General features: G+C 74.9%; 30 protein-coding genes. 9 read left to right on the top strand and 21 right to left on the bottom strand.

Annotated elements, in window-relative coordinates; genetic code table 11:
• The first annotated feature begins 496 nt into the window (after positions 1-496).
• Positions 497-3,061: a CDP-glycerol glycerophosphotransferase family protein gene (locus tag ACZ4UX_RS04125; RefSeq protein ID WP_465705375.1), complete on the top strand. Its 2,565-nt coding sequence runs from the start codon at positions 497-499 to the stop codon at positions 3,059-3,061.
• On the opposite strand, the gene ACZ4UX_RS04120 is transcribed toward ACZ4UX_RS04125, so the two are convergent.
• The 6 genes from ACZ4UX_RS04120 to ACZ4UX_RS04095 form a co-directional block, all read right to left on the bottom strand.
• Positions 3,046-3,534 carry a 2'-5' RNA ligase family protein gene (locus ACZ4UX_RS04120; RefSeq protein WP_352291259.1) on the bottom strand — a complete coding sequence of 163 codons (489 nt, stop codon included), beginning with the start codon at positions 3,532-3,534 and terminating at the stop codon, positions 3,046-3,048. The two genes, ACZ4UX_RS04125 and ACZ4UX_RS04120, sit on opposite strands and share 16 nt — an antisense overlap.
• Positions 3,535-3,596: 62 nt before the next feature.
• Complete coding sequence (gene trpS / locus ACZ4UX_RS04115) at positions 3,597-4,637, bottom strand: tryptophan--tRNA ligase (RefSeq protein ID WP_329488032.1); 1,041 nt, start codon at positions 4,635-4,637, stop codon at positions 3,597-3,599.
• 30 nt (positions 4,638-4,667) lie between these two features.
• The gene (locus ACZ4UX_RS04110) at positions 4,668-5,990 is read right to left on the bottom strand and encodes a hemolysin family protein (protein WP_465705373.1); all 1,323 of its coding nucleotides are present in this window, start codon (positions 5,988-5,990) and stop codon (positions 4,668-4,670) included.
• Between the two features lie 80 nt (positions 5,991-6,070).
• On the bottom strand, positions 6,071-7,063 hold the full coding sequence (locus tag ACZ4UX_RS04105) for a malate dehydrogenase (protein ID WP_329488034.1): 993 nt from the start codon (positions 7,061-7,063) through the stop codon (positions 6,071-6,073).
• 215 nt (positions 7,064-7,278) lie between these two features.
• The gene (locus ACZ4UX_RS04100) at positions 7,279-7,704 is read right to left on the bottom strand and encodes a DUF3017 domain-containing protein (RefSeq protein WP_465705371.1); all 426 of its coding nucleotides are present in this window, start codon (positions 7,702-7,704) and stop codon (positions 7,279-7,281) included.
• Positions 7,705-7,816: 112 nt separating this feature from the next.
• Positions 7,817-8,671 (bottom strand): bifunctional methylenetetrahydrofolate dehydrogenase/methenyltetrahydrofolate cyclohydrolase, encoded by an 855-nt coding sequence (locus tag ACZ4UX_RS04095; RefSeq protein ID WP_465705369.1) that lies wholly within the window; start codon positions 8,669-8,671, stop codon positions 7,817-7,819.
• Positions 8,672-9,180: 509 nt separating this feature from the next.
• Between ACZ4UX_RS04095 and ACZ4UX_RS04090 the strand changes: the two genes are divergently transcribed.
• A complete protein-coding gene (locus ACZ4UX_RS04090; RefSeq protein WP_329488037.1) occupies positions 9,181-9,927 on the top strand; it encodes an RDD family protein in 747 nt (248 codons plus the stop codon).
• Between the two features lie 118 nt (positions 9,928-10,045).
• Here ACZ4UX_RS04090 and purH read toward each other — a convergent pair whose 3' ends face one another.
• Together purH and purN are read right to left on the bottom strand one after the other, a co-directional pair.
• Positions 10,046-11,647: a bifunctional phosphoribosylaminoimidazolecarboxamide formyltransferase/IMP cyclohydrolase gene (purH, locus tag ACZ4UX_RS04085; RefSeq protein WP_465705367.1), complete on the bottom strand. Its 1,602-nt coding sequence runs from the start codon at positions 11,645-11,647 to the stop codon at positions 10,046-10,048.
• On the bottom strand, positions 11,644-12,303 hold the full coding sequence (purN, locus tag ACZ4UX_RS04080; RefSeq protein ID WP_465705365.1) for a phosphoribosylglycinamide formyltransferase: 660 nt from the start codon (positions 12,301-12,303) through the stop codon (positions 11,644-11,646). Before purN ends, purH begins: the two co-directional genes overlap by 4 nt.
• Positions 12,304-12,837: 534 nt before the next feature.
• On the opposite strand from purN, the gene ACZ4UX_RS04075 reads away from it, so the two are divergent.
• A complete protein-coding gene (locus tag ACZ4UX_RS04075; protein ID WP_465705363.1) occupies positions 12,838-13,503 on the top strand; it encodes a hypothetical protein in 666 nt (221 codons plus the stop codon).
• Positions 13,504-13,529: 26 nt separating this feature from the next.
• Here ACZ4UX_RS04075 and ACZ4UX_RS04070 read toward each other — a convergent pair whose 3' ends face one another.
• Complete coding sequence (locus tag ACZ4UX_RS04070; RefSeq protein WP_465705361.1) at positions 13,530-15,149, bottom strand: cell division protein PerM; 1,620 nt, start codon at positions 15,147-15,149, stop codon at positions 13,530-13,532.
• Between the two features lie 135 nt (positions 15,150-15,284).
• Here ACZ4UX_RS04070 and ACZ4UX_RS04065 point away from each other — a divergent pair, with 135 nt between their 5' ends.
• Positions 15,285-17,537, top strand: coding sequence for a LuxR C-terminal-related transcriptional regulator (locus ACZ4UX_RS04065; RefSeq protein WP_465705359.1), 2,253 nt, complete (start codon positions 15,285-15,287; stop codon positions 17,535-17,537).
• A gap of 219 nt (positions 17,538-17,756) precedes the next feature.
• Here the strand turns inward: ACZ4UX_RS04065 and sucD are convergent, their stop codons facing one another.
• The 5 genes from sucD to ACZ4UX_RS04040 form a co-directional block, all read right to left on the bottom strand.
• Positions 17,757-18,641 (bottom strand): succinate--CoA ligase subunit alpha, encoded by an 885-nt coding sequence (gene sucD / locus ACZ4UX_RS04060; protein WP_329488045.1) that lies wholly within the window; start codon positions 18,639-18,641, stop codon positions 17,757-17,759.
• A gap of 18 nt (positions 18,642-18,659) precedes the next feature.
• Positions 18,660-19,832, bottom strand: coding sequence for an ADP-forming succinate--CoA ligase subunit beta (sucC, locus tag ACZ4UX_RS04055; RefSeq protein WP_329488047.1), 1,173 nt, complete (start codon positions 19,830-19,832; stop codon positions 18,660-18,662).
• Between the two features lie 337 nt (positions 19,833-20,169).
• Positions 20,170-21,360, bottom strand: a complete 1,191-nt coding sequence (locus ACZ4UX_RS04050; protein ID WP_465705357.1) for a VWA domain-containing protein — start codon at positions 21,358-21,360, stop codon at positions 20,170-20,172.
• Between the two features lie 113 nt (positions 21,361-21,473).
• Positions 21,474-23,786, bottom strand: a complete 2,313-nt coding sequence (locus ACZ4UX_RS04045) for a DUF5682 family protein (protein ID WP_465705356.1) — start codon at positions 23,784-23,786, stop codon at positions 21,474-21,476.
• 126 nt (positions 23,787-23,912) lie between these two features.
• Positions 23,913-24,995, bottom strand: coding sequence for an ATP-binding protein (locus ACZ4UX_RS04040; RefSeq protein ID WP_465705353.1), 1,083 nt, complete (start codon positions 24,993-24,995; stop codon positions 23,913-23,915).
• A 178-nt stretch (positions 24,996-25,173) separates the two neighbouring features.
• Here ACZ4UX_RS04040 and ACZ4UX_RS04035 point away from each other — a divergent pair, with 178 nt between their 5' ends.
• Together ACZ4UX_RS04035 and ACZ4UX_RS04030 are read left to right on the top strand one after the other, a co-directional pair.
• Positions 25,174-26,496 (top strand): SWIM zinc finger family protein, encoded by a 1,323-nt coding sequence (locus ACZ4UX_RS04035; protein WP_465705351.1) that lies wholly within the window; start codon positions 25,174-25,176, stop codon positions 26,494-26,496.
• 110 nt (positions 26,497-26,606) lie between these two features.
• Complete coding sequence (locus tag ACZ4UX_RS04030) at positions 26,607-28,283, top strand: DUF5691 domain-containing protein (protein WP_465705350.1); 1,677 nt, start codon at positions 26,607-26,609, stop codon at positions 28,281-28,283.
• A gap of 259 nt (positions 28,284-28,542) precedes the next feature.
• Here the strand turns inward: ACZ4UX_RS04030 and ACZ4UX_RS04025 are convergent, their stop codons facing one another.
• On the bottom strand, positions 28,543-28,950 hold the full coding sequence (locus ACZ4UX_RS04025; protein WP_329492132.1) for a cobalamin B12-binding domain-containing protein: 408 nt from the start codon (positions 28,948-28,950) through the stop codon (positions 28,543-28,545).
• A gap of 351 nt (positions 28,951-29,301) precedes the next feature.
• On the opposite strand from ACZ4UX_RS04025, the gene ACZ4UX_RS04020 reads away from it, so the two are divergent.
• Complete coding sequence (locus tag ACZ4UX_RS04020) at positions 29,302-30,111, top strand: M23 family metallopeptidase (protein WP_465705348.1); 810 nt, start codon at positions 29,302-29,304, stop codon at positions 30,109-30,111.
• A 129-nt stretch (positions 30,112-30,240) separates the two neighbouring features.
• Here the strand turns inward: ACZ4UX_RS04020 and pcrA are convergent, their stop codons facing one another.
• From pcrA to ACZ4UX_RS04005, 3 genes are all read right to left on the bottom strand, one after another.
• Positions 30,241-32,874, bottom strand: coding sequence for a DNA helicase PcrA (gene pcrA, locus ACZ4UX_RS04015; protein WP_465705346.1), 2,634 nt, complete (start codon positions 32,872-32,874; stop codon positions 30,241-30,243).
• Positions 32,875-32,958: 84 nt separating this feature from the next.
• On the bottom strand, positions 32,959-33,657 hold the full coding sequence (locus ACZ4UX_RS04010) for a response regulator transcription factor (protein WP_329488057.1): 699 nt from the start codon (positions 33,655-33,657) through the stop codon (positions 32,959-32,961).
• Entirely contained in the window at positions 33,650-34,996 is a 1,347-nt protein-coding gene (locus ACZ4UX_RS04005; protein WP_329492133.1) for a PspC domain-containing protein, read from the bottom strand. Before ACZ4UX_RS04005 ends, ACZ4UX_RS04010 begins: the two co-directional genes overlap by 8 nt.
• Positions 34,997-35,258: 262 nt before the next feature.
• Here ACZ4UX_RS04005 and ACZ4UX_RS04000 point away from each other — a divergent pair, with 262 nt between their 5' ends.
• Complete coding sequence (locus tag ACZ4UX_RS04000) at positions 35,259-36,695, top strand: PspC domain-containing protein (protein WP_465705344.1); 1,437 nt, start codon at positions 35,259-35,261, stop codon at positions 36,693-36,695.
• Entirely contained in the window at positions 36,692-36,913 is a 222-nt protein-coding gene (locus ACZ4UX_RS03995) for a hypothetical protein (protein ID WP_329488061.1), read from the top strand. The genes ACZ4UX_RS04000 and ACZ4UX_RS03995 overlap by 4 nt, the downstream gene beginning before the upstream one ends.
• A 30-nt stretch (positions 36,914-36,943) precedes the next feature.
• Here the strand turns inward: ACZ4UX_RS03995 and ACZ4UX_RS03990 are convergent, their stop codons facing one another.
• The 3 genes from ACZ4UX_RS03990 to ACZ4UX_RS03980 form a co-directional block, all read right to left on the bottom strand.
• Complete coding sequence (locus tag ACZ4UX_RS03990; RefSeq protein ID WP_329488063.1) at positions 36,944-37,993, bottom strand: Rieske 2Fe-2S domain-containing protein; 1,050 nt, start codon at positions 37,991-37,993, stop codon at positions 36,944-36,946.
• Positions 37,994-38,198: 205 nt separating this feature from the next.
• Entirely contained in the window at positions 38,199-39,794 is a 1,596-nt protein-coding gene (gene guaA, locus ACZ4UX_RS03985) for a glutamine-hydrolyzing GMP synthase (protein WP_465705342.1), read from the bottom strand.
• A gap of 1,166 nt (positions 39,795-40,960) precedes the next feature.
• Positions 40,961-42,517 carry a hypothetical protein gene (locus ACZ4UX_RS03980; protein WP_465705340.1) on the bottom strand — a complete coding sequence of 519 codons (1,557 nt, stop codon included), beginning with the start codon at positions 42,515-42,517 and terminating at the stop codon, positions 40,961-40,963.
• Positions 42,518-42,568: the final 51 nt, after the last annotated feature.

Here is a 42,568-nt window from a genome sequence, read left to right as displayed (position 1 = left end):
GCTGGACTAGCAGGGTCACACTCCGTACGCGTAGGCGGTGCTCGTCCCCCCCGCCCCCCCCACCCCCCCCCCCCCACCCCCCACCCCCCCCCCCCCCCCCCCCCTCCCCCCCCCCCCCCCCCCCCCCTCTTCCCCCCCCCCCCCCCCCCCCCCCCCCCCCCCCCCCCCCCCGCCCCCCCCCCCCCCCCCCCCCCCCCCCCCCGCCTCCGTGTTTTCCGGGCTGCTTCAAGCGGCTCCGGGCGGCTCTCCCGGCTGCTCCGGACAGCTTTCCGGACTTTTCTGGGCGCTTTCCGGGAGTCGCCGAAGATTCATATGAACAATTCAATCGAACCCATGTTTCGCCGACGGATTTCTCAGCTATTCCTCCGGATTTCTCAGTTGACCCCGGGTGTCATTTCGGTATTCGATATTGAATCGGCTTCGTCCGCTCCCCCGGTACGAATGCCGCCCCGGACCACCGCCATGGGCCGGGATCCCGTTGCCGAAGGGCCACCCCATGCCTGTCCTCACGCGGTTCGTCCTCCCGCAGGCCGCCCCCCACTCGCACGACGACCTGCCCGCCGCCGACGAGGGCGTCGCCTTCGGCCTGCTGCGCGCCCGCTGGCACGCCCGCGGCCTCGAACTCACCGGCTTCGCCCGCCCCGACGACCTGGACACCGCCCGCCCCGGCTCGGCCTGGACCTGGCTGACCCTGCTCCGGGACGACGCCGAACCGCCCCTCCACCTCCGGTCCCGGCCGCGCCGGCTGCCCGAGATCACCGACGACAGCGCCCAGCCCGACCACAACCACGACTGGTCCGGCTTCACCGCCCTGGTCGAACCGCGCCGGCTGCGGCGGGCCGAGGAGTGGCTGCTCGGCGACTGGCGGATCGGGGTCACCCTGTTCACCCGCCCCCGGCCCACCCGGCTGCGCCGCCAGTACGGCGCCCTCGCCCCGCACTGGTGCGGCTCCGGCGAGTACCCGCCGGCCCGCTGGGTCGACCACGACGTCCGCCTCCAGCCGCACTTCGCCGACGGCCGGCTGCGGCTGCGGCTCGAACGCCCCGGCGTCCGGCTCACCCACGCCGCCCCTGCCACGGACGGCCTCGACCTGCGCGGCACCGCCGGGCACTGCCCGCCCGGCACCGCGCTGCGGCTGCGCCACCGGGAGAGCGACGCCGTCCTGCTGCGGCCGGTCGCCCGGACCGGCAACACCTTCGCCCTCCACCTGCCGTACCGGCCGTTCACCGCCGACGGGCGCGGCGCCGGCCACCTGGAGCACTGGGACGCCGAACTGCTGCGCCCGGACGGCTCCACCGAGCAGCTGACCCTGGACGAGCGCGGCGGCCCGGTGGCCGGTCAGCACGCGCTGCCCGGCGCCCCCGACCGGGCGCTCTACCTGAAGCACCTCGCCGACGGCCGGCTGCAGTTCTGCGTCCAGCCCGCGGCCGGCTACGTCGAGCGGATCGCGGTGCGGGCCGGCGGCTTCGAGCTCAGCGGGCACTGCCCCGGCCGCGAGCCGCTCGACCTCGTCCTGCGGCACACCGGGACGGCCGGCGAGGTCCGCCACCGGGTCGACCGCGGGGCGGACGGCCGCTTCACCGTCCGGCTGCCCGCCACCCGCACCGGCTCCGACGGCACCGCGCTGCCGCTGCGCAAGGGCGTCTGGGAGGCCTCGCTACTCCCGGCCGACCGGCCGGGAGCGCCCCGGCCGCTGATCGCCGCCCCCGCGGTGCTCCCCGCGCTGCCCGCCGCCACCGGGGCCGGCGGCAAGCGGATCCTGCTCCAGCGCCGCTGGCACGACACCCTGCTGGTGGACTCCACCCCCGTCCTCTCGCCCGCCGAGCGCAGCGCCTGGAGCCAGGCCCGCCAGCGCGCCGACGGGTACCCGGCCGCCCGCCGGGAGCCGCTGCGCGACGCCGTGCTGTACGACGTGTTCGGCGGCCGCGGGTACGCCGACTCACCGCGCGCGGTGCACGCCGAACTCGCCCGGCGCGGCGAGCCGTTGGAGCACCTCTGGGCGGTCGACGACGCCCAGGCCGACCTGCCCGCCGGCGTCCGCGCGGTACGGGTCTGGAGCCCCGAGTGGTACCGCGCGCTGGCCACCAGCCGGTACCTGGTCGGCAACACGCACTTCCCCGACTTCCTGGACCGCCGGGAGGGCCAGGTGGTCGTCCAGACCTGGCACGGCTCGCTGCTCAAGCGGATCGCGCACGACGTCGAGAACCCCTGGCTCGCCGACCACGGCTACCTGGCGGCGCTCGACCGGGAGACCCCGCAGTGGAGCCTGCTGCTCTCGCCCAGCCCGTTCGCCACCCCGCTGCTGCGCCGGGCGTTCCGCTTCGGGGGCGAGGTCCTGGAGTCCGGCTACCCGCGCAACGACGTGCTGGCCCGGCCGGACGCCGGGCGGGCGGCGGCCGTCCGGCGCCGGCTCGGCATCCCCGACGGCAGGCGCGTGGTGCTCTACGCCCCGACCTGGCGGGAGGACCAGCGGCGCGGCGACGGCGAGGGGTTCCGCCTCGACCTGCGGATCGACCTGGACCGGGCCCGGCGCGCCCTCGGCCACGACCACACCCTGCTGATCCGCCCGCACGCGCACGTCCGCGAGCCGCTGCCCGGCGCCGGGGACGGCTTCGTCCTCGACTGCGGGGACTACCCCGACGTGCAGGAACTGCTGCTGATCGCGGACGTGCTGGTCACCGACTACTCGTCGATCACGTTCGACTTCGCGATCACCGGCCGCCCGGTGCTCTTCTTCACCTACGACCTGGAGCACTACCGCGACACCCTGCGCGGCTTCTCCTTCGACTTCGAGGCGCAGGCCCCCGGCCCGCTCATTCCCGACTCGGCCGGGCTGCTCGAGGCGCTGCGCGGGCTCGCCGACGACGGCTCCGGCCCGCCGCCCGGGTACCGGGAGCGCTACCGCGCGTTCCGCGCCACGCACTGCGGGCTGGAGGACGGCGGGGCCGCGCGCCGGGTGGTCGACCGGATGCTCGACCTCGGCCGGGCGGGCGGGCACGGGGCACCGCGGCCCGGCGGCCGCGCGGCCGCCGGCGGCGGTGCGGGTCAGCCGAAGTCGTAGGAGCGCCAGGGGCGCCAGACCTCGTCGGCGTCGAACCGGGACAGGCCGAAGCCCGGCACCGCGAAGGCCGCCCGGAAGCCGCGGGTCTGCCCGTACGCCTGGTCCAGCACGTCCTCCGCCAGCCCGTGCGCCACCGTGACGTGCGGGTGGTACGGGAAGGCCAGCTCCCGGGCCAGCGGGCCGGAGCGGATGTCCGCCTCCAGCAGCCGGCACTCCTGGGCGCCCCCCTCGACCCGGACGAAGACCACCGGCGAGACCGGCCGGAAGGTCCCGCTGCCGCGCAGCAGCATCCGGAACGGCCGGTGCGCCCGGGCCACCGCCGCCAGGTGCTCCTCGATCTTCGGCAGCTCGGCGGCCGCCACCTCGGTCGGCGGCAGCAGGGTGACGTGCGTGGGTATCGACCGGGCCAGCGGATCGCCGAAGCCGGCCCGCGCGTCCTGGATCGCCGAGCCGTACGGATCCGGGACGCTCACGGACACGCCGATGGTGACGAGCTCGGGGAGATCGTCACCATCGGGCAGGCTCGTCAGGGCTGTCACCGCTTGGCGGCCGGGAGGAAGCCGATCCGGTCGTACACCGTCTCCAGCGTCTGCGACGCCACCGTCCGGGCCTTCTCCGCACCGATCGCCAGCACCCGGTCCAGCTCGGCCGGGTCGTCCAGGAAGGTGCGGGTGCGCTCCTGGAAGGGCGTCACCCACTCGGTGAACAGCTCGGCCAGCTCGGTCTTCAGGGCGCCGTACATCTTGCCCTCGAAGTGCGCCACCAACTGGTCGACCGACTGGCCGCTGAGCGCGGAGTGGATGCGCAGCAGGTTGGAGACGCCGGCCTTCTCCTCCTCGTCGTAGGAGACGACGGTGCCGGTGTCGGTGACGGCGCTCTTGAACTTCTTGGCGCTGACCTTCGGCTCGTCCAGCAGGCTGACCAGGCCCTTGGCCGAGGAGGCCGACTTGCTCATCTTGATGCCCGGGTCCTGGAGGTCCTGGATCTTCGCCGTCTCCTTGAGGATGTACGGCTTCGGGACGGTGAAGGTCGGGCTGTAGCGGGTGTTGAAGCGCTCCGCGAGGTCCCGGGTGAGCTCCACGTGCTGGCGCTGGTCCTCGCCGACCGGCACCGCGTCCGCCTGGTAGAGCAGGATGTCGGCGATCTGCAGGATCGGGTAGGTGAAGAGGCCGACCGAGGTGCTCGCGGCGCCCTGCTTGGCGGACTTGTCCTTGAACTGGGTCATCCGGGAGGCCTCGCCGAAGCCGGTGAGGCAGTTCATCACCCAGCCGAGCTGCGCGTGCTCGGGCACGTGGGACTGGACGAACAGGGTGCAGCGCTCCGGGTCCAGGCCGGCGCCGAGCAGCTGGGCGGCGGAGACCCGGGTGTTCTGGCGCAGCGTCGCCGGGTCCTGCTCCACGGTGATCGCGTGCAGGTCGACCACCATGTAGAAGGCGTCGTTGGCCTCCTGGAGATCGACCCACTGGCGGACGGCACCGAGGTAGTTGCCCAGGTGGAACGAGCCGGAGGTGGGCTGGATGCCGGAGAGTACCCGGGGACGGTCCTTGACCGGACCAGTGACCGCTGCGTTGACCATGCGGGCCATTGTTCCAGTTCCACCGACCGGTCAGGAAACCTCTGCCCCCGCAGGTTCCGACAGTGTGACCGCACTCACCCCGACCCGGGCGATCCGCCGGCCCTCCAGCTTGGCCACCGTCAGCCGGACCTCCTCGGCACCGATCGGGATCCGGACCTGGTCACCGTCGACGGGCAGCCGGCCGAGCGCGGCCACCAGGCAGCCGGCCACCGTCTCGTACGGGCCCTCGGGCAGGGTGACGCCGGTCTCCTCGGTGAAGTCGCCGAGGTTCAGCAGGCCGTCCAGCTCCATGGCGCCGCCGGCCAGCCGGCGGGTGGTGCTCGGCTCCTGGGAGTCGTACTCGTCACGGATCTCGCCGATCACCTCCTCGACCAGGTCCTCCAGGGTGACGATGCCGGCGGTACCGCCGTACTCGTCCACCACGATGGCCAGGTGGTGGCCCTCCCGGCGCATCTCGCCCATCGCCGCCAGCACCCGCTTGGTGCCGGGCAGCAGCTTGATCGGGCGGGCCAGGTCGCGCACCTTCACCGCCTGCTCGCCGCGGGCACCGTACAGGTCGCGGACGTGGACGAAGCCGGTGACCGCGTCGTAGCTGCCCTCGACCACCGGATAGCGCGAGTGCGGCGAGGAGTCGGCCTGCTCGCGGACCTCGGCGAGCGGGCGCTCGGCGTCCAGGAAGGTCACTTCGGTGCGCGGGACCATCACCTCGCGCAGCTGGCGCTCCCCCGCGGCGAACACGTCGGCGATCAACGCCCGCTCGTCGCTTCCGAGTTCGGTGTTGGTGGCGACCAGGCCGCGGAGCTCCTCGGAGCTCATCGAGCCGCGCCCGGCCGCCGGGTCGCCGCCGAGCAGGCGGACCATCAGGTTGGTGGAGTGGCCGAGCAGCCAGATCACCGGGCGCAGCGCCACCGACATCACGTCCACCACCGGGGCGGCGAGGACGGCGATGGAGTCGGCGCGCTGGAGGCCGATCCGCTTGGGGGTGAGCTCGCCGAGCACCAGCGAGGCGTAGCTGATCAGCAGGGTGAGGCCGACCAGGGCGAGCGCGTCGGCGACGCCCGTGGACAGCCCGGCCCGGACGAACAGCGGCGCCACCTTGCCGGCCAGGGTGTCCGCGCCGAAGGCGGCGGACAGGAAGCCCATGCAGGTCACCCCGACCTGCACGGCGGCCAGGAAGCGGTTCGGGTCGGCGGCCAGGTGTGCGGCGCGGGCCGCGCGCCGGGTCCCGCGCCCCGCCAGTGACCTGATCTGGCCCTCGCGCAGCGAGATCAGCGAGATCTCGGCGACGTTGAACAGGCCACCCAGCATGATGAAGACGAGGACGAGGGCCGCGTCCTCCAGGGTTTCGTTCACAGCGGGTCAGTGTAGGGCGACGGCCCGCCGCCTCCGGTCAAGGAGGCGGCGGGCCGTCGAAGGTCCTGCCGGGAACGGGCTCAGATGAGGCCGAGCTCCGTGACGGCGTCGCGCTCCTCGACCAGCTCCTGGACCGAGGCGTCGATGCGGCCGCGGGAGAAGTCGGAGATCTCCAGGCCCTGGACGATCTGGAACTCGCCGTCCTTGGTGGTGACCGGGAAGGAGGAGATCAGACCGGCCGGAACGCCGTAGGAGCCGTCGGAGACGACGCCCATGGAGGTCCAGTCGCCCTCGGCGGTGCCGTTGACCCAGGTGTACACGTGGTCGATGGCGGCGTTGGCGGCCGAGGCGGCCGAGGAGGCGCCACGGGCCTCGATGATGGCCGCGCCGCGCTTGGCGACGGTCGGGATGAAGTCGCCCTCCAGCCACGCCTGGTCGGCGCCGACGGCCTCGAAGGCCGGCTTGCCGGCGATCTCGGCCTGGAAGATGTCCGGGTACTGGGTCGCCGAGTGGTTGCCCCAGATGGTGACCTTCTTGATCTCCGACACGGCGGCACCGGTCTTGGCGGCCAGCTGGCCGAGCGCGCGGTTGTGGTCCAGGCGCGTCATCGCGGTGAAGCGCGCGGCCGGCACGTCCGGGGCGTTGCGCTGGGCGATCAGGGCGTTGGTGTTGGCCGGGTTGCCGACGACCAGGACCTTGATGTCGTCCGCGGCGTGGTCGTTGATGGCCTTGCCCTGCGGGCCGAAGATGCCGCCGTTGGCCTGCAGCAGGTCGCCGCGCTCCATGCCGGCGGTGCGCGGACGGGCGCCGACCAGCAGCGCGACGTTGGCGCCGTCGAAGGCCTCGTTGGCGTTGTCGGTGATCTTGATGTCGCGCAGCAGCGGGAAGGCGCAGTCGACAAGCTCCATCGCGGTGCCCTCGGCGGCCTTCAGGCCCTGCGGGATCTCCAGGAGGCGCAGGTTCACCGGCACGTCGGCGCCGAGCAGGTGGCCCGAGGCGATGCGGAAGAGCAGCGCGTAGCCGATCTGGCCGGCCGCTCCGGTGATGGTGACGTTGACGGGGGTGCGGGTCATTTCTACCTTCTCCAGCAAATCGCCAGGTGCCCCAGGCACACCGGCGCACTGGAGCCGAGGATGATCTCTCGACATCGAGAGACCGGCGTCAGGTTATCGCAAAGCGAAGCGTATGCCGCGGGTACCGTCGTGGCTGATTGGTCACAGACGATGACGGCCCCCGTCCCGACGGTGCGGGCGGGGGCCGATCGGGCCGGACGGACGGGCCGGGCGGGTCAGTGCTTAGGCCGCCCGACCAGCTCGCCGACGTTGTCCAGCAGCGGGATCTCCAGCCACGGGTTGGGCTGGGCCACCAGGGTCAGCAGCACGATCGAGACGCCCAGGAAGGTCAGCACGATCACGTCGGTGAACCGGCTGCGCACCGCCAGCATGCCGACCTCGGGCAGCACCAGCCGCAGCAGCGCGCCGAGCAGCACGCCGCCGCCGAGGATCAGCAGCCCGTACTTGAAGCCGTCCTTGAAGTCGGCGAACCAGGTGACGGCGAGCCCGGCGCCGACCACCAGCAGGACGAGGGTTATCGGCCACTGGCGCACCGGCAGGGCGTGGTCACGCCCCAGCGCCGCCGCCGAGCCCTCGGGGGGCAGCGTTCCGGTGGTCTTCACCGGCCTGCGCCGGGAGCGCGCCGGCCGTGGCCCGCTCATGCGCCCACCCCGCCCCGCTCGGCCGCCGCGTCGCGAAACGCGCGGCTCGCCGGCCTTCGCTCGGTCCGCCCGTTCATAGCTCGCCGTCCTTCCGGAGTCGGATCGCGGTCGTTCAGACGCCGGCGCGGCGCTCGGCCGCCACGACGATGTTGTTCAGCAGCATGGCGCGGGTCATCGGGCCGACGCCGCCCGGGTTCGGGGAGATCCAGCCGGCCACCTCGGCCACGCCCGGGTGGACGTCACCGACGATCTTGCCCTCGCTGCGGCTGACGCCGACGTCCAGCACGGCCGCGCCGGGCTTGACGTCCTCCGGCTTGACCAGGTGCGGCACCCCGGCGGCGGCGACCACGATGTCGGCCTTGCGCAGGTGGTAGGCGAGGTCCCGGGTGCCGGTGTGGCAGAGGGTCACGGTGGCGTTCTCGCTGCGGCGGGTGAGCAGCAGGCCGATCGAGCGGCCGACGGTGACACCGCGGCCGATCACGACCACCTCGGCCCCGTCGATCGCCACGTCGTGGCGGCGCAGCAGCTCGACGATGCCGAGCGGGGTGCAGGGCAGCGGGCCCTCGATGCCCAGCGCGAGCCGGCCGAGCGAGGTGGGGTGCAGGCCGTCGGCGTCCTTGTCCGGGTCCATCAGCTCCAGGACGGGGTTCTGGTCCAGGCCCTTGGGCAGCGGGAGCTGGACGATGTAACCGGTGCAGGCCGGGTCGGCGTTCAGCTCGCGGACGACGTTCTCGACGTCCTCCTGGGTGGCGGTGGCGGGCAGTTCGCGCTGGATGGAGGCGATGCCGACCTCGGCGCAGTCCTTGTGCTTGCCGTTGACGTACCAGCGGCTGCCGGGGTCGTCGCCGACCAGGACGGTGCCGAGACCGGGCGTGACGCCCTTGGCACGAAGGGCCACCACACGGGCGGCGAGTTCGGACTTGATCGCGGCGGCGGTGGCCTTGCCATCGAGAATCTGGGCAGTCATGACCCCATTCTCCCGGATGCCGGAGGCGGACGGCGCCAGCCCCCGGCGACAGCGGTGCCGGGGAGCCCCGGAGGCTCGAAAACCGTTCGGACCACGTTGCGGTTGCGCCACAGTCCGGTCCGCCACGCGGGCGCGGCTGGACAGCGCCGGGCCGCCCGGTCGACGATAAGCGGGCATTCCCTGCCGCCTCCGGCCCGGTGACGGGCCGACGGACACCGGCGGGGCGTACCCGGGGGAAGAACAGAGTGAGCCGACCACACCACACCGTGCCGCCCGACCGCCACGGCCGCGTGCTGCCAGGACCGCAGCCGTCGATGCTCCCGTTCGCGCCGGACCGGCGCCACCCACGTTCCTGAGCCAGCCCGTGCCGGCGGGCGCCGGACCGTGTCCGCCCCCGTTGTCACCGCGCTCCGCTATCGTCCCGTCCGCTCGGCAGTTCGCCCCGCCGGTGCGTTCCGGACCCAGCGCTGTCCCGTCCCACGTCCCCACATCCCTGCCCGGAGGCATCGATGAGTTACCCGCCCGACCCGAACAACCCGTACGGCCAGCAGCCCCCTCAGCAGGGCTACGGCTACCCCCAGCAGGCCCCGCCGGCCGCCGGGTACGGCTACCCGCAGCAGCCGCCGCAGGCCCCGCAGTACGGTGTGCCGCAGCAGCCGGCGTACGGGTACGCGCCGATGCCGGGCACCCTCCAGGCCAACAACGGCTACATCAACATCGCCCAGCTGGGCACGGTGAAGATCGCCACCATGGGCCAGCGCTTCCTGGCCCGCCTGATCGACGGCCTCGCGATCGGCGCGGTCGTCGCCCTGGTGATGGCGCTCGGCCTGGCCAGCGCGCTCGGCATCGCCAAGGACACCCAGGACTGCAGCGGCAAGTACACCTACGGCGGCTCCAACTCGGCGTACTACGACTGCCTGAACGCCAACAACGACGCCGCCGCGGGCTTCTTCGTCACCATGCTGATCATGGTCGGCGTGCTCTCGGTGTTCAACCTGCTGTACGAGTGGCTGATGGTCTCCTTCGCGGGTGCCACCCTCGGCAAGATGGCCCTGGGCCTGCGCGTCGTCAAGGAGAGCAACGGCCAGGTCCCCGGCCTGGGCGGCGGCTTCATCCGCTTCATCATCCCGATCGTCGGCGCGTTCCTCTGCTACATCGGCGCCGCGCTGGTCTACCTGTCCCCGTTCTTCGACAACTCCGGGAAGCTGCAGGGCTGGCACGACCGTGCCGCCGGCACCCTGGTGATCAAGAAGTAACACCGACCGGCGACAGCGGAGCGGCCCGGTCCCCTTCCCAGGGGCCGGGCCGCTCCGTCGTACCGTCACACCGCCGCTGCCGGACCGGGATCCTCCCGGCCCGGCACCGGCGTCGGCGTCAGTGGAAGAAGTGGCGGGTACCGGTGAAGTACATCGTCACGCCGGCCGCGGCGGCGGCCGCGACGACCTCCTCGTCCCGGATCGAACCGCCCGGCTGCACCACGGCCTTGACGCCGCCGTCGAGCAGGATCTGCAGGCCGTCCGCGAACGGGAAGAAGGCGTCGGAGGCCGCGTAGGAGCCCCGGGCCCGCTCGCCGGCCCGCTCCACGGCGAGCTTCGCCGAGTCGACCCGGTTGACCTGGCCCATCCCGACGCCCACCGAGGCACCGCCCTTGGCCAGCAGGATCGCGTTGGACTTGACGGCCCGGCAGGCCCGCCAGGCGAACGCCAGCTCGGCCAGCTCGGCCGCGGGGAGCGCCTCGCCGGTGGCCAGCGTCCAGCTCGCCGGGTCGTCGCCCGCGGCGTGGATCCGGTCGGCGTCCTGGAGCAGCACGCCACCGGAGATCGGGCGCACCTCCTGGCGGTTGGCCGGCGCCTCGGGGGCGACCAGCACCCGCAGGTTCTTCTTGCGCGCCAGCACCTCGACGGCGCCGTCCTCGTACCCGGGGGCGACGACGACCTCGGTGAAGATCGGGGCGATCTGCTCGGCCAGCTCGACGGTCACCGGGCGGTTGACCGCGATCACGCCGCCGTACGCGGAGACCGGGTCGCACTCGTGCGCCTTGCGGTGCGCCTCGGCGACGTCCGCGCCGGTGGCGATGCCGCACGGGTTGGCGTGCTTGATGATCGCGACGGCCGGCTCGGCGTGGTCGTACGCGGCGCGACGGGCGGCATCGGTGTCGACGTAGTTGTTGTACGACATCTCCTTGCCGTGCAGCTGCTCGGCGCCGGCCAGGCCGCCGGTGCCGTCGCTGTAGAGCGCGGCGCCCTGGTGCGGGTTCTCGCCGTAGCGCAGCACGTTCTGGCGCTCGTAGGTGGCGCCCAGGAACTCCGGGAAGCCCTCGACGTCGCCGGCCGCGTAGCCGGCCTCGAACCAGGAGGCCACCGCGACGTCGTAGGCGGCGGTGTGCGCGAACGCGGCACCGGCCAGGCGCTTGCGGGTGGCCAGGTCGAAGCCGCCCTCCTGGACGGCCTTCAGCACGTCGCCGTAGCGGGCCGGGTCCACCACGACGGCGACCGACGGGTGGTTCTTGGCCGCGGCGCGGACCATGCTCGGGCCGCCGATGTCGATCTGCTCGACGCACTCGTCCGGGCTCGCGCCGGAGGCGACGGTGGCCTTGAACGGGTACAGGTTCACCACGACCAGCTCGAAGGGCTCGACGCCCAGCTCGGCGAGCTGCGCGCGGTGCGACTCCAGCCGCAGGTCGGCGAGCACACCGGCGTGCACGCGGGGGTGCAGCGTCTTCACGCGCCCGTCGAGGCACTCGGGGAAGCCGGTCAGCTCGGAGACCTCGGTCACCGGGACGCCCGCGGCGGCGATCCGGCCGGCGGTGGTTCCGGTGGAGACGATGGCGACCCCGGCGGCGTGCAGGCCCTGGGCCAGCTCCTCCAGACCGGTCTTGTCGTAGACGCTGATCAGCGCGCGACGGATCGGGCGGACGCCGCTCTCCTCGTCGAGGGGGGCGGTGACGGGGGACGTGGTGCTGGGGGCGGCGCTCATGCCGGGATCCATACCTTTCGGTCCTCGATGCGGTGACCCTCGCGGGCCAGCCGGCCCACGATGTCGACGAGCAGCTTTCGCTCGACAGTCTTGATGCGCTCGTGCAGCGCTTCGCCGCCATCGGCGTGGTCGGCGTCGGTGACCTCGACGACGCCCTGCGCGATGATCGGCCCGGTGTCCACCCCGGCGTCGACCAGGTGGACGGTGCAGCCGGTGACCTTCACTCCGTACGCGAGCGCGTCGGTGACGCCGTGGGCGCCGGGGAAGGCGGGCAGCAGTGCGGGGTGGGTGTTGATGATCCGCCCGGCGAAGGCCGCGATGAACGCGGGGCCGAGGATCTTCATGAAGCCCGCCGTGACCACGAGGTCCGGCCGGTGCTCCGCGACGGAGGCGGTCAGCGCGCCGTCCCACCCGGCGCGGTCGGCGAAGTCCTTCAGGCGGTGCACGAAGACCGGCAGCCCGGCCCGCTCGGCGCGCTCCAGGCCCGCGATGCCGTCACGGTCGGCACCGACGGCGACGATCTCCGCGCCGAAGGCCGGATCGGCCACGGCGTCGATCAGCGCCTGTAGGTTGGTGCCGGAGCCGGAGACCAGCACCACCAGCCGGGCCGGGCCGGGAGTGCGGGGCGGGAAGAGTTGAGCGGGGGCGGCGGCCACTGCGCGATTCTCCGTAGGTCGGGCGCCGCCCGCTGGTACATCCACCGGCGGTGGGGCCACTACGAACGGCAGGTCGAGCGAGGGGGAACACCGGAGGAACCCGCCGCGATGCGGGCCCGGGGAACCTATCTGAGCTGCTGACCGTCACCACGATAACGGCTGGTCGGACGGCCCTTGAAACGCCCTGGCGGCGCTACGCGCGTAGTTGAGACGGGGATCTCCATCGGGGCACCGTTCACCCGCCGTCCGCCCGGCGTCCGCCCGCCGGCCGTGCGCGGACGGCGGGCCGACGGCAGCGACGGGGTGGTGCGAAGCTGCCGGCGGTGGCCGGTCGGGCGGGGCGGGCGTCGGCGGAGTGGGGCGGCGGGCCCGGGGGCGGGACGTCGGGTGCGGCCGGGCGGGCGGGCCCTCGCGGGTTCGCCGGTGCGGTGGAACGCGCCCCGAAGGCAGGCCGCCGAAGGCCCCGCGGGCGACTGCGGGATCATAGGGTGGCGCGGGCGTCCGCCCCACCGACCGAGAAGGAATGGCTGAACCATGAGCAGCGGTGACAACACCGGCGAGCGCAACCCCTTCGCGCCGCCGCCGGCGGATGCCCCGGACCAGCCGTGGCAGCCCCGCAACCCCGGGCCCGCCGGAGGTTCGGACGGTTCCAGCGGTGCCGACGGCACCGACGGCGGCGGGAACCCGGACGAGCGGCCCGAGGTCCCGCCGCCGCACCCGTGGAGCCCCGGCTACCAGGGCGGCGGCTGGCACCCCCGCCCGCCCGCCCCGCAGCCGCCCAAGCTCGACCCGAGCGACCCGGCGCAGCGCAAGGCCCGCAACGCCGCGCTGGCCGGTATGGGCGCGCTGGTCTGCGCGTTCGCCTCGCTGCACTACGTGGCGCTGTTCGTCGGCGCGCTGGCCATCGTCTGGGGAGTCGCCGCGATGCGGGCCCCCAAGCCGGCCGCCGCGACCGCGACCGGCGGAGCGGCACCCGCCGCCGGCGAGTCCGCCGCCCCCAACCCGCTGACCCCGGCCGCCCTCGCCGGGGTGCTCACCGGCGCGATGACGGTGGTCTTCGTCTCCTCGGTGATCGGCCTCAGCCTCTACTACAACGACTACGTGACCTGCGTCCGGGACTCGCTGACCTCGACCGGCGCGGACAACTGCGAGCGCCTCGCGCCGAAGTGGTACGTGGACATCACCTCGAAGAGCGAGTAGCGGGGAGCGGACGGGCGGCGGCGCCGTCAGTCCAGCTCGTCCAGGCCGGTCGCGTCCTCCGCGGCCGCCTCCGCGCCGTCGGCCGACCGACCCAGCCGCAGCACCACGGCGTACGCGCGGGCGCGCAGCCACAGCACGCCCCGGCGCGCGCGGCCGGCGATCGCGCCGCTCCCGGGGGCGCCGACGGCCCCGGGCACTCCGACGGCCCCAGGCACTCCGACGGCTCCGGGGACGCCGACGGTCCCGCCCCGGGGCGGGCCGACCGCGTCGGTATCGGGTCCGGTCTCCGCCCCGGCCGCCGCCGTGGTGGCCGACGCCCGGGCCGCGACCCGGGCCCGGGTCAGCAGGGCGCCCGGGACGGCCACCGCGGCGATCCAGCCCGCCGCCGCCAGCCCCGTCCGCCACGGCAACGGGCCCAGCTCCGCCATCCGGCCGCCGGCCAGCGCCCCGCCGGAGAGCCAGCCGAGCACCGCGGCGGCCGCACCGGTCAGCAGGGCCACCGCCAGCACGGCGACGACCGTCCCCGCCGGCCGCCACGCGCCGGGCCGGGCCGGCGCCGGCTCCTCCCGCTGCCGGATGGTCCGGTCCGCGCCGCCCGGGTACCGGGCCCCGGCCGCCGCACGGCCGATCAGGACGGCCGGGACCACCCCGGCCAGGGCCGGCAGCAGGCAGACCAGCTGCCGCCAACCGCCCGCGCCGGGCTCCGCCAGCAGGGCGAACAGCGGGAAGTCCGGCACCGGCCCCCGCACCGTGCCGGACGGCGCCACCACCGTCCCCGCACCCGCCGCGAACCCCGGGCCCAGCGCGTAGGCCGTCCCCCAGAGCACCGCGTTCGGCAGCAGCGCCACGCTGAGCAGCAGCAGTCCGGCGACCGCGGCCGGGCCCTGCGCGAGCGCCGCCGTGCCGTGGCCGCCCCCGGTCACCGCGTCCAGCAGCGCCGCCACCGCGACCACCGCCGCACCCGCCGCCACCAGCCCCGCACCGGCGGCCAGCGCCGCCGACCGGATCGTCGCCGCGCCCCCGTCCAGGCGGGCCCAGGCGGGCAGCCCGTCCAGCGCCCGTTGCCGGAGCACCCGCCAGGGCGCCGTCCAGGAGGCCGGCCAGGACGCCGGCCCGGACCTCGGCGAGGGCGCCCCGGTCGCCCGGGCGCCGACGGCCGTCGCGACGGCCGCCACCAGCGCCACCACCAGGACGTCCGGCAGCACCCGCGCCCGGAACAGGCCCGCGCCCGAACACTGCGCGACCACCACCACGGCGACCGCGCAGTAGCCGGACCACACCGCCAATGGACCGCTCCAGCGCGGCCGCAGCCGGCGCCGGGCCGCCGCCCGGGCACCCGCGCGGTGGAGCTGGCCCACCGCCAGCAGGCCCAGCAGCAGCGGAGTCACGGTCAGCGGGGCGTCCAGCGCGCCGCGGAGCACCGGCGCGCCGTGCCCGAGCAGCCAGAGCGCCCCGGCCAGTCGGACGGCGCCGGCCGCGCCGTCGTCCGCGTACGGGGTCACCACCCAGAGCCCGAGGACCGGAACGGCGACCACCGCCAGGCCGAGCAGCGCCGTCCGCACCCCGGTGAGCACGTCGGCCAGGACGGGTCTGGCGCCCAGCTCGCCCGGCACTTCCAGGATCGGACGGCCCATCAGCTGCGTCATGCGCCTCATGGTGCCAAGGCGACTCGCCATGCTCCGTGAAGAGGCAAACCACCGTCGTGTCCCAGATTATTGGCTTATGCGCATTTTCAGACCCTGCCCTCATGCCGTCGCCCCCGCTCCGGCCCGGAGCGTCTGATGACCACGCCGCCGACCGCCGAGCGCCCGGCCGACGCCGCCGCCGCCAACCACCCCGCCCGGGCCGCCGGATCCGCCGACCCCCCGGCACCCCAGGGACGCCCCGGGAAGGAACGCCCCGGAAAGGGCCGGACCGAACGGGGCCGGGGGGTGCAGGACGCCGCAGGTGCCGCAGGTGCTGCGGGTGCCGCCGGGCCCGGCCGGGCCACCGGGGCGAACGGGCCGGCCGGAGAGCAGAGCGAGGCGCTCCGGCTGCTGCGGCAGTTGACGCCCCGTGAAGCCCAGGCCCTCGCCCACCTCGCGGCGGGCCGGGACCTCGCCCAGTCGGCGGCGGCGCTCGGCGTCACCCCGGCCACCGCGCGCAGCTACCAGCACCGGGCCATGCGCAAGCTCGGCACGCGGACCCACGCCGAGATCGTCGCCTTCGCCGCACTGCTGAGCCCCGCTCAGGGCGCCTCCGGCGGTCCGGCGGGCCCGCCGGACACGCCCGGGTCCGGCACCCCGGTGGAGCAACCGGCCGGGCGGGAACGGCGCGGGCACACCGAGGCCCGGCCGACCGGCCCGGGCGACGCCACCTCCCACGGAGCCCCGCGCCCCGGGGAGGAGACCCCCACGCCGCGACCCGCCGCCGACTCGACCCCCACGCGCCCCGGGACACCCCGGCCGAACGGCGGCAAGGCCGGTGCCGCGCACACCCCCGCCGCCTCCGGGACGCCCCGCACCGACGACGGCACCGCCCCCCGGACCGGACCGGCGTCAGGCGCGCCGCCGCGGCCGAACGGCGGCAGGGCCGGCGCGGCCAGCGCCCCCACGCCGTCCGCCCCACCCCGCACCAACGACGGCACGCCCGACGTCTCCGGGACACCCCGCACCGACGGCCGCACCGCACCCCGGACCGGACCGGCGGCCAGCACGCCGCCCCGGCCGGATGACGGCAAGGCCGGTGCGGTGAACACCCCCACCGCCGCCTCCGGGACGCCCCGCACCGACGGCCGCACCGCCCCCCGGACCGGACCGGCGGCCAGCACGCCGCCGCGGCCGAACGGCGGCAGGCCGGCCGGCGCCGCCGCGAAGCCGCCCGCCCGGACGAACCCCGCCGACGGCCCCGCACCCGCCGGGTCGCCTCGCACCGACGGCGGGACCGCCCCCGCACCGAACGACCACAGGCCCGCCGCCGCCGCGCTGGCCGCCGCGAACGCGGCGGGTGCGACCTCGGAGCCCCTGGACGCCGTACCCGTACCGTCCTTCGAGGAGCTGTACGAGGCCGCCCACACCCGCCTGGTCCAACAGGTCTTCCTGCTCACCTCCTGCAAGCACCGCGCCGTGCACTGCGTGCGGCTGGCCTTCGGCGAGGCGCGCCGGCACTGGGACGAGGTGGCGGCCGGGGCCGATCCGGAGGGCTGGGTGCGGGCGCGGGCCTGTGAGGCGGCGCTCTCGCCGTGGCACCGGGGCGGCCCGCGGCGGACGCACGTCTGGCGGCTGCCGCACCGGCGGATCAAGGTCCGCCCGGCCGACGAGTCGCAGGCCGTACTGCCGGACCACGACCGGCTCACCGACCGGGACCGCGCACTGCTCAAGGCGCTCAAGCGGCTTTCCCGCCCGCAGCGCCGGGCGCTGGTGCTGCACGACGGCCTGGGCCTGCCCGCCGCGGCCGTGGCCGTCGAGGTGGAGTCGACCGTGGCGGCCGCCGAGGGCCGGGTGTGGGCCGCCCGGGCGGCGTTGGCGGAGTGGGTGCCGGACCTGGTCGGGCCCGATCCGGCCGCCGAGGGTTTCGCCGACGGGCTCGCCGGACTGCTGCACCGGGCCGCCGTCCGCGGCTGCCCGGAGCCGCAGCGGCCTCCGGTGCCGGTGCTGCGCGCCCGGCACCGACTGGCGAACGCCACCCGGACCGGGGCGGCGGTGCTGATCACGGTGGCGGTCGGCGGCGCGGCGGCGGCGACACTGGCCGGCAGCGGCCCGGGGTCGCTGTTCCACCGGGCCCCCGAACCGCCGAAGCAGGCGGTCTGCGGCGCGGTCAACGGCTCCGCCGTGCCGCTCGTCCCGGACGGTCCGCCGACGGGCATCCGCAGCCTCTGGTGCAGTCCGACGCCCGGGGTCGAGCCGGTCGTGGCGGACCCGCCGCCGCCCCGGGCGCCGCTGTGGGAGCTGCCGGCCGCCGCGCGCGCCGCGGCGGCCCTGCCCCCGCCCGGCTCGGCGGGCGGCCCGGCGGCCTGCACCCGCTGGTCGCTCCTCCCCTGCCCGGCGGACCGCTGAGCGGCCCGCCGACGGAGCCCCCGGCCTCCGACCCGGGCCAGGTCGGACGCCGGGGCGCCGGGGCAACGGGGCGACGGGCCACACCTCACCGGCGACGGCCGGAGCCGCGGCCGGATCGGCGAACGGCGGGGCCGCCGCTCTCCCGGCCGGAGGCCCCGCCACAACGGCGAGCGCCCCGCCCGGAGATCCGGACGGGGCGCTCGATGCGCGGGGCGAGCGTCAGCCGTTGATCAGCTCACGCGCCAGGCGGGCGGTCTCGGACGGCGTCTTGCCGACCTTGACGCCGGCGGCCTCCAGGGCCTCCTTCTTCGCCTGCGCGGTGCCCGAGGAGCCGGAGACGATGGCGCCGGCGTGGCCCATGGTCTTGCCCTCGGGGGCGGTGAAGCCCGCGACGTAGCCGACGACCGGCTTGGTGACGTGCTCGGCGATGTAGGCCGCGGCACGCTCCTCGGCGTCGCCACCGATCTCACCGATCATGACGATGAGCTCGGTCTCCGGGTCCTCCTGGAAGGCCTTGAGAGCGTCGATGTGGGTGGTCCCGATGACCGGGTCACCGCCGATGCCCACGGCCGAGGAGAAGCCGATGTCCCGCAGCTCGTACATGAGCTGGTAGGTCAGGGTGCCGGACTTCGACACCAGGCCGATCTTGCCGGCCTGGGTGATGTCCGCCGGGATGATGCCGGCGTTGGACTGTCCGGGGCTGATCAGGCCCGGGCAGTTCGGGCCGATGATCCGGGTCTTGTTGCCCTTCGAACCCGCGTACGCCCAGAAGGCGGCCGAGTCGTGGACCGGGACACCCTCGGTGATGACGACCGCGAGGCCGATCTCGGCGTCGATGGCCTCGACGACGGCGTCCTTGGTGAACTTCGGCGGCACGAAGATGACGGTGACGTCGGCACCGGTCTTCTCGATGGCCTCGGCGACGGAGCCGAAGACGGGCACGTCGGTGCCGTCGACGTCGACCGTGGTGCCGGCCTTGCGCGGGTTCACGCCACCGACGATCTGGGTGCCCGAGGCGAGCATGCGGCGGGTGTGCTTCATGCCCTCGGAGCCGGTCATGCCCTGGACGATGACCTTGCTGTCCTTGGTAAGGAAGATAGCCATGGTGTTAAGTCCCCTTCCTTACTTGTTGGCCAGCTCGGCGGCACGGTCGGCGGCGCCGTCCATGGTGTCGACGCGCTGCACCAGCGGGTGGTTGGCGTCGTCGAGGATCTTGCGACCAAGCTCGGCGTTGTTGCCGTCCAGGCGGACGACCAGCGGCTTGGAGACGTTCTCGCCCTTGGACTCCAGCAGGGCCAGGGCCTGCACGATGCCGTTCGCGACGGCGTCGCACGCGGTGATGCCACCGAAGACGTTGACGAAGACCGACTTGACGTCGGGGTCGCCCAGGATGATCTCCAGGCCGTTCGCCATGACCTCGGCGGACGCGCCGCCACCGATGTCGAGGAAGTTGGCGGGCTTGACGCCGCCGTGGCTCTCGCCCGCGTAGGCGACCACGTCGAGGGTGCTCATGACGAGACCCGCGCCGTTGCCGATGATGCCGACCTGGCCGTCGAGCTTGACGTAGTTCAGGCCCTTGGCCTTCGCCGCCGCCTCCAGCGGGTTGGCGGCGGCCTTGTCCTCGAGCGCCTCGTGCTCGGGCTGGCGGAACTCGGCGTTCTCGTCCAGGGAGACCTTGCCGTCGAGCGCGATGATCTTGCCGTCGCCGGACTTGATCAGCGGGTTGACCTCGACGAGGAGGGCGTCCTCCTTGATGAAGACGACCCAGAGCTTCTGCAGGACATCGGCGACCTGGTCCGCGATCTCCGCCGGGAACTTCGCGGCGGCGACGATCTCGGCGGCCTTCTCCGGGGTGCAGCCCTCGTTGGCGTCGACCGGGATCTTGGCGAGCGCCTCGGGGTTCTCCTCCGCGACGACCTCGATCTCCACACCGCCCTCCACGCTGGCCATGGCCAGGAAGGTGCGGTTGGTGCGGTCCAGCAGGAAGGAGACGTAGTACTCCTCCTTGATGTCCGCCGTCTGGGCCAGCATCACCTTGTGAACGGTGTGGCCCTTGATGTCCATCCCGAGGATCGCCTCGGCCTTGGCGACGGCGTCCGCCGGGTCGGCGGCGAGCTTCACGCCACCGGCCTTGCCTCGGCCGCCCACCTTCACCTGAGCCTTGACGACGGCGCGGCCGCCGAAGCGCTCCGCGATGGCGGCAGCGTCTGCGGCGGTCTCGATGACATCACCGTCAAGCACGGGAACCCCGTGCTTGGCGAAGAGGTCCCTCGCCTGGTACTCGAACAGGTCCACGTGTTTGTCCTTGTTCGTGGTCGCGGATTGTGTCTCTACGAGCGTGCCACGGCAGGATCTTCGCTGCGGGTCGTCGGGGCGGTGCGGGTACGCAGAGGTACGGCCTTGCGGCCCACACAGCCACGGGCGCACACGTCAATCAACACGCGCGTCACGTCCGTCTGGCAGGTTATCCCCGGACGGCAGGCGTGTTTCGCCCGGGACCGGCCCGGCTTGGGTGAGAACCGTCACAGCCAGGCCCCGACCGGCTGCCGCGCGCCCTGCTCAGCAGGTGCGCAGATCAGCGGTGGGGCCGGGCCCGGGTTCGCTCGTCCGGGTGAACCCGCGCACCCGGTCGCTACCCGCCCTGCGGCGGGACGGGGATCGGCCGCTTCTCTATCGCCGCCGCCATGACGTCCGGGAACGCGTCCGGCGTGCAGGCGAACGCGGGGGCGCCGAGCGTGGCCAGGGCGGCCGCGTGCGCGTGGTCGTACGCGGGCGCCCCTTCGTCGGAGAGCGCGAGCAGCGCGACGAACTGGACGCCGGCCGCCTTCATCGCCGCCACCCGCTTGAGCATCTCGTTCCGGATGCCGCCCTCGTAGAGATCGCTGATCAGCACCACGACGGTCTCGGACGGGCGGGTGATCCTCGACTGGCAGTAGGCCAGCGCGCGGTTGATGTCGGTGCCGCCGCCGAGCTGGGTCGCGAACAGGACGTCCACCGGGTCGCCGAGCTGCTCGGTGAGGTCGACCACCGAGGTGTCGAAGACCACCAGCCGGGTGTCCAGCGTCCTCATCGAGGCCAGCACCGCGCCGAACACCGCCGAGTGCACCACCGAGGGGGCCATCGAGCCGGACTGGTCGATGCAGAGGATGACGTCCTTCCTCACCGCGCGCTGCGCCCGGGCGTAGCCGACCAGCCGCTCGGGGACGACGGTGCCGTGCTCGGGCAGGTAGTTCTTCAGGTTGGCCCGGATGGTGCGGTCCCAGTCGATGTCGCGGTGGCGCGGGCGGTTCACCCGGGCGCTGCGGTCCAGCGCGCCGCCCAGGGTGGCCCGGGTGCGGTCGGCGAGCCGGCGCTCCAGCTCCGCGACCACCTTGCCGACCACCGCACGGGCGCTCTCCCGGGTCGTCTCGGGCAGCGCGTGCTTCAACGAGAGCAGGGTGGCGACCAGGTGGACGTCGGGCTCGACGGCCTCCAGCATCTCCGGCTCCAGCAGCAGGCGGTCCAGGCCGAGGCGGGTGATGGCGTCCTGCTGCATCAGCTGGACGACGCTGGTGGGGAAGTACTCGCGGATGTCCCCGAGCCAGCGGGCCACCTGCGGCGCCGAGCCGCCCAGCCCCGCGGTGCGCCGGCCGGACCGCCCGGCCCGGCCCTCCTGCGGCGTGCCCCGGTACAGCGCGGCGAGCGCGCCGTCCATCGCGGCGTCCCGGCCGCGCAGCGCGCTGCCGGTGCCGTCCGCCTCGCCGCCGAGCACCAGCCGCCAGCGGCGCAGCCGCTCCTCGGCGGCGAGGGTGACGGGAGCGGCGGGGGTGGTGGCCTCTGCCATCGGGTGCTCCTTCCGGTCCATCGGGTCAGGTGCGTCGTCGGGTGCGGGCGCGTCGCGTCGGGCGTGGGTGCATCGGGTCGGGCGCGTCGGGTGCGGGCGCGTCGGGTGCGGGGTCAGGTGTCGCGGCCCTCGGCCTGTCGGGGGATCCGCGGCGGCCCCGCGGGGTGGACCGGGCAGCCGGGCAGGCCGAGCAGCAGGGCGACCACGGGCAGCGCCGCGTCGGCGCGGGCCGGATCCAGCTCGGGGCCCGTGCCCGCCGCCGCCACCGGCTCGGTGCCCAGCGGACCGGCCGCGACCCTGCTGCCGACGGTGGTGCGGACGCCCGCCTCCAGCGCGGAGAAGGTGCGGCGCAGCAGCGGCAGCACATCGGTGAAGACCTCGGCCGGCACCGCCGTCAGCCACTCGTCGAGCAGGCCGAGCAGCCGGGGATCGTGCAGCAGCAGGGCGCCGCCGCCGCTGAGGAAGCCCTCCACCCAGCCGGCCGCGTCCGCCGGGGCGTTGGCCGCCGAGAGGACGAGGCCCATCCGGCGGCCGGCCTCCTCGGAGTCGAGCCGTCCGTCGTCCAGCAGCAGCCGGACGGCGCGCCCGCGCAGCAGGCCGGGCACGCCCGTGGCCGGACCGCCGACCGGTTCGCGGCGGGCGAGCGCCCGCAGCGTCCCGGCCCACCGGTCGACGAGCCCGCCGCCCGGCTCCAGCAGGCCGATCGCGCCGTGCACCTCGTCGAGCCGGCCGCGCACCGCCTCCGCGCCGGCCGCGTCCAGCCCGGTGCAGGCGGGCGGCAGCCCGACGCAGATCCGGTCGGCGAGGCCCGTCGCGACCTCGCCGAGCGCACGGTGGTCGGTGCCGCGGACGTCGCCGTAGCGCAGCGCGCGGACCAGCGCCGGCAGCGCCCCGGCCAGCTGGGCGACGTCGGTGTCGAGCGCGGCGCAGTCGGCGAGGATCCGCATCACGGCGGGCAGCGCGTCGGCCAGCCCGGCCAGCAGGCAGGTCTCGACCAGGGCGGTCAGCTCGGCGAGCTCCACCGCGGCCCGCGCCGCGCCGACCGCCCGGCCGGTCGCCGCCTCCTCGACGGTGGTACCCCACTGGGCGGCCTCGGCGATCCGGACGGCGAACTCGGGCTGCCAGCAGAGCCGCCAGCTCTCCCGGAAGGTGCCCGTCGAGGTGACGGCGGAGCGGCTCGGCACGCCCCAGTCGATGCCGAGCAGCCGCAGCCGGTGCAGCAGCCGGGAGCGGGCCGCGTCGTTCTCCTTGCGCAGGTCCAGGTCCAACTCCCGCGGCTCGACCGCCGGCTTCAGCCGCAGCGAGCGCTGCAGCCGGGTCAGGTCCCGCTGCAACGGCACCGCCGGAGCGCCGTCCGGCACCCCGCCGAGGAGGTCCCCGGTGACCAGGCGGTCGTGCACCAGCGCCAGTGCGACGTCCGAGCCGTCGCACATCACCGAGCGGACGGCGTCCAGGGTCTCGGTCAGGCCGGCGAGCGGGCGGCCGCGCATCACCGCCAGCGTCCGGGCCAGCCGGACGGCCTCGATCACGTGCGCCGAGGAGACCGGGTGGTCCTCGGCCCGCAGCAGGTCGGCGGCCCTGGTCAACCAGAGCGGCACCGGATCACCCGTGGTGGTGAACAGGTGGTGGTACCAGCCCGGCGAGACGATCCCGGCGCCGTAACCGCTCTGCTGGGAGAGCCGGCGGTGCGTCCACGGCACCCAGGTGATGTCGGTGCGCACCTTCTTCGGCAGGCCGGCCAGCACCGCCCGGTCGTGCGCGACGGTCGGCAGCACGGCCAGCGCCGGGACGTGGAACGCCCCGCAGACCACGGCGATCCGCCGGTGCCCGGCCCGCTTGGCGGCCCGGATCTGCTGGCGCATGTACGCCTCCCGCAGGTCGTCGCGCCGGACGGGCCCGCCGGGCGCGACGTCCTCGCGCAGCGCCGCCATCGCCTCGGCGACCGCGGCGAACGGGGCCAGCGCGTCGGTACCGGGCGAGCGGTGCTCGATCACGTCCTCCCACCAGCGCTCCGGGTCGTCGCTGCCGGCGGCCTCGGCGAGCATCCCGATCGGGTCCGCCGCCCGCTCCGGCTGCTCCCCCTGCTCCGGCTGCTCCCGCTCCTCGGCGAGGCCGTAGGCCGCCGGGAGGTCGATGAAGCGGACCGGTACACCGGCGTCGAGTCCGTACCGGATCGCCACCCACTCCGGGGAGAACTCGGCATAGGGCCAGAACGCGGCCCTGGCCGGGTCGTCCACGACGTGGGCGAGCAGGGCGACCGGTGGCACCATGTCCTTCTCGGCCGCCAGCCCGACGATCGGATCGGCCTCCGGCGGGCCCTCGATCAGCACCGCGTCCGGCCGCAACTGCTCCAGTGCGGCGGCCACCGCGCGGGCCGAGCCGGGACCGTGGTGCCGTACGCCCAGCAGCGTCACCTCCGCGCTCATCGCGCCTCCCTCCTCGTGCCTCGAACTGACTCGGACTGAATCGAACTGCTCAGCACTGCTCTGAACTGCCTTGGGCCGCCTTGAACTGCCGCGAACTGCCATGAACCGCCATGAACTGCCATGGCCTCAGCGGGCGTTCTGCCGGGCGGCGCGGTAGAAGTCCTTCCAGCCGTCCCGCTCGCGCAGCACGCCCTCGACGTACTCGCGCCAGACCACCTGGTCCGCCACCGGATCCCGGACGACGGCGCCGAGGATGCCGGCCGTGACGTCGCCGGCCCGCAGCACGCCGTCCCCGAAGTGGGTGGCCAGCGCCAGACCGTTGGTCACCACCGAGATGGCCTCGGCCGTCGACAGCGTGCCGCTCGGCGTCTTCACCTTCGTCCGGCCGTCCACGGTGAGGCCGGCCCGCAGCTCCCGGAAGACCGTCACCACCCGCCTGATCTCCTCGGCTCCCCCGGGCAGTGGGGCGAGCTCCAGCGAGCGGCCGAGCTGGTCGACCCGCCGGGTGACGATGTCCACCTCCTCCTCCAGCGAGCCGGGGAGCGGCAGCACCACGGTGTTGAACCGTCGGCGCAGGGCGCTCGACAGCTCGTTGACGCCGCGGTCCCGGTCGTTCGCCGTGGCGATCAGGTTGAACCCGCGCACGGCCTGCGTCTCGCCGCCCAACTCCGGTATCGGCAGCGTCTTCTCCGACAGGATGGTGATCAGACTGTCCTGGACGTCCGCCGGGATCCGGGTCAGCTCCTCGACCCGGGCGATCTTCCCGTCCGCCATCGCCCGCATCAGCGGCGAGGGCACCAGCGCCGCCCGGCTCGGACCGTTGGTCAGCAGCTGGGCGTAGTTCCAGCCGTACCGGACGGCCTCCTCCGGCGTACCGGCCGTCCCCTGCACCAGCAGGGTCGAATCGCCGCTGATCGCCGCCGCGAGGTGCTCCGACACCCAGGTCTTCGCGGTGCCGGGCACGCCGAGCAGCAGCAGCGCCCGGTCCGTGGCCAGCGTCGTCACGGCGACCTCGACGATCCGCCGCGGGCCGATGTACTTGGGGGTGACCACGGTGCCGTCCGGCAGCTCGCCACCGAGCAGATAGGTGGCGACGGCCCACGGCGAGAGCTTCCAGCGCTCGGGACGCGGGCGGTCGTCCTGCGCGGCCAGCGCGGCCAGTTCCGCCGCGAAGGCGTCCTCCGCGTGCTGCCGCAGAACGTCGGTCATCAGGGGGCTCCTTCGGGTCGGCCGCCGGACACACCGGTGGCGGGCGGCGAGGTGATCGGGGGGAGCCAGGTCGGCGTCCCGGCCTGTGGGAACCACCCTGCACCGGACCACTGACAATCCTGACCGGACCTCAGTTCGACCACCCGGCCTGTCAGTCCCTCCGCCTACCGTCGTCGGCATGGAGGAACGCTGGAGCACCGAACACGTCCTGTCCCTGGCACCCGACGCGAGCTCGCAGAAGGCCGCGGGCAAGCTCTCCTCGCCCGCGCCCTGGTCGGCCACGGGCACCGACGGCGCCGCGCTCTGGGGCGAGTGCAGGGGCAGCGGCCGGACGCCCTACCGCACCGCCGTCGAGCTGGCCACGCCCGCCTACTCGTGCACCTGCCCGAGCCGGAAGTTCCCCTGCAAGCACGCGCTCGGGCTGCTGCTGCTCTGGAGCGGCACCCCCGAGGCCGTCCCGGCCGGCGAGCCTTCCGACTGGGCGTCCGACTGGCTGGCCGAGCGCCGCGACCGCGCCGAGCGGCGGGCGACCGGCGCCACCGCCGCGGCCGACCCGGCCGCCGCCCTCCGCCGGGCCGAGAAGCGCCACGCCCGGGTCGCCGCCGGCGCCGGTGAGCTGCGTCTGCGGCTGGCCGACCGGGTCCGCCACGGCCTTGCGGACCCGTCCGCCGCCGGCCCCTGGGAGGAGGTCGCCGCCCGGATGGTCGACGCCCAGGCCCCCGGCCTCGCCACCCGCGTCCGCGAACTCGACGCCGTCACCGGGCCCGACCTCCTGGAGGAGTACGCCATGCTCCATCTGCTCGCCACCGCCGCCACCCGGATCGACGACCTGCCCGCCCCGCTGGCCGCCACCGTCCGGGCCCGGGTCGGCTACACCACCGACGCCGCCGAGGTGCTGGCCGGCCCCACCGTCCGCGACCGCTGGTACGTCCTCGGCAGCCGCACCTCCCCGCTGGACGGCGCGGCGGACGAACGCCTCACCACCCGCCGGCTCTGGCTGCGCGGCGCGAAGACCGGCCGGGCCGCCCTGCTCCTCTCCTTCGGCCGCCCCGGCCGGGCCCCCGACCTCGCCCTCCCCACCGGCCACCTGCTGGAGGCCGAACTCGCCTTCCACCCCGGGGCCCGCCCCCTGCGCGCCGCCCTCGGCACCCGCTACGACGCCCCCGGCCAGGGCCCCGCCGCCCCGCCGCCCGGGCTCACCCCCGCCGAAGCGGTCGCCGCCTACGGCGACGCCGTCGCGGACGATCCCTGGCTCGACGCATGGCCGGCCGTCCTGACCGGCGTCGTCCCGGTCCTCACCCCCGACGGCTGGCAGCTCACCGACGGCCGGCACACGCTCCCGGTCCACCGTGGTGCCACCCCCGAAGCGGCCCTCTGGCGCCTCGCGGCCGTCTCCACCGGCCGCCCCCTCACCGTCTTCGGCGAGCAGGGCCACCACGGTTTCGCCCCGGTCACCGCCTGGGGCGCGGACCACCGCCCGATCGACCTCACCACCGGGTAGGCCCCCGAAGCGGGGACCGGCCCGCGCGGCCCACGGGCCCGCCGCGGGCCCCGGCGCCCCACCCGCCCGAGAGCCTCCGACCAGCACCCACCGACCCGCAGGAGCCCCGCGTGCCGCCCACCGTCCCGACCCCGACCGACCCCTGGGAGTCCCTCCACACCACCGCCCTCCTCGGCACCGACCGCCGCCCCCTGCCGCCCCCGGCCGCCGGTGACCCCGCCGCCCACCTGGCCGTCGACCGCACCGACCCGGCCACCGCCCTGCTCGAACTCGCCGCCCTGGAGACCGTCCGCCGCCGCGCCGGAGCCCGCCCGGCCCCCGCCGGCGAGGCAGTCACCGCCCAGCTCGCCGCCCCCGCCCCCGAGGACCACCGGCCCGAACTGCCCACCCCCGCGGCCCGCCGGCTCACCCTCCTGCTCGGCAGCCGGGGCGCCGGATCCCCCGGCACCCTCGCCAACCTCACCGAACTGCTCCCCCAGTGGCTCGCCACCGCCCGCGCCCGGGGCTTCCGCCCACCCGCCGCCGCCGTACCGGCCCTGCTGGACGCCGCCCGCGGCCGGACCGAGCTGCGCCCCGACGCCGTGGCGCTGGCCGGCCCCCTGGGCCGCTGGCTCGCCGCCCGGAACGCCGACTGGCGCTTCGTCCTCCGCACCACCACGGACGCGCCCGCCGGCACGGCCGCGCCCGGCGGACCCGACGGACCCGATGGACCGGCGGCCGCCGCTCCCGGGGACCACCACCTCTGGCACGAGGGGCTCTTCGCCGAGCGCGTCACCCATCTGACCGCACTGCGCCGGAGCGACCCCGCCGCCGGCCTCGCCCTGCTGGTGAGCACCTGGCCCACCGAGCGCGCCGAGGACCGGCTGCTCTTCCTGGACGCCCTCCAGGACGGCCTCTCGCTCGCCGACGAGCCCTTCCTCGAAGCCGCGTTGGGCGATCGCAGCAAGAACGTCCGGGCCACCGCCGCCGAGTTGCTCTCGACCCTCCCCGGCTCCACGCTCGCCCACCGGATGGCCGAGCGCGCCCGGGCCGCCGTCCGCCTCTCCGAGCGCGGCACGCACCTGCTCGTCACCCCGCCCACCGAGTGCGACACCGCGATGCAGCGCGACGGCATACCACTCAAGTCGCCCACCGGGCGCGGCGAGCGGGCCTGGTGGTTCGGCGAGGTGATCGCCGCCACGCCGCTCTCGCTGTGGCCGGAGTCCACCGGTCTGACGCCGGGCCGGCTGCTCGGGCTCCGGGTGGGCGACAGCCTCGACGAGAGCGACAGCAGCTGGGCCGACGACCTGCGCGAGGCCTGGGCCAGGGCCGCCGTCCGCCAGCAGGACGCCGACTGGGCACGGGCGTTGCTGGGCCCCGCCCCGGCCCCCGCACCGGGGTCCCGCGGCGGCCGCGCCGCCCGTGCCCCCCGGAGCACCGGGGCCCCCGCCAAGCTGCTCGCCGTCCTCCCGCCCGCCGAACGCGCCGTCTGGACGGCCGCGTTCATCGAGGTGCACGGCCTCGGCGAGGCCTTCCAACTGCTCGGGGCCTGCGCGGCTCCGTGGACCCCGCCGCTGTCCACCGCCGTCGTCGCGGCGCTCGCCCGGGCGGCCGCCTCCGGGGCGTACCCGTGGAGCCACAGCGGGGTGCTCGGCATGACGGAGCGCGCGCTCTCCCCCGGAACGGCCACCGCCGTCGAGGAGTTGGCCGCCGAGGCGGCGCCCGCCGGCGCCTGGGCCGAGACCTTCTCCCGGCTGGCCGGCACCCTGCGCTTCCGGGAGGCGATGCTCGCCGAACTCGGCGCCTGACCGCCCGCGCCGGAACGCGGCCGGGCCGGTACGGGGTGTCCCGTACCGGCCCGGCCCAGCGCTCGGCAGGCGCACCACACCGGCGCGCACCCCTCGGGCGCGCGCCCGGCTGGCACACGGTCGAAGCAGGCGCACGGTCTAAGCAGGCGCACGGCGGAAGCAGCCGCTCGCCCGCAGCGGGCGCGCTACGGCAGGCGCGCACTTCGGCGGGCGCGTACCCGGCAGGCGCGCGCCCCGCGGAACGCCTCCGCCCGAGGGGTCAGCTCGCGGCCCGCAGGTTCGCCTCGACCCAGGCCACCACGTCCCGGGTCGGCGTCCCCGGCGTGAAGATGTCCGCGACGCCCATCGCCTTGAGCTCGACGATGTCCTCTTCCGGGATGATGCCGCCGCAGAAGACCTTGATGTCCTCCGCCTCGCGCTCCCGCAGCAGCTCCAGCACCCGCGCGCAGAGCGTCATGTGCGCCCCGGAGAGGACCGACAGCCCGATGCCGTCCGCGTCCTCCTGGATCGCGGTGTCGACGATCTGCTCGGGCGTCTGGTGCAGGCCGGTGTAGATGACCTCCATACCGGCATCACGCAGGGCACGCGCGATGACCTTGGCGCCGCGGTCGTGACCGTCGAGCCCGGGCTTGGCGACCACCACACGGATCGGGCCTGACACACCCATCACTGCCTCCTGGACTTCGTCGTCCACCACCCACCGGACCTCGTCGGGCACGGGCGCGGTTAACCAGCAATAACAACCTGAGGGGAGGTTAGCGTCACCCGGGCGGACTGACCGTGCCGCCCCTCAAGAGGAGGGCAAAATCACAGGCCCACCCCTTGCTACCGACGGGTATACCCCGACGGCTCCGTCCGCAGACCGCCAACTCCCCTCTTGACATACGGACTTTTGTCCGGATCCCGGCGTTACGGCTACAGTCTCGGCTGTTTTCCCCTCGCCTTTCCGTCCGTCCCTCCCCTCGCCCTTCCCCTCGCCCGACGATGTGCCCGAGGTCCACCGAGGAGGCAGCCCCCGATGGCTCCCGACGCAGCCGCCCGCCCGACCCGTGCGGAGCTGCGGGTGGCCGCCCGCGAGCAGTCGCGCGCCCAGCGCCGCGGCGCCGCCAAGGCCGCCACCCGGACCGCCCTGCTGCGCGTCGCGCTGCCGTCGATGGCCGCCCTCGGAGTGGCCGGAGCGGCCGCCGCGACCGTCCAGGGCGAGGCCGACCAGCAGCGTGCGCAGGCGGCCGGCCGCGCCCCCGAGCAGGCCGTGGAGGCCCCGGACACCGCGCCCGCCAGGGCCGCCGCCCAGCAGGTCCTCGCCGCGGGCGAGGCCGACCAGGCATCCCGCGGCGACGCCCGCGCTCCGCTCTCCGGCACCCAGCCCGCAGGCCCGGCGGGCGGGACGGCGCTCGCCGCTCCGGCCCCGACGCCGGAGCCCGAGCTCCCGAAGGTCATCCTCCCGGTCGCCCAGCACGGGCTCGGCGAGATGTTCGGTGCGTCCGGCACGCACTGGGCGGCCCGCCACACCGGCATCGACTTCCCCGTCGACGGCGGCACCCAGGTCATGGCGGTCACGGACGGCGTCATCCGCACGCAGTGGAACCCGTCGTACGGCTACATGTCGATACTGAAGATGGCCGACGGCACCGAGGCCTGGTACTGCCATCTGCGGTCGTACAAGATCCGCAAGGGGACCGTGAAGGCGGGCGACGTCATCGCCTTCGTCGGCAGCAGCGGCAACAGCACCGGACCGCACCTGCACTTCGAGATCCGCCCGGCCGGCGGCGGCGCCCCCGTCGACCCGCTGCCGTGGTTCCTCGCCCAGGGCGTCGATCCCCGCTGACCGCGCCCCGCCGGGCCGCACCCACCCCGACCTGCCAAGCCGGCCACCCCGACCGCCCCGCCGGGCCGGTCGCGCCCACCCCGGCCCGGCGCGGACCCGGGTGGAACCCCGGGCCCGCGCCGCCGGGCCCTACAGCTTCTCCACCGGCGCGTACCGCAGCAGCAGCTGCTTGCGCCCCTCCGTCCCGAAGTCCACCGTGGCCTGCGCCTTGTCGCCGACACCGGCGGTGGCCACCACGGTGCCCAGCCCGAAGGTGTCGTGGGTGACGCGGTCCCCCACCGCCAGGGCCACGACCTCGCGCTCGACCGCCGTACCGGACCGCCGGGCCGACTGCCCCCAGCCCGCCTTCGGTGAGGCCGTCGCCGCCGCACCGCGCGACGCGCCCCGGGAGGAGCCGCCCGAACCGGCGGACTTCCCGCCCCAGGACGACCCCGAGGAGTACCCGCGCGAGGCCGGCACCGACGCCGCGCCCGTCCGCTTCCACTCCACCAGCGTCTCCGGGATCTCCTCCAGGAACCGCGAGGCCGGGTTGTACGAGGGCTGCCCCCAGGCACTGCGCAGCACCGAACGCGTCAGGTAGAGCCGCTCCCGCGCCCGGGTGAGGCCGACGTACGCGAGCCGGCGCTCCTCCTCCAGCTCCTTGACCTGGTTGAGCGCCCGCATGTGCGGGAAGATGCCGTCCTCCATGCCGGTCAGGAAGACCACCGGGAACTCCAGCCCCTTGGCGGTGTGCAGGGTCATCATCGTGATGACGCCCCGGCCCTCCTCGTCCTCGTCCGGGATCTGGTCCGAGTCCGCGACGAGCGCGACCCGCTCCAGGAAGTCGGCCAGCGAGCCGACCGGCGGCGCGTCGTCCTCCCCCGCGTCGGGCCGCTCGCCCGGGTCCTGCTCGTACTCCAGGGCGACGGAGGCCAGCTCCTGGAGGTTCTCCACCCGCGTCTCGTCCTGCGGGTCCGTGGAGGACTGCAGCTCGGCGAGGTAGCCCGTCTCCTCCAGCACCGCCTCCAGCACTGCGGCGGGCCCGGCACCCGACTCGACGACCTGCCGCAGCCCGGCCATCAGCGCGTTGAACTTCTTCACCGCGTTCGCCGAGCGGGCGGCCATGCCGTACGCCTCGTCGACCCGCTGGAGCGCCTGCGCGAAGGAGATCCGCTCGCGCCCGGCGAGCGCGTCGATCATCGCCTCGGCCCGCTCGCCGATGCCGCGCTTGGGCACGTTGAGGATCCGGCGCAGCGGCACGGTGTCCTCCGGGTTGGAGAGCACCCGCAGGTACGCCAGGACGTCCCGGACCTCCTTGCGCTCGTAGAAGCGCACCCCGCCGACCACCTTGTACGGTAGGCCGACCCGGATGAACACCTCCTCGAACACCCGGGACTGGGCGTTGGTCCGGTAGAAGATCGCGACGTCGCCGGGCTTGGCCTCGCCCCGGTCGGTCAGCCGGTCGATCTCGTCGGCGATGAACTGGGCCTCGCCGTGCTCGTCGTCCGCGACGTAGCCGACGACCTTCTCGCCGTGGTCGCCGGCCGTCCAGAGCTTCTTCTCGCGGCGGCTGGTGTTCCGCTCGATGACGGCGTTGGCGGCGCTCAGGATGGTCTGCGTGGAGCGGTAGTTCTGCTCCAGCAGGATCGTGGTCGCGTTCGGGTAGTCCTCCTCGAACTGGAGGATGTTGCGGATCGTCGCACCGCGGAAGGCGTAGATCGACTGGTCCGCGTCACCGACCACGCACAGCTCGGCCGGCGGCACCTCGGCCAGCCGTCCGGCGGCCGGGTCCACGTAGTCGCCGTCCACGGTGCGCTTCGGCGCGGCCCCGGCGGAGCCCCCGCTGAGCTCCCGGACCAGCATGTACTGGGCGTGGTTGGTGTCCTGGTACTCGTCGACCAGGATGTGCCGGAACCGCCGCCGGTAGTGCTCCGCGACGTCGGGGAAGGCCTGGAGCAGGTTCACCGTCGTCATGATGATGTCGTCGAAGTCGAGCGCGTTGGCCTCGCGCAGCCGCCGCTGGTAGAGGAAGTAGGCCTCGGCCAGCTTCTTCTCCATCGGGTTCGCCGCCTGGTCGGCGTACGTCTCCTCGTCGATCAGCTCGTTCTTGAGGTTGCTGACCTTGGCCGTGAAGGACTTCGGCGGGAACTGCTTCGGGTCCAGGTCGAGGTCCCGGCAGACCAGGGACATCAGCCGCTGGGAGTCGGCCGAGTCGTAGATCGAGAACGAGGACGTGAAGCCGAGGAGCTTGCTCTCCCGGCGCAGGATCCGCACGCAGGCGCTGTGGAAGGTGGACACCCACATCGCCCGGGCCCGCGGCCCGACCAGCTGCTCGACGCGCTCGCGCATCTCGCCGGCCGCCTTGTTGGTGAAGGTGATCGCCAGGATCTCGCCCGGCTGCACCCCGCGGGCACCCAGCAGGTGGGCGATCCGGTGGGTCAGCACGCGCGTCTTGCCGGAGCCGGCGCCGGCCACGATGAGCAGCGGCGAGCCCGCGTGCAGGACCGCCTCGCGCTGCGGGTCGTTCATCCCCTCCAGCAGCTGGGCCGGGTCCACCACCGGGCGGGCGGCGCCGTTGCGGTAGAAGGCGTCCCGCTCGGCCTGGGCCGCGTGGTCGGTCTGGAACAGCCCCTCGGGGATCGCCTCCTCGTACGCGTCGTACGGGACGTCGTCCTCGAACGGCGGCGGCTCCTGCGTCGTCGGGGCTGCGGCGGGCTGCTGCTTCGACCCGGCGGCGGGGGCCTCGAAACCGGGGAGCGGGAGGTCGTCAAAGAGGCTACTCATGGCACTCCGAGTCTATGGCCCCGCACTGACAAGCCCGCCCGGCCCGGAGGAATCCGGGCCGGGCGGGCGGGCTCGCGAGGGCCGTCAGACCAGGCGGCGGGCGGTGGCCCACCGGGTCAGCTCGTGCCGATTGCTCAGCTGGAGCTTGCGCAGCACGGCCGAGACGTGGCTCTCCACCGTCTTCACCGAGATGAACAGCTGCTTCGCGATCTCCTTGTACGCGTAGCCGCGCGCGATCAGCCGCAGCACCTCGCGCTCGCGCTGGGTCAGCCGGTCGAGGTCCTCGTCCACCGGCGGGGTGTCCGTGGCGGCGAAGGCGTCCAGCACGAAGCCGGCCAGCCGCGGCGAGAACACCGCGTCGCCGTCGGCGATCCGGAAGACGGCGTTGACCAGGTCCGTGCCGGTGATCGTCTTGGTGACGTAGCCACGGGCCCCGCCGCGGATCACGCCGATGACGTCCTCGGCGGCGTCCGAGACGGACAGCGCCAGGAACTTCACCTGCTCGCCCATCAGCCCGGCCGAGCGGCGCAGCACCTCGACCCCGCCGCCACCCGGCAGGTGGACGTCGAGCAGCACCACGTCGGGCCTGGTCTCGGCGACCACGCGGACCGCCGACTCCACGTCGTCGGCCTCGCCGACCACGTCGATGCCGGTCACCTCGGTGCGCCCGATCTCGGCCCGCACCCCCGTCCGGAACATCCGGTGGTCGTCGACCAGTACGACCCGCGCGACCCTCCCCCCGCCCTCGGCCGGGGTCCCTCCCGTCGGCGCTGCGTCAGTCATTCGTTCTCTCCATCTCCAGCTCGACCTCGGTGCCGCCGTCCGGCGCGGGCCGCACCCGTGCGGTGCCGCCGTTGCGCTTCATCCGGCCGATGATCGACTCGCGGACACCCATCCGGTCCTCGGGCACCGTGTCGGGGTCGAAGCCGGGGCCGTGGTCGCGTACGAACACCGACACCGTCTCTCCCTCCACCTCGGCGTAGACCTGGACCGGTCCCCCGCCACCGTACTTGGCCGCGTTGACCGTCGCCTCCCTCGCGGCCTGCATCTGCGCGGCGATCCGCTCGTCCATCGGGCAGTCGCCGACCACGACCAGCTCGACCGGGACGCCGTGCCGGTCCTCGACCTCGGCGACCACCGCGCGCAGGCTCTCCGCCATGGTGTCCGGCGCGTCCTCGGCGACCGCCTCCGGGCGGTAGAGCCAGAGCCGCAGCTCGCGCTCCTGGGCCCGGGCGAGCCGCAGCACCTCCTTCGGGTCCTCGGCCCGGCGCTGGATCAGGGTCAGGGTGTGCAGCACCGAGTCGTGGACGTGGGCCGCGATCTCGGCGCGCTCCTGCGCGCGGATGCGGGCGGTCCGCTCGGCGCCGAGGTCCTGCCACATCCGCAGCGCGTACGGGCCCACCAGCACCAGGACGCCGGCCAGCACCGCCAGCGAGGCCTCCACCACCGAGCCGAGCGTGGAGCCGCTGCCCTGCATGGCGAGGAAGGCGATGGTGCCGGCCACCACCAGCAGCACACCGCCGCCGACCCGGGTGTAGGCCCCGCGCCGCTTCTCGCCCTCCTCCAGGCCGAACCAGCGCTGCCAGCGGGAGTCGTCCGCCTGCCGCCAGACCAGCGCGACACCGACGCCGATCGCCAGCAGCGGCCAGGTGTACGGCCGGGCGGTCTGCACGCCGAGCGCGTTCAGCAGGGCGATCAGCCCGATCACCACCATGACCAGCGCGGCGAGCTGCCCCAGACCGCCCTGGCGCCGCCCGGCCCGCCCCGGGGCGGGCTCCCCGCCCGGCTCGGCCACCGCCGTGGCGGGCTCGCCCTGCAGCGCGTGCTGCAGCAGTTCGCGCAGCCGGCCGATCCAGCCGCGCCGACCCTTGCTCAGCTCCGCCCCCGACGCCCCGGACGCCTGCCAGGAGCCGGCCGGCACGAAGGCGCCGTTGACGTAGACCCAGTGCGCGCCGCCGCGCTGCGCGGGCTCGCCGATGCCGATCGGCACCACGAACCAGAACGCCGCGTACAGCAGCGCGCCGATCCCCTGCGCGAAGAAGAGCAGCACGAAGGCGACCCGGACCCAGGCGACCGGCAGCCCGAGGTGCACCGCGAGCCCGTGCGCGACGCCGCCGAGCATCCGGCCCTGCGGGCTCCGGTAGAGCCGCCGGTACGGCGGGCGCTCGCTGCCGGGCACGGCCGGGTCGGCGACGGCCGCCGACGCGGGGTCGGGGACGAGGGGGCGGGGATCGGTACCGGGTGCTGCCACGGCACCGATGGTTCCACGCACGCGGGCCCGGGCGCATCAGGGTGGAGCCCCCATCCCTCTCAGGGACAAGTCAGGGTACGGACAGGGCTCGCACCGGTTGGGCGGCGCCGCCGGAGCCACCAGGATGGTGGGCATGACCGAGGACCACCGCATCCAGGAGACCGGGACGAGCGCCCCGCCGGCACCCGACCGCCCGCCGCTGAACCGCACCGAACACCACCGCGTGGTGGCCGGGGTCTGCGGCGGCCTGGGCCGGCACCTGGACATCGACCCGGTGGTCTTCCGGGTGGTGACGGTCGTGCTCTGCCTCTCCGGCGGCCTCGGGCTCTTCCTGTACGGGCTGGCCTGGCTGATCATCCCGACCGAGCCGGTCCCGGACGGCCGGGGCGGCAGCAAGGGCGGCCGCACCGAGCTCCAGCGGGTGCTCACCGGCCGGGTGGACGGCCAGTCGATCGGCGCGGTGCTGCTGACCGTGATCGGCACCGGCGTCTTCTTCGCCTCGATGGGCGACGGGGACACCATGTTCCCGCTGCTGCTGCTCGGGGCCCTGGTCTTCCTGGCGGTCCGCTACGACCCGGAGCGGCGCCACGGCCGGCTGCGCGGGCGCCGGCGCGGCCGGGACCGGCGGCACGGCCCGTACGACCGGTGGTTCCCGGAGGCCGAGCCGGCCGCCGACCACTCCTGGCCGCGCACCGACGAGGGTGAGCGGGCCCGCGAGCGGCACGCCCGGGAGCGGGCATCCGGCACGGTGCCGGCCGACACCCCGCACGCGGGCCCGAGCGGCTACCTGTGGGACCCCCGCCACCCCGAGCGCAACCCGTACGGCGCAACCGCCACGCCTCCTCCCGGCGGCCCCGCGCAGCCCTGGTGGCAGCGCCCCGACCTGCCCGAGGGCGACCCGCTGCGCAAGGGCGGTCCGGCCGCCCCGGCGCCGCCGCGGCCGGTGGTGGTGCACCGCCGGCACGAGCGCTCGCCGCTCGGCCTGATCGGGCTGCTCCTGGCGGTCGGCGCGGCCAGCGCGGTCTGGTCGGCCTCCGCCCACGGCGGCGCCGAGGTGGTGACCGGCACGGTACTGGCCACCGCGCTGCTGGTGGTCGGGCTGACCCTGCTGGTGGGCGCCAAGTTCGGCCGGGCCCGCCGGCTGGTCGTCCCGGGCCTGCTGCTCACCCTGGCGCTGGCGTTCACCCACGGCTCGTCGTTCTCGGTCCAGAACGCCGTCGGCGACCGCGACTGGACGGTCGTCTCGGCGGGCGACCTGGACGAGCGGTACACGCTCGGACTCGGCAACGGCCGGCTGGACCTCAGCGGGCTGGACCCGGCCGGTGCCACCCTGCACAGCACCGTCGACCTCGGCGCGGGGCAGCTCACCGTGGTGGTGCCACCGGACGTGACGGTGAGCCTGGACACCAAGGTCGGGCTGGGCAACGTCAAGGTGCCCGGGTCGGACGAGGTCAGCGGCAACAGCTCCCGCGGCTTCCAACTGCACCCGGTGAACGGTCAGGCATCCAAGGGCACGCTCGTCCTCTCGCTGAGGGTCGGGCTCGGCGACATCAAGGTGGTCCAGTCGTGAGGAAGCACCAGCTCGACCTGTTCTCGCTGATCGCGGGAGGCCTGTTCACCGTGATCGCGGTGCTCTACCTGGTGGCGGCGATCAACGACGTCTCCGTGAACGGCCGGATCGTCATCCCGGTGACCTTCATCGTGCTCGGCGTCGGCGGGCTGGCCGGGGCGGTCGCGGCGGCGGTGCGGCGCGGCCGTCCGGAGCCGCGGGACCAGGACGCGCCCTGAACGGGCGCGCCCCGGCGGGGGCCGCGCAGCTCAGCTCTGCAGCGGCCCGAGGTTCAGCTTGTCGCCGTCCTTGGTGACCCCGTACCGGGGCAGCGGCTTGGTGGCCGGCCCGTTGACCACCGCGCCGGTGGCCGCGTCGAACCGGGAGCCGTGGCACGGGCAGTAGAACTGGCCGTTCTTCGGCGCGTCGACCGCGCAGCCGGAGTGCGTGCAGATCGAGGAGAGCCCGCAGTACTGGCCGGCCTTGGGCTGGACGATGTAGACCGCGTCACCGGTGGCCGGGTCCTTGACCTGGGCCGAGCCGCCGACCGGGACGCTCGCGGCGTCCACCGAGACGGGCGGTCCGGCGGGCGCCGGCGCGGCCGAGGGGCCGACGGCCTTCTTGTCCCGGCCGAAGGTGGCGGTCAGCGAGCCGGTGAGCAGCCCGGCGCCGCCGATCGCGACGGCCGCGATCCCACCGTCCATCAGGGCCCGCCGCCGGACGTGCTGCTCGCGCAGCCCGCGCTCGCGGTCCCGGGCGGCCCGCCGGGCCAGGTAGCCGTCCAGCGAGAGGTACGGGGTGCCGGCCAGCACCAGCGGGGTCCAGGCCATCAGGTAGGCCAGGTCGTTGCCGAGGTAGTACGGCGAGACGTTCCAGCTGACGGTCAGCCAGAGGCTCAGGTTGATCAGCGCGCCGCCGAGCGCCGCGACCCGGCCCCAGAGGCCGAGCAGGGTGCCGAGGCCGACCGCCAGCTCGCCGAAGGCGACGGCGAGCGCGAACAGGGTCGGCGCGTCGAGCGCGGCTCCGAGCAGGAACGAGATCGGGCTGGAGCCCTTGGCCGCCTGGGTCTGCGAGACGAACGACGCCGGGTCGCCCGCGCCGGCCAGGTAGTGCGAGTCGGCGAGCTTGTCCAGCGCCGCGTAGACGAAGGTGACGCCCAGGAAGATCCGCAGCGGCAGCAGCGCGTACCGGGAGGCGGCCGCCTTGCGCTGGGCCAGTCGCCCGGCCCTGCCGCCGCCCGCCGCCACCGCGCCGGTCACCGTGGAGTCGCCCGCCGCCGTGGAGCTGCTGGTCGCCACGGAGCTGCTGGCCTCCGACATCCCTCACACCTTCCTTCACGGCCCGCCATCACCTGACAGGTCCGGTCCGCATTCTGCACGCTCGTGAGCGCTTTCGGTGGGAGATCCCACCCGGCGGGCGCCCGGTGCCCCGGTCCGCCACCGCGAACGGCCGCGCCGTCGCTCCCTTGTGTACGGGAACGACGGCGCGGCCGTTCAATGCCGGTTCAGGGCCGGCGGGGAGTGCCTACTCCCACTCGATGGTGCCCGGCGGCTTGCTGGTGCAGTCCAGCACCACGCGGTTCACATCGGCGACCTCGTTGGTGATCCGGGTGGAGATCTTCGCCAGCACGTCGTACGGCAGGCGCGACCAGTCCGCCGTCATGGCGTCCTCGGAGGAGACCGGGCGCAGCACGATCGGGTGGCCGTACGTCCGGCCGTCGCCCTGGACGCCGACGCTGCGGACGTCCGCGAGCAGCACCACCGGGCACTGCCAGATCTCACGGTCCAGGCCGGCCGCGGTCAGCTCCTCGCGGGCGATCGCGTCGGCCTCGCGGAGCAGGTCCAGGCGCTCCTTGGTGACCTCGCCGACGATCCGGATGCCCAGGCCGGGGCCCGGGAACGGCTGGCGCTGGACGATCTCCTCCGGCAGGCCGAGCTCCTGGCCGACCATCCGGACCTCGTCCTTGAAGAGCTTGCGCAGCGGCTCGACCAGCTGGAACTGCAGGTCCTCGGGCAGGCCGCCGACGTTGTGGTGGGACTTGATGTTGGCGGTGCCGGTACCGCCGCCGGACTCCACCACGTCCGGGTACAGGGTGCCCTGGACCAGGAAGTCCACGGACTCGCCGTGCTCGCCGGCCTCGGCCACGATCTCGGCCTGCGCCTGCTCGAAGACCCGGATGAACTCCCGGCCGATGATCTTGCGCTTCTCCTCCGGGTCGCTGACGCCCTTCAGCGCGTCCAGGAAGCGCTCCTGCGCGTCGACGACCTTCAGCTGCACACCGGTGGCCGCGACGAAGTCCTTCTCGACCTGCTCGGTCTCGCCCTTGCGCATCAGGCCGTGGTCGACGTAGACGCAGGTCAGCTTGGTGCCGATGGCCTTGTTGACCAGGGCCGCCGCGACCGCGGAGTCCACGCCGCCGGAGAGGCCGCAGATGGCGCGCTTGTCGCCGACCTCGGCGCGGATCAGCGCGACCTGCTCGTCCACCACGTTGCCGGTGGTCCAGGTCGGCGCGATGCCGGCGCCGCGGTAGAGGAAGTGCTCCAGGATCTGCTGACCGTGGTCGGAGTGCAGCACCTCGGGGTGGTACTGCACGCCGTAGAGGCGGGCCTCGTCGTTCTCGAAGGCCGCGACCGGGACCACCCCGGTGGAGGCGGTGACGGTGAAGCCCTCGGGCGCGGCGGAGCAGGCGTCGCCGTGCGACATCCACACCGAGTGCTGCGCCGGGACGCCCTCGAACAGGGTCGAGCCGGTGCGGGAGACCGTCAGCGGGGTGCGGCCGTACTCACGCGCACCGCTGTTGTCGACGGTGCCGCCGAGCGTCTTGGCCATCAGCTGGAAGCCGTAGCACATGCCGAAGACCGGCACCCCGGCCTCGAAGATCGCGCGGTCGAGCTGCGGCGCGCCCTGCTCGTAGACCGACGAGGGACCGCCGGAGAGGATGATCGCCTTCGGGTTCTTGGCGAGCATCTCCGCGACCGGCATGCTGCTCGGCACGATCTCGCTGTAGACCCGGGCCTCACGCACCCGACGGGCGATGAGCTGGGCGTACTGGGCACCGAAGTCGACGACCAGGACGGTGTCGGTCTCAGGCGCGGACTGGTCGGGAATAGCAGAGGACACGGACGGCCTTCCGGCAGCGGTATCTAGAGGTGTCGCGGAGCACGCCCCCGGAGGGACGGCGGCGGCGACGGGCGGGGGTCTGGGCACGAGTCTACCGGGCTGGCCGGTTTCACTCGTCTGCACGTCCAGGAGACCGTGACCGGCCGGGCGGCCGCTTCGTTGCATCTGACGAACGCACGACCGCGCCGCGCCCGCCAGGTGCGCCGCCTCCGCCCCGGCAGGGGCGCCGCCGTGCGGGCTAGCAGGACCACGCGTGGAGCTCATCCCAGTCCACCGGCGCGCGTGGCGCAGCCGCTGTCCCGGCCCCGCCGGGAGCGCTGCGCCGTGGGACCGCGCGCGGGTGCAGCGGCCGGCCAGCAGGGGACAGCGACCCCGGCCGTGACTGGACACCCAAGGAGGTGGGGCGGCCGGCCCCGGGGACGCCCGGGTACCGGCCGCCGCACCCCGGCGCGCCCCGGGCGCGCACCGTTCACCGTCCCCGCGCCACCGTGCGCTTCCCTGTGCGCTGCAGCACCACCACTACGCACGGTGATCATCGACAGCGCCTGCCCCGTGCCTCCCGGCGGACCGCCGAGCCGGTCCGAACGGCCGCCGCGCCCCGGCCGGGACGAAAATGGACTGTGCCGAATCATGCCGAATCGGTTGCCGAGCAAGCCCTTCGTCCAGCACGATGCTGCTTGGAAGAGGTTCTCCCGGCAGCCGAAGGCCCCCCGCGGAGTGCCGTCCCGATGCCTCCGAGACCCGCGATGGCAACGATTATCACCTCACGCTCCGTGAGCGAGAGTCCGGTGCAGGCATGCGCGCCGGCCCGCCCCGCCGCGTGCGTACCCGCCCTGCGCGACCGGCCCACCTCATGCCGGTGCCGCGCCGGCACCACCCAGAAGCCATTCGACGCGACGGCGCTCCTCCCCCGGCGCCGTCACCCCCAGCACCGGCGCAGCCCTGACGCCGAGTGCTGAGCGACAAAGGGCCCCGTTCCCCCGCGGGGCCCTTTGCCCTGTTCGGGGGCGGAGCGCCCGGTTCCGCACCGCGCGCACCGCTCCGGCCGCGCCACCGCTGCCGCCCACGCCACCGCTGCCCGCCCGCGACCGCGTTCCGGCGGCGGTCGGCCGAGCCGCACGGACGCGTGAGGGGCGCGCGGCTGCTGGCCACGCGCCCCTCGACCGCTACTGCTGCTTGCGCCAGACGCTCGGGTCGACCGGGTCGACCGGGTCGACCGGGTCGACCTCGCCCGGCGACCGCGCGGGCGGCACCCCGCCGGACGGCGTCGCCGGCGGCTCCTCGTGCGAGCCGATCACCTCGCTCACCCCCGGCCGCGGATCGGGTTCCGGCGCGATCCCCGCCTCCTGCGGCGCGCGGGCCGGAGCGGGCGCCCACTGGTACGGCGCGTCCTGCGGCGCCGCGCCGGGCACCGCCTGGGCCCGGCCGCCGCCCGTGGCCGCCAGCAAGGGCGGCACCGCCAGCGCGCCGACCGCCGCCCAGATCACATTGACCGCCAGCACGGTGGCGAAGGCCAGCCCCACCGCGTACTCGGCGCCGAACTCCCGCTGCCGCCCGGAGTACGTCGTGGTGGAACTCGTCGAGACCACCGCGCCGGCGATCGCCATCAGCAGGCTGAGCCCCGCCGCGTACACCACCGCCAGCCGGAGCCGGTCGGCCGCGTCCAGCCGCCGCCGGTACGCCGTCCACCCGAGGAAGGCCACCGCGGCCAGCGCGAGCAGGCCGGTCCACCGCCAGTCGGCGCTCTCCCCGTGCAGGTCGAAGAAGGAGAACTCGCCGTTGTCACGCGGGCCGGACTCCCAGTCCGGGTCCGCGGTGGAGGGGCTCCCGCCGCTGCCCACCTTCAGCGTCGCCGCCGACCCCAGGCCGAGCAGCAGCAGACCGACGTTCGGCAGCACGGCCAGCGAGGCGCCGGCCTCGCCGCCCTCGCCCTGGACGGCGATCAGCACGAAGCCGACCAGCGAGGCGAGGCCGATCGTCATCGTCAGCGCACGACCCGCCGCCAGCGCGGCCACCGCCCAGCCGCGTACCGCCCGGTTGCGCCAGGCCGCCCAGCGCAGCGCGTCCGTCCCGTGGACGGCGAACGCCACCAGCCCGGCGAGCAGCGCCGTCCAGCCGACCGCCTGGAGCCAGCCGGAGTCGGCCGAGTACGTCACCCCGCCCAACGAGCCGGCGTAGTCGTCCACGTCGAACCGGCCGTCGGAGGTCCCCGGGTGCCAGTCGGCGCCGGCGACCAGGCCGATCAGCAGGGTCACCGCCGCCGCGGCCACCGCGGTCCGCAGCGCCTCGGCGGCCGCCTGCCGGCTGGTCCACTGCTCACCGGTACCGGCCTGGCGACGGCGCGCGGCGGCCCGCAGACCGATCCAGAGCGCGAGCAGCCAGAGCGCGGTGACCGTCATCGGCACCGCCCGGACGAGCGCCTCGCCGCCACCGTCCCCGTACCGGCCCCCGCCGGTGAAGCCCAACTCGAACGGCGCACCGAGGGCGGCCAGCGCGAGGGCCAGCGCACCACCGAAGCGCTCGCCGAAGGACGGCGCCCGGAACAGGTAGAAGAAGGTGTAGTCGTCCGGGACCGCCGCGATCAGCGCCGCCAGGAACAGCACCGCGGTCGGCGCGATCATCACCTTGAACGCCGGCCGCCAGTCCGCGCCGGTCAGCCCCCGCAGGACGGCCGGGCGCGCGGCGGCCGGGTCGTAGGGCCGGCCGGTGCCCCAACTGCCCACCGCCGGCGGCGCGAAGGCGGGCGGGGCCGGTGGTGCGGCGGGCGGCGGAGG

Source organism: Kitasatospora sp. NPDC028961 (assembly GCF_055564815.1).
Note: the sequence above shows the minus strand (reverse complement) of the source record. Positions and strands in the feature narration are given on the sequence as shown.

Bases quoted from the DNA above. Each gene is read 5' to 3' on its own strand.
- ACZ4UX_RS04125 (WP_465705375.1), top strand. From the start codon at position 497: ATGCCTGTCCTCACGCGGTTCGTCCTCCCGCAGGCCGCCCCCCACTCG.
- trpS (WP_329488032.1), bottom strand. From the start codon at position 4,637: ATGGTCAACGCAGCGGTCACTGGTCCGGTCAAGGACCGTCCCCGGGTA.
- ACZ4UX_RS04105 (WP_329488034.1), bottom strand. From the start codon at position 7,063: ATGACCCGCACCCCCGTCAACGTCACCATCACCGGAGCGGCCGGCCAG.
- ACZ4UX_RS04100 (WP_465705371.1), bottom strand. From the start codon at position 7,704: ATGAGCGGGCCACGGCCGGCGCGCTCCCGGCGCAGGCCGGTGAAGACC.
- ACZ4UX_RS04095 (WP_465705369.1), bottom strand. From the start codon at position 8,671: ATGACTGCCCAGATTCTCGATGGCAAGGCCACCGCCGCCGCGATCAAG.
- ACZ4UX_RS04090 (WP_329488037.1), top strand. From the start codon at position 9,181: ATGAGTTACCCGCCCGACCCGAACAACCCGTACGGCCAGCAGCCCCCT.
- purH (WP_465705367.1), bottom strand. From the start codon at position 11,647: ATGAGCGCCGCCCCCAGCACCACGTCCCCCGTCACCGCCCCCCTCGAC.
- ACZ4UX_RS04075 (WP_465705363.1), top strand. From the start codon at position 12,838: ATGAGCAGCGGTGACAACACCGGCGAGCGCAACCCCTTCGCGCCGCCG.
- ACZ4UX_RS04070 (WP_465705361.1), bottom strand. From the start codon at position 15,149: ATGACGCAGCTGATGGGCCGTCCGATCCTGGAAGTGCCGGGCGAGCTG.
- ACZ4UX_RS04065 (WP_465705359.1), top strand. From the start codon at position 15,285: ATGACCACGCCGCCGACCGCCGAGCGCCCGGCCGACGCCGCCGCCGCC.
- sucD (WP_329488045.1), bottom strand. From the start codon at position 18,641: ATGGCTATCTTCCTTACCAAGGACAGCAAGGTCATCGTCCAGGGCATG.
- ACZ4UX_RS04050 (WP_465705357.1), bottom strand. From the start codon at position 21,360: ATGGCAGAGGCCACCACCCCCGCCGCTCCCGTCACCCTCGCCGCCGAG.
- ACZ4UX_RS04045 (WP_465705356.1), bottom strand. From the start codon at position 23,786: ATGAGCGCGGAGGTGACGCTGCTGGGCGTACGGCACCACGGTCCCGGC.
- ACZ4UX_RS04040 (WP_465705353.1), bottom strand. From the start codon at position 24,995: ATGACCGACGTTCTGCGGCAGCACGCGGAGGACGCCTTCGCGGCGGAA.
- ACZ4UX_RS04035 (WP_465705351.1), top strand. From the start codon at position 25,174: ATGGAGGAACGCTGGAGCACCGAACACGTCCTGTCCCTGGCACCCGAC.
- ACZ4UX_RS04025 (WP_329492132.1), bottom strand. From the start codon at position 28,950: ATGGGTGTGTCAGGCCCGATCCGTGTGGTGGTCGCCAAGCCCGGGCTC.
- ACZ4UX_RS04020 (WP_465705348.1), top strand. From the start codon at position 29,302: ATGGCTCCCGACGCAGCCGCCCGCCCGACCCGTGCGGAGCTGCGGGTG.
- pcrA (WP_465705346.1), bottom strand. From the start codon at position 32,874: ATGAGTAGCCTCTTTGACGACCTCCCGCTCCCCGGTTTCGAGGCCCCC.
- ACZ4UX_RS04010 (WP_329488057.1), bottom strand. From the start codon at position 33,657: ATGACTGACGCAGCGCCGACGGGAGGGACCCCGGCCGAGGGCGGGGGG.
- ACZ4UX_RS04005 (WP_329492133.1), bottom strand. From the start codon at position 34,996: ATGCTCGGCGGCGTCGCGCACGGGCTCGCGGTGCACCTCGGGCTGCCG.
- ACZ4UX_RS04000 (WP_465705344.1), top strand. From the start codon at position 35,259: ATGACCGAGGACCACCGCATCCAGGAGACCGGGACGAGCGCCCCGCCG.
- ACZ4UX_RS03990 (WP_329488063.1), bottom strand. From the start codon at position 37,993: ATGTCGGAGGCCAGCAGCTCCGTGGCGACCAGCAGCTCCACGGCGGCG.